This window comes from Antarcticibacterium sp. 1MA-6-2 (assembly GCF_021535135.1).
In the GTDB taxonomy this organism is placed as follows: Bacteria; Bacteroidota; Bacteroidia; order Flavobacteriales; family Flavobacteriaceae; genus Gillisia.
This window is the reverse complement of the sequence record NZ_CP091036.1, coordinates 4,265,821-4,323,491: the sequence shown is the minus strand read 5'-3', so window position 1 is coordinate 4,323,491 and position 57,671 is coordinate 4,265,821. Positions and strand designations below refer to the sequence as shown.

Here is a 57,671-nt window from a genome sequence, read left to right as displayed (position 1 = left end):
TCATTCGGGAAAAGAAACTTACAATTCTTTTATGAGTTTTCTTATTCCTGAGAGCAGGCTGGAAATCTATGAATTTAGCAGGTTAATAAAAGATCTTAACGGCTGGAGCAAAGAAGAATTCCTGGTGCAACTTGATGAATGGTTTAGGATAGAAAACAGGGGGAAGGAAGTGTATTACCCCTCAAAAAAACATCATTTCAACATGTACCTCGAGGGAGAATTTTACTCACTTTACCTACGGAAAACTATTTATCAATTTAAAAATTCCCTTAGTTCCCTCGACACCTATATTTTATACGAAAAAATCCTGAAGCCAATCCTGGGAATAGAAGATTTGCGAAGTGATAGCAGGATCACCTACGTACACGGTAAAAATGATTTACTGGAGATAAAGACGCAGGTGGACAGTGGAAAATTTGCAGTTGGTTTTGGAATGCTTCCTTTAACAATAGAAGAAATTAAACAGGTTGCAGATGATGGTCTTACTATGCCGCCAAAAAGTACTTATATTGAACCGAAATTAAGAAGTGGAGTAACAATCTATGAATTTTAAATTCAGCTTATAAAAACCATGAACCTAAAAAGTTCTGTTGGTTTAATAGGCTTTTTCTAAATTTACCAAATGGACATTGAAGCAAATATTAAAAGGTACAGGGAAGAATTAGGAAGTGAAATTACACTTGTAGCGATCTCAAAAACGAAACCCGGGAGTGATATAATGATTGCTTACAATGCGGGGCAGAGAATTTTTGGAGAGAATAAAATCCAGGAACTTTCCGATAAATGGGAAGCCCTTCCAAAGGATATTGAATGGCACATGGTGGGGCATGTTCAAAGAAATAAGGTGAAATATATGGCACCGTTTGTGCAGCTGGTACATGCGGTTGACAGTCTAAAACTTCTGAAGGAAATCAACAAAGAAGCAAGAAAGAATGATCGTATTATTAATTGCCTGTTACAAATAAAAATTGCCCGGGAAGAGACAAAATTTGGCTTAGAACTGGAAGAGGCTAAAGAAATATTATCGTCTGATGCAGTTTTAAAATTTAAAAATGTAAAGCTTATCGGGCTAATGGGAATGGCAACTTATACAGATGATACTGAGCAAGTCAAAGCAGAATTTTTGAAATTAAAGACTGCTTTTGACGACCTTAAGAAAGACAATAAAGAATTTACCACACTCTCCATGGGTATGAGTGGAGACTATCAAATAGCAGTTGAATGTGGCAGCAATATGGTGAGAATTGGTAGCTCTATTTTTGGGGAAAGATAATTTAACTTTCAACTCCTTAAAGAGAAAAATCATCGAGAAGTGAAAATACAATTTAAAAACTTGTTTAACTATAAAAATTCCCCCTTAGGGGATTAGGAGCTGGTTATGTATGCGATATTAGACATAGAAACGACGGGTGGAAAATTTAATGAAGAAGGAATTACTGAGATCGCTGTTTACCGCTTTGATGGCCATAAAGTAGTAGATCAATTTATAAGCCTGGTTAATCCCGAACAGCCAATACAACCTTTTGTTGTAGGACTTACGGGAATTAATAATGAAATGCTTAAAAACGCACCTAAGTTTTATGAGGTTGCAAAGCGAATTGTAGAAATTACCAGCGATTGTATTCTTGTGGCTCATAATGCTCAATTTGACCATCGCATTTTAAAATTAGAGTTTCGCTAAGCTTGGATTTGATTACGAACGCCGAACGCTTTGCACAGTAGAATTGTCAAAAAAACTTATTCCGGGTATGGTTTCCTACAGCCTCGGGAAATTAGTAAGGTCGCTGGGAATACCCCTTAGCGATCGCCATAGGGCAAGTGGAGACGCTCAGGCTACGGTAAAGCTTTTTAAGATGCTCCTTGCAAAAGATACCACTAAAACAATTTTAAAAGAATCTGTACGAACTGAATCTGTTCTCAAACTGGATACTAAACTGGTTCGTATTCTTGATGATCTGCCCTCAATAACCTAAGTGTGTATTACCTCCACAACGAAGAGGGAGAGATCATATTTATTGGTAAGAGTAAAAATATCAGGAAAAGGGTAAATCAACACTTTACCAATGACCACCATAGAGCAAAAAAAGTGCAGAAGGAGGTGGCATCTGTTAGCTATGAAGCCACAGGAAATGAGTTAATAGCTTTGCTTAAAGAAAACGAAGAGATAAAACAAAACAAGCCGAAGTACAATAAAACATCTTCAAAATCAATATTTAATTATGCCCTTTACCAGTTTAGAGATGAAAATAATTACATTAACCTCAAAATTGATAAAGCTGATGCCAGAAAGAAAAATATTACGACTTTTTCCAGTTTACAACAGGCAAGGAATGTTCTGGACAACCTGGTAGAGTCATTTAATCTTTGCCAGCAACTTACAGGGCTGCATTCTGGTTCAGGAAATTGTTTTAGTTACACTATTAAATCCTGTAAAGGCGCCTGTAATGGCATAGAATCACCAGAAGAATACAATGAGCGGGTGAAACAAATGATCGAGAAAACCAGCTATCAGGATAAAAATATGCTTGTTATAGACCGCGGTAGGGATGTCGACGAAAAAAGTGCATTATTGGTTGAGGAGGGAGAATTTAAAGGGGTAGGTTATTTTAATTTAAACCATCAGTTAAATAATCTTGAGATAATTAGGTCTATAATTACTCCTATGAAAAATGACAGAGATGTTCGTCATATTATCGAGAGTTATTTGAGAAGAAATAAAAGACTAAAAATAGTTGAATTTTCAGCCTATGAATAAATTTTTACTACTCTTCCTTTTTACAGGAATATCCTGTTTCGCCCAAAATTTTAATACCAGCGACCTCAATGTTACTTATGAAGAACTGGAGGCCACTTCCTATTCGTTAGACTCTACTGCCAATGCATTTTACATTTATGAAAAAGGCTTTAGTCGATTTCAGGATCACGGAGAGGTTAATCTTCTTACTGATTATGCGGCAAAGATTAAAATCCTTAATCCAGAAGGATATGAACATGCGAGTGTTGAAATAAGACTCTACAAAGGTGAAGCGGGGAAAGAAAAAATAAGTAAACTGGAGGCCATGACGTTTTATCTCGATAATGGGATAAAAAAGGGAATACCTCTGGAAGCCTCAAAAATTTATACTGAGGAAAATGAGAATTACGATATTGTAAAATTTACCTTTCCTAATATATCTCCAGGAGTGGTTTTAACTTATTCCTACCAAAAAGAATCTCCCTATACTTTTAATTTCGAGCCATGGTGGTTCCAGGGGGAGATCCCGAAAGTTTTCAGCACTTACTCTACTACCATACCGGGTAACTTTAGATATAACATCACCAAGATAGGTGAACTGGAATTGGATGTTCACAATTCAGATATCAAAAAGAAATGTTTTCAGGTCACTGCTACTTCAACTCTTGCAGATTGTGTGGTCTCTGAATATGCCATGAAAAATATTCCTGCTTTTATTGAGGAACCCTACCTCACCTCCAGGTATAATTATATTTCCCGTATTGAATACGAATTAATAGACATTACACGCCTGGACGGAGTCGTAAAAAAATTTACTCAAGAGTGGGAAGATGTGGATAGCCAACTTAAAAACCATAAAAGCCTTGGTAAACAATTAAGACGTTCTTCCCTTGTAAAAGATCTGTTACCTCTCCAACTTCAGCAACAACCTAATAGCCTGGAGAAAGCAAAGGATATTTACCGTTTTGTTCAAATGAATTATAACTGGAATGGAGAATATAAGATCTTTCAGGATTTGGATTTAAAAGATGTAATAAAAGACAATAGCGGTAATGTAGCAGGAATAAATATCCTGCTTCACAACATATACGAGGAAGAGGGATTTAAAGTGTTACCCATTTTAGGCTCAACCCGGTCCAATGGGACCATTAGTAAGTTACATCCTGTTTTAAGTGAATACAATTATGTAATGCTTCAACTGGAAGTAGAAGGAAAAAAATACGTTTTAGATGCAACCGAAAAGAATTTAGGATTTGGAGATGTCGCTTTTAGAAGTTTGAATCAATATGCCCGGTTACTTAATTTTGACAAAGAGAGTTCATGGATTGATATTGCCCCTGAAAAATTTTCTGAAATTAAAATTCTTGATTCTTTAAAGTTAAATGCAGATGGAACTACTCACGGTACTTCCCGGCACTTTTACTCCGGATATCACGCTCTTTCAGCCAGAAATTCTTTAGAAGAACTTTCAGAAGAAGAGATTTTTAATAAATTAGCCAATCCTAGTTCCTTTGCAGTTTCAAATGAAGTTACAATTAGAAACAAGGAAAATATAGAAGAAAATCTGGAGATAATATACCAGCTGCAAAATCAATCGCAGATGATCAATAATGTTATCTATTTCAATCCTTTTAGTTTTAAATTCTTCAGTAAAAATCCTCTCCAACTTCAAAAGAGAAATTATCCTATAGATTTTGGATATAAAGATGCCTATTCCTATTATATCAACATTGAGATTCCTGAAAATTATAAAGTGGAGGAGCTTCCTGAACCAAAAGCATTACGCCTGCCTGAAGATGGTGGCACTATACAATTTACTGCCATTCAAAAAGATGACAAAAATATTATGATACACTGTAGGATAAGCTTTACCAAAGCTCAATATTCCTCAGGATATTACCCTTATCTCAAGAAATATTTCGACAATATTCTACAGGTTCAGTCTAAATCTCTTATTGTACTAAAGGAAAACACTTAACTTTGGTTAACTAATAAATTGTGTGAATAATAAAGATAAACCCATTCCCTCCTGGCAAAGAAAGCTTCACGAAGTCATTTATGAAGCCGACACACCTATGGGAAGAGGCTTTGATATTGCTTTACTAATTTTAATTGTTTTGAGCATTATACTTGTAATGCTGGAAAGTATAAAACCTCTCTATTCACAATATTACTGGGAATTTTACACTGCAGAGTGGATTATTACAATATTGTTTACAATCGAGTATGTACTTCGTATAATTTCAATAAGAAAACCAATTAGGTACATCTTTAGTTTCTACGGTATTGTAGATTTTCTTTCAACCATACCAACCTATATGGCTTTGTTCATTGGGGGTGGTAATTTATTTTTTGCTGTACGTGCATTGCGGCTCCTACGGGTATTTAGAGTTTTGAAGATTACGCGGTACATGGGTGAATCTAATAAACTTGTGGAAGCACTTAAAAATAGCAAGGCCAAGATCTTTGTTTTTCTTTTTGCAGTTCTTATTATATGTATAATAATGGGAACAGTAATGCATTTGGTTGAAGGAGAGGCAGGAGGATTTGATAATATCCCCCTTAGCATTTACTGGTGTATTGTCACCCTTACAACGGTAGGTTTTGGAGATATAGCTCCCATCACTCCTCTTGGTAGGCTTATAGCTTCATTTATTATGATTACTAGTTATGGAATTATTGCAGTTCCAACGGGAATAGTAAGCGCTGAATACTCAAGATCCTCAAAGCCTATTCCTACCAATACCCAGGTTTGCCCCTACTGCAATGAATCCAAACATTTGGATAAAGCAGAATATTGTCACAATTGCGGAAATAAGTTAAATGAAAAATAAAAACCTGGTGGCTATAGTAGGACCTACAGCTATTGGTAAAACTTCCCTAAGTATAGCTCTTGCCCGAGCCTTTCATACTGAAATCATTTCTGCCGATTCGAGACAGTTTTACAAAGAGATGAATATTGGTACTGCTGCCCCTACTGCTGAAGAATTACAGGCTGCACCGCATCATTTTATTCACAATATTAGTATCCAGGATGAATATTCAGTGGGAGATTATGAGCGGGATGCCCTTCAAAAAATAGAGGATCTTTTTCAGAAGAGCCCTATTCTTATCCTGGTGGGTGGGAGTGGTCTTTATGTAAAAAGCCTCTTAGAAGGTCTTGACAATTTTCCTGAAGTAGATCCCCTAATACGCAAGCAGTTAAACCAGCAATTGAATGAACAGGGATTATCCCCTTTAAAAGAAAAGCTTAACCAGCTCGACCCGTTCTATTTTAGCCGTGTAGATATTGAAAATCCCCACAGGGTAATAAGGGCTCTGGAAATATGTTTAGGCACAGGAAAACCCTATTCTTCATTCCTCGAGGGGGCAAAACAAACCCGTGACTTTAATGCAATTAAAATCGGTTTAACTGCTCCCAGGGAGATAATTTACGACCGCATCAATATGAGAGTTGATCTTATGATGGAGCAGGGACTTTTAGAAGAAGCAGAGCACCTATATCCCCTAAAGGAATTGAATGCTCTCAATACTGTAGGCTATAAGGAACTCTTTAAATACATAGAAGGAGATTATTCCCTGGAAGAAGCAATTGCGGAAATTAAAAAAAATACCCGCAGATTTGCGAAAAGGCAATTAACCTGGTTTAGAAAAGAAAAAGATATAACCTGGTTTGAATACAGTACAAAGTGGAAGAAATTAAAGATTACATAGAAAAAAGAGGTTCTCAACTCTAATTTTTAATTACTCTTCTTATTCGTTTTCCGTCGGAAGTATATATTCTTAAAACGTATACTGCCTGTTCCACTCCTGAAACATCCACGTTATAGGCAGGAACATCTTCAGCAAACTTTTTCGTAAAGAGAAATCTTCCCCTAAAGTCAAATATTTCCACTTTGGATATTTTTACGCCAGGGGGAGTGGAAATGGTAAAAGGCCCGGGAGTAGGATTAGGATATATAAAAATTTCATCGGGTCCACTCCCCCTGGTGGAGGGGGTTCTTCGTCACAAGTTCCCGTAACAGTAACAATCGCTGGGGCCGATGCTGAATTCCCACTGGCATCTATGGCAGTAAGCTTAACCTGGTTTTGTCCAATGTCTTTGCAACTAAAGCTGGTAATATCCAGACTGTAATTAAGTGCCCCGCAATTGTCTGTAGTTCCGTTGTTAATTGCTGCTGGTGTAATTTCTGCACGGCCTGCCTCATTCAGGAAAACCGTGATGTTATGCGTTTGTACTATAGGCGCCAAATTATCCTTAACTTCAACCTTTACTTCACAGGTTCCGCTGTCAATACTTCCCTGGTACGTAAAGTTTATGTAGTTATCTCCTAAATCACTACAACCAAAATTCGTTTTACTAATATTAAAAATCCTTCCCTGAGGATCACTAATTGTAAAGATCCTGAGATGTTAAAACTGCATTTCCGCTTTCATCGAGTTCAAGTACAACATGGGTGTTACAGGCAAATTCGCCACCATTACCGATGTATGGCAAAATACTTATTGAAGTTTGACAGGAATCAGAATTTCCTGCAGCATCGGTTACAGTCAGGCTAATGTTATGCTCTCCAATATCAGCCGTTGTAAAAGTACTTTTACTGATCTCCATATTAACAATCCCGCAGTTATCTGAAGAACCGTTGTCAATTTGTGCAGCATTTAGTGTAAGGGTCCCGTCTTGATTAAGCCTGTAACTACCGCTGAGAATACACTCTGCTACGGGAGCAGTGTTATCAACTGAATATACATCGAAAGCACAGGAATCTGTTTTTCCATTAAAAGTGGCCGTAAGAATAACCGTTGTATTTCCGGTAATTTGAGTCCCCGGTTCAGGTGCCTGATTTACCTGAGCACCTTCAAAATTCACACCAGCCATATTAGTATAATCAGGAAGAGAAAAACTGCAATTTTCCGTAGGCTGTACCTCCTGATCTCCCGGACATGTGATTTCGACTACCTCGTCTTGTGTCAAATTCACAGTAAAAGCACAGGTGCTGGAATTTCCGGCAAGATCGGTTACCGATAAGCTTACGCTGGTATTTTGAGTAATATTGGTTCCCGGAGCAGGAGATTGTTGTATGTTGTCAATGCCACATGCATCTGATGTTACTGCCAGATTTCTGTAATCCGGAAGTGGAAAATTCGTTGTAGGATCATAGTTCTCCCATTGATTTGGAAGACAGTTAATAGTTGGAGCTGTTACATCTTCAAGCGTCAACTGGAAATCACAATTTACAGTTTGATTACCCAAAGTCGCTGTGAGTCTTATTCCAGTGCTGGAATTAATAGTAGTACCCGAGGGAGGATCTTGAGTCACTACTGCCCCAGGTTTGTTAACAGTTACCCCATCTCTATAATCAGGCACCTGAAATTCACAGTTAGAATCGAGGGTTGCCGATTTATCTCCAGGGCAGTTTATTTCCAGCCCATCTGGTTCTTCTTCAGTCAGCCGGACAATAAAACTACACCAGGCTCTGTTACCCGCAGCATCTACAGCAGTTATTTCAATGGTCTGGCTGGCAAAAATAACCGTATTAGGTGCAGGGATTTGAACCCAGTCAAAATCGCAATTATCTGATGGATTAGCCTCTTCCCTATAATCGGGAACGATAAAACCTACTTCCGGATCAATGGTTATATTTTGTTCCGGTATACAGGTGAACTCAGGATTCTGTGAGTCGGTAAGTACAAGTTGAAAGGAACAGGAATCAGTTTGGCCATTTAAAGTAGCTGTTAAAGTAATATTCGAACTTTGGCTTAGAACGCTTCCCGGAGGCGGATCCTGGGTAACTTGTGCTCCCGGAAAGTTGAGACTAAGCATTAGCCCGGTAATCTGGCACTACAAAACTACAATTGTCTCCCAATTCTGCCTGTTGATCTGTTGGGCAGGTGATATCCAAAACTTCTTCTTCAGAAAGAGTAACTGTAAAACTACAATTGCTTAACATATCTGAAGTATCCCAGACATACAACATCACCAATTGATCATCATGTATCACTGTCCCGGGTGGAGGATCCTGGACAATTGATTTTATTCCACAATTGTCTGTTGCGTTTATTTGGTCCCTGTAGTCGGGTAAAGCAAACCCGGTTGCCGGATCATAAGCTTTGGTTTGGTCTTCAGGGCAACTGAAAGAAGGAGGTGAATTATCTGTTATTGTTAGCAGAAAGCTGCATTGTTTGGCTTCGTTTCCCGCAGTGGCAGTAATTGTTATAGTCGTAGCTTCAGAAATAATTGAACCAGCAGGAGGACTTTGGCTGAAGGTGGCCTCTTTGTTGGCTGTGACTTCTCCCGTGAAATCAGGTACTACAGCCTCGCAATTCTCATTTTTTGATCTATTTTGAGGTTGAGGACAGGTAATTTCCAGAGGAATATCATTAGGTTCTACAGTTACTTTAAAGCTGCAGGTAGCTGTTCCTCCGGAGGCATCTGTGGCTGTAAAAGTTACGGTGGTTGTTCCCACTGGAAACTGACTTCCTGATACAGGTCCTGAAGTAGTTATTGTTGGCTCCCCACAATTATCTCTGGCCGTTGGAGCAGAATAATTTACAGCAGCAGAAGTTTGACCTACAGGAGCAGTAAGAGTAACATCTGAGGGGCAGGAATAAAAAACAGGATTCTCATTATCTATTACTATTACAGTAAAATCACACTGTACAGTGTTTCCATCGCTTCCTGTAGCTTCAAAAGTTACAATTGTAGTACCTACTTCAAAAAAAATCTCCAGGGCCCGGGCCACTTACTCTTACTACTTCCAAATCTCCCGAATCGTCAGAAGCTGTAGGAATTTGAAAAGCAACATTTGCTCCACAGGTATAGGTACTCACAGAGTGAGTAATAGTGGCAGGGCAATTATTAAAAATTGCAGGACCTCCTTCTGTTTCTCCAGGTTCTACCATAACAGTAAAACTGCAGGTTACAGAATTACTAGCAGTATCGGTTGCGGTGTATGTAACTGCAGTAGATCCAAGTGGAAATTGGCCACCGGGAGAAAAACCCTGATTCCTTACCAATGTGGGAGTACCACAATTATCAGTAACCGCAGGAGGAATATAATTTACCATTGCAGTATATTGACCCGGAGGAGCCGTAACAGTTATATCACCCGGACAGGAAATAGTGGGCTTTTCATTATCCTTAATAGTAACAGTAAAGCTGCATTCATCTTTATTTCCCGCTGCATCCACTGCTTCATAAGTAACTGTAGTTACTCCTACTGGGAAAGTTCCTCCTGGAGCTATTCCTTCTTTACGAGTTACAGTTGGATTTCCCGAATTATCTGTGGCAGTTGGAGTGGCGTAAGTAATAACAGCACCGCAACTACCTGAATCTACGTTTCGGGTGATACTTTGGGGGCAATTTATTACAGGATCTTCTGTATCCGGTTCTTCTTCTGCCGGATCAACGGTTATCTTAAAGGCACAGTTTGCATAGTTACTAGCTGCATCTGTTACTGTAAAATTAATAATATGTTCTCCAATGGCGAATTGGCTTCCTGATGCAGGACCAGTTTGTGTTATAGTTGTGGTAGAACAACGGTCATTGACTGAGGGAGCGTTGTAGTTTACTGCTACAGAATTAGCATATTATGGGAGCTGTAACGGTGATATCTGCAGAACAGGTAATAGTTGGTTTTTCATTATCCTTTACAGTAACTGTAAAGCTGCATTCATCTCTATTTCCCGCTGCATCCACTGCTTCGTAGGTAACTGTAGTTGTTCCTACGGGAAAAGTTCCACCAGAAACTATTCCTTCTTTGAGTGTAACAGATGCATTTCCGGAATTATCTGTAGCGGTTGGAGTAGTATAAGTAACCACAGCACCGCAAGTACCGGGATCAACATTTCGGGTGATATTTGATGGGCAGGTTAGGACAGGATCCTCTGTATCAGGCTCTTCTTCTGCCGGATCAATTTTTATGGTAAAGGAGCAGGTATTTTTGTTTCCTGAAGTATCTGTAGCAGTAAATTCTATTACATGGGTTCCTACTGAAAATTGACTTCCGGAAGGATCACCTTTGGTTTGGGTTACAGTAAACGAACAATTATCTGTAACTGTTGGATTAGCAAAATTAACCGCTACAGAATTTTGGTAAACGGTAAGTGTTTCCTCTATGTTTGCAGGACAGGTTATAACGGGCTTTTCCTGGTCAAAAGAGGGCGTTCTTTTATAAATTTCGAGGTCAAAATCCAGACCTAAGTCATTTGTAGTATTTACATTAATAGTATACATCCTATCGCAACCATTAAAAGTTAAGTCAATAGGAAACTCAATATTAAATTCGTTTGAGTTATTATCTCGAAGTGTTTTGACTAAAATATTGTCTTTATTAAAAATTTTAATTGAAAAAACATTATGCGAAATACCTTCCTTAATTTTGTTGTAAAGGCTTAGTATAGCATTATAATCCAGATTCTCATAAGCTATAAAATCATTAAAATTTACCTTATCGTGGTAATCCACTACATGTAGAAAATCAAAATCATCAACAACAACACTTCCGGGTGATTCTATGTTAGACAATATTGTTCTTGTTGTTAAGGTGCTATTGAAGATTAAAACTTCGGGATTATTGTTTCCGGTCTGACTTACAAAAATGTTTTGTTTTGAATCTACTGCAATTCTATAAGGAATTTCAACTTGAGATGTGGTTGCTCGAGGTATTCGCTCCGTTTTTTTATATATTTCAATTCTGCTTGAGGGATTGCTTTCAGGGCCTTTTTTTCCATCATTATACTCCGCTACATAAATGTTTTCTTCATCCACATCAATACCCATAGGTCTGAAATAGGAAGTGAAAATTGTTCTTTCAGGCAGAGGATTTCCGAGGGAATCAAAAATTCTTATTTTACCGTTATCAGTATATGTAGTTCCACCCGCAAAAAAATCTGCTATATAAATATATCCTTCCTCATCAATAGCCATATCCAATGGACTTTCCAAAGCCGAAGATGGTATGAAGCCCGTTTTTATTAAATTTCCATTAGAATTGTATTTACTTACTCCTCCCCCAAATGACAGGTTATAAACATTTCCTTGCGGATCTGTGGCAACAGCTATTATAATGTCTTTAGAATTAACTGTAACAGAAAAAGGTATAAGTTTAATAGTAGGTTTTACAAGAGCTAAATCTTTTCCTCCTATCCATTTGTAAACTGGAGGAACATCAGCAGGCTCCTGCCCCACTACTTCCGAAGGAAAAGAATAAAATAAAACCAGAAGAAAAATGAGAAACCACTTTCCCTGCCGCGTAGCTGCGGGTATAGTGTATTGTGAGGTAGTATGACAAGTAGTAATACCGCTCATCCAGTGGGGCTTAAGCGGCAAATATAATATAGATTGTACGAAATTTATACAGAGTTCTGTTAACATTTAAATACAAAAGAACTGTATAAAGATCAATAAAGAATCGGTTAACGCAATTATCCAAATATGGACTATACTGTTAATCCCTCAATAATCTTTATACAGCCTCTTGTAGAAACTGAAACTTGTAAATTATGCTTCAGTAGCCTCTTTATTCTTGACCACTAGTCTAAATCCTTCCCCGTGGATGTTTAGGATCTCAACATTTTCATCCTTTTTCAGGTACTTACGCAACTTGGCAATATATACGTCCATACTTCGGGAGGTGAAATAGTTGTCATCTCTCCATATTTTTGTTAATGCAAGCTCTCTTGGCATCAAATCATTTTCGTGTAATGCCAGTAGACGCAGTAACTCATTCTCTTTAGGAGAGAGCTTGCTCGGCTCTTCATCCTTAAAAGTAAGGAACCTAAGTTTTGAGTTAAGGTGAAAACCTCCTATCTGGAATTCGAACTGCTTACTATCAGCCACACTGTCTGTAGCTTTGCGCTGCATGATCGCTTTAATTTTCATTAAAAGCACCTCGCTGTCAAATGGTTTGTTCAGGTAATCATCTGCCCCAACCTTATATCCTTTCAATACATCTTCTTTCATTGCCTTGGCAGTTAAGAAAATGATTGGGATTTCCTCATTCTTATCGCGAATTTCCTTTGCAAGGGTAAAACCATCCTTGTATGGCATCATCACATCCAGAATGCATAAATCAAAATCATCTTTTTTAAATTTTTCAAAACCTTCCATTCCATTCTTGGCATGTGTGACTTCGTAATCATTCATTGCCAGGTAGTCCTTTAGTACCGTTCCAAAGTTTGGATCGTCTTCAACTAATAAAATCTTTTTGTTTTCAGTTTCCATATTTCTACGTTATTAATGGTAATTTAATTATAAATGTACTCCCCTTGCCTCTCTCACTTTCCACAGATATGGTTCCATGGTGATCGTCAAGGATTCTTTTCGCATAGGCCAAACCTAATCCATGGCCTTTGACGTTATGTATATCTCCTGTATGTTCACGATAAAATTTCTGAAAAATTTTCTTTTGGACTGCCCTGCTCATTCCTGTTCCCTGGTCCCTTACTTTCAATACAATATAGTTGCGAACATTTTCTGTATAAATATCAATCTTTGGTTCGTCATTAGAATATTTGATGGCATTGTCGAGGATATTAACCACAACATTGGTCAAATGGTCTTCATTTGCGAGGACCGACGATTTTAACGCTCCAAAATGTGTTTTTACATAACCGTTCCTGTCCTCTACAATTAATTCTACATGAGTTATTGCTTCTTCAATAATATCGTGCAAATGAAGCCGCTCCTTTTTTAGATCGAGCTCGTTTTTCTCCAATTTTGAGATCTGTAAAACATTTTCTACCTGGGCATTCATCCTTTTATTCTCATCCCTTATCATTTGTAAATAACGGTTCACCTTTTCGGTATCGTTAATTATCTTCGGATTCTTTATAGCATCCAGGGCAAGGTTTATCGTAGCAATAGGGGTTTTAAACTCATGGGTCATATTATTTATAAAGTCTGTCTTTATTTGCGAGATCTGGCGCTGTTTAATTAACTGTGACAGGGCACTAGAATACGCAATTACAATAATAAGAGTAAACATAATGGAGAGGGCTGCCATTAAGGTTACCGAGGATAACACTACTTTTTTCTTTCCCGTAAAATTCACCAGCAATTGGTAGTTACTGTTTCCTACGGCATCAACATATAATGGAACCGAATAAGTTGCAGGATAATCCAGCGAAAAATTATCTGAATGAATTTTTGTCGCCAGCGAACTGCTGTAAACACCAAATTCAAACTCGGTATCCAAATTAAAGTTCTTAAGTTCCCTGGTTAATAGGGCAGAGATCTGTTCTTCTGAAACTCTTTTATGTATGGGCATCCTGGATGTGAACTCTGATATATAGGTGCGAAGCAAATTCCTTTGCACCTCACTCATCTCCATTAACTGCTCAATCTTTTCCTCGGTTGTTAGGGTGCTTTCTCCATTTCTTCCTGCCAGAATATTATCCATGCTTTCATTAAGAATATAAGCAAACTCTATACTGTCCCTTTCAGAAATCAGGAAGTCCGAAGAGACTTTATCATCTTCTTCCACTATACCATCAGACAAAGTATTATCTCCATTTGCTTTTCCGGAGCTGAAATATTCCATTAAGGCTATTTCATTTAAAGCAACATCTGCACTATCCCCCTGGTTAAATTGAAACCAAAAGTTTTCCAGCTCCTGATTTTGTAATTCCTTGGAAACATTAATCAATACCTGTTTGGCGTTATATGAAAATTGTTCTTCCTTATCGTCAACTGTACTCTTAATCCAATATCCCTGAACAAAAATTATCCCAATAAGCGACATACTCATTAGCACCACGAGAAGTAGGAATAACTTTTTATTCATGTCCTCAAAAGTAAGATTTTAACATTTAGAGCTTAATCTGTTTAACCAAATGTTAACATAAGGAAGCCTAATTTTTACTAGGATTTAAGAGAATTTCGTGAAGATTTCGCACCTGTTCTCTTGTGGAAGATAATTCTGTATTTTTTATCTCATAATTTGCCAGTTTCCGCTTTTTCTCATCATCCCATTGATGTTGCATTCTTGCCTCAATATCAGCTTCAGAAGAATTGTCCCGGGCTTTGATACGGGTGATCCTTTTTTCATAAGGAGCGGTGACCAAAATGCTTGCATCACATTTCTTATATCCACCACTTTCAAAGAGAATTGCCGCTTCGTATATGATATAAGATGTGGTTTGATTTTTAATCCAGGTTTTGAAGTCTAAAGCTACAGCAGGATGAATTATCATATTAAGTTGCTGAAGTTCATCTGCAGAAGAAAAGACACGGCTTGCGATAAATTTAGTGTCCGGTGCATCCTCTTTATATGCTGCTGAACCCAGGAGTTCTATAATTTGTTCCTTAACCCTGGCTGAAGTCTTCATCAATCTTTTTCCGGCCTCATCGGCTATATAAACTAAGTATTCCCAGTTCTTTAAAAAACATCGCTACAGTTGTTTTACCACTTCCTATCCCGCTAAGTTAAACCAATGATCCTCATCTCTTAATTACAAATTGAATTCTTTTCTCATTAAGCCTAACATTGTTGACTATTCCGGGTTTTTGAACTACCTGCGCCAAAAGGTAACCATCACTGGCCAGGGCGTTTTTAAAATCTACTACTACTTTAAAAGAAGAAGGCTTCACTTTTTCAAAATCCTTCAGGCTTACCTGATAAAAAAGAACCACTTCCCTGGGAAAAATCACCACATTAGTATTATCTGGCACATTTACAACTTCAATAGGTATCTCTACTCTTCCTTCAGTAAATTTATCGGTTCTAAGTGTAAAATTCACCTCATCATTAAAAAAGGAAACATTCTCCAGGTTACCGGTTTGCAATTTTACTTTTCCCTTAAGGTCACTGTTGATGTTGGTAATTCGCAAAGGCTCAGTGCTTACTTCTTCAAGCGTATCCAATATACTGGCAGGCCCGCTTACCCTTACTGTATCTGGTGATAGCTGTATATCTTCTAATGCGGAATAACCCACCGCAAAATTTAATTCTATATTAGGAATTACACTTACCGTTTTTACCGCCTTTTGCTCAAAATCTATATTAAGATTGGGCTGAAGAAAATTTGCATCTTCATATTCTAAATTTATCTGGGAAACTATCGCAGGTTTTTGTTGTTCCAGGTCATACACCAGGACATTTCCATTTTCAGTGGCATTGCTAATATCAATTGCCAAAGTAGGAGGAAGTAATTTATACAGGGCAATGTTAAAACCATAATCCCTCATTCTTATATTAAGAGATTTGGGATTATCAGGACCCAATAGTTTATCTGCAGGAACATTGATATATTCCAAAGGTAATTGCAAGGTTACCGTGTACTGCTTTGAAAATTGAACAAACACCCAAATAACCGTAGAAAATCCAAGGAAGAACAAAAATGTCTTCAACGGTCCTTTCTTGATTAACGGAGTAGAATTTTTATTTTTTTTCGGCATCTTTAAAGAACAATTTAGGAAAAGCTACTTGAGGATCCATCTTTAAAAATTCCAGTTTCCAGGTGGAAATTATAAATCCCGTACCATAACCCCAAAACTGAATAAAGGTTGCAACAACTGCAGCCGTACCAATATTAACACTTTTATTTTTTATGGAAGCATCTACAGCAATAATGATAAAGTACAGGAAAAATAAGTAAATAAAAAAAGGTGCACCAAGTAAAGCGATTAGTATTGCCAAAAGAAATCCGGTAATAAAAAATGAGGGAAACCAATAAGTTATTTTTGCTGACTCAGGATGCCATTTATTTAATAAGCCTTACCAGCCCGAACTTGTGAACCTGGTTTTTAAATTTCTCCCAGTCAATCCTTCTTTTATGAAAAACTTCAGCATCTGAAATTAGAGCAATTTTGTATTGAAGCTTTCCCAGTCTCAACGAGAGATCGGGATCTTCTCCCGGATGAATTTGGCCAAATCCACCAGAAGCAAGAAAAGCTTCTTTAGATATTCCCATATTAAAACTTCGGGGTTGAAATTTTGAAACAGATTTTCTTCCACCTCTTATACCCCCTGTAGTATAAATTGAAGTCATAGAATAGTTAATGGCTTTTTGAATTTTGCTGAAACTCTCATGTGCAGCATCAGGGCCTCCAAAACAGTCAACGTAGTTCTTCCTTAAATAATTGTCTACCACTTGAAGATATTGGGGCGGAAGGATTACATCTGAATCAAGAATGATAAAATAATTTCCCCCGGCCCTTCTCATTCCAAAATTGCGAGAATCCCCGGGACCGCTATTTTCTTTAAAAAAATAATTTAATTGCAGCTCGTCCTTAAACTCCCGAATTACTTCTTTACAGGTGAGGGAAGAACCATCTTCCACAATTACGATTTCAAATTTCCGATCAAATTCCAGAGCTGCCATACTTTTCAGCAGTTCCCGGATTTCACCCGGACGGTTAAAAACGGGAATTATAAACGAATAGTCTAATTGCATACCTGCAAGTTCTTAAAATTTCTGATTTTACCGGATAAAACTTAGCCCCGAAAGTCGGGGCTAAAATATGTGTGTTTCAAAACATAACTATTCCTGATCCTTCACAAATGCCTGCATAACCTGCTGGCTAACTCCCATATTTGAAAATCCGCCGTCATTGTATAAATTCTGAAGGGTTACTTTTTTAGTAAGGTCAGAAAATAAAGTCACTGTATAATCTGCACATTCCAGTGCTGTAGCATTTCCAAGAGGCGACATTTTATCTGCATAAGCTATAAATCCGTCAAAACCTTTTACTCCCTGTCCTGCTGTAGTTGGGGTTGGGGATTGGGAAATAGTATTAACCCTTACTTTTTTCTCAGTTCCAAAAAAGTAACCAAAGCTTCTTGCTATAGACTCTAAATACGCTTTATTGTCGGCCATATCATTATAGTCAGGAAAAACACGTTGTGCAGCCATATAAGTAAGAGCAACAATACTTCCCCACTCATTCATAGCGTCTTTTTTATATAAAACCTGCATAGTTTTGTGAAAAGAAACAGCCGATATATCCCAGCCTTTTGTAGTAAAATCATAGTTCATATCTGTATAATGATTTCCTTTTCTCACGTTTACCGACATTCCAATGGAATGCAAAACAAAATCCAGTTTTCCGCCAAGTATCTCCTGGGCCTTTTCTACTAAATTTTCCAGATCTTCAACATTTGTTGCATCTGCAGGAATAATTTCAGAATTGGTTTTTTCACCTAAACTTTTTAAAGTTCCCATTCTTAAAGCAATAGGAGCATTGGTTAAAACAAAAGTACCTCCTTCTTCGTGCACTCTTTCAGCAGTTTTCCATGCTATCGAGTTCTCATCCAGCGCACCGAAAATTATTCCTCTTTTTCCTTTTAGTAGATTGTATGACATGTATAATGATTTTGGTTGTTTAAGTCAGTAAATATAGAAAACTTTTAATTGAGTAGGGCTTTTGCGTGAGCCATGGCAGACTCACTTTTGGTGTCTCCCCCTAACATCATCGCCAGTTCTTCTATACGTTCCCCGGTTTTTAGCTCCCTTATCTTAGTTACAGTAGTTTCTCCAATATCTTCCTTGAATATTTTGAAGTGGCTGCTACCTTTTCCGGCAATCTGCGGAAGGTGAGTAATGGAAATTACCTGCATGGTATTCCCCATTTTCTGCAAAATATCTCCCATTTTTTGAGCAATATCTCCCGAAACTCCTGTGTCTATTTCATCAAAAATAATAGTAGGCAGTTTACTGTTAACAGCAAGAATACTTTTTACGGCCAGCATGATCCTGGAAAGTTCTCCGCCTGATGCTGCTTTTTTTATATCGGCATAATCTCCTCCTTTGTTGGCAGATAAAAACCAGCTTAATTGGTCCTGCCCATTTGAAAAAAATTCCTTTTGAAGCACAAGCTCAATTTTTAGCCTTGCATTGGGCATTCCCAAATCACTAATGATCTTCTCTACTTCTTTTGTAAAACCAGGAATTACAGCCTCGCGATTCTTGTGAATTGCCGCAGCAATTTTACTAATCTGCAGTTTTTTATTCTGAATTTCCTTCTGAAGTTGTTCCAGGTTTGCCTCAGCATTTTCGGTCATATCAACCTGTTGCCTTAAAGCAGCCGTAATTTCCAGAAGTTCCTCTACCGTTGAAGCAGCGTGTTTCTTTTGAAGATTGTAAATAAGCTGAAGTTTATTGTTCACCTCCTCCAGTTCTTCAGGATTAGCTTCTACTCTCTCCAGAGAATTTTCCAATTCCTGTGCAATATCATCCAGTTCAATTATGACGCTTTGAACCCGCTCCTGCAAGCCTGCATAGGTAGAAGATAAGCCAGAGATTTTTCCAATACTTCCCCTTACTTCTTTCAAGGTGGAGAGACTCCCTATTTCTTCCTGTCTTATCTGGTTAACTGCACTCCCGAGATGCTCAGTAAGAACTTCAACGTTGTTTAATTCTTCATACCGCTCTTCTAATTCCTCCTGCATTCCGGCCTTCAGCTTTGCCTCTTCAAGCTCTGTGAGCAGATAAACGTTGTAATCATGTTCCTTAATTGCTCTTGCCTGTTCTTCCTTCAAAACCGTAAGGTCCTGCTCAAGTTTTTTTAATCCTCGCAATTCCCGCCGATATTCCAAAAGAAGATCTCTGTTTCTTGCAAGCACATCTAAAACCTGAAACTGATATTGATTTTCACCCAAACTTAATGTTTGATGTTGACCGTGAATGTCGATCAAAAGATCTCCCAGTTTTACCAGGATAGGTAAAGTAACAGGTGTATCATTAATAAACGCCCTCGATTTTCCAGATGCCAATATTTCCCGCCGAACAATAGTTACATGTTCAAAATCCAGATCTTCTCTTTTAAAAAAATCCAAAAGATTATAATTTGAAATATCAAAAGTTCCCTCTATCACACATTTGTTTTGGGTATTCCTAATGACACTATAATCTGCGCGTTTTCCCAGAAGTAAGCCAAGAGCACCAAGCATTATAGACTTTCCGGCATAAGTTTCTCCTGTAATTATAGTAAATCCCTGTTGAAGATCAATTTTAATATCCTCAATAAGAGCGTAATTTTTTATAGATAGTGCTGTGAGCAATGTAGATCAAATTTGAAGATAAAGATACATGAGAATTACTTCCCAATCAACAGAATTACATTTGTATGCGCCTCCAGTTTTCAGAATACATTGGGGCCACCCTGTTAAGTGTTTGTACCAGGTTTGACACTGGAACATTAGGCCCGGCGGTGAAAACTTGCTCTATTTCCTGTGCTTTAGCGTCAAAGAAAACCCGCATCAACAATGAATTAGGCCTGCTTTGGTTAAGCTCCTTTAAACCTTCAATGGCATTTGCGATAGATTGTTTGCCCACAGCAGGATCCTTGTGCATGAGGTCCAGTCCTACGCGATGATATTCATAAAGTGCAGCACGATAACCACTAAAGGCATTTGAAAGGAGGTCGGCATTAAGCCTGTACCTTGATCGGTTACCGTCAGATCCACGCCAGCCTATCATATTTCCCTGCTGTGCAGTTGTAGCTATCCTATTCGCTTCTTCAAAATATTGGGTTCCACCGTTCAGCTCAAAAGTATCAGCATCAAGTCCTAATATTGTATAAACATAAAAGGTAATTACAGAAACCAGGTTGGAAGAGTAAGCATTCTGGCTATAGTTTAAAGGTTCAAATTCCCTGTAGTTAAAGCTCAACTGCTCATCATTAAAATTGAAAACAGGTGTAATTAAAGAGGATCCAAAAACCGGGCGGGAAGACTGCACCTGGATAGTTCCCGTAAAAGATTCATTATCAAAAGAGGTTATATTGATGAAGATACTGCAGTTTATCCTTTCATTAGGTTCAAACTCCCTATTTGTCCAGGTGGTTTGGTTTACAAATTCAGAAAGGCTTCGCTGGAGCGTATTAAAAACAGTAAGATTAGCCTGTCCCGTTTGATCGGAATTGACCACTACCTCACAATTAAGTTCCTGTGCAGGAACTACGTAAGAAACAAAAAATAAAAGAATAAGTATTGCAATTCTATTCATTGAACAAAAGAATAACTTCATTTAAAATATCAACAGCAACTTCTGATTTTGGTTTTAGGGCAAAATCCTTTTTTCCCCTTCCTGAAATTATGGAAATTTTATTGGTTTCACTTTTAAAACCTGCTCCTTCATCGTTCATGGAGTTCAGGACGATAAAGTCCAGGTTTTTTCTTTTTAATTTTCCTTGTGCGTTCTTTACCTCATCATTTGTTTCCAACGCAAAACCTATAAGTTTTTGATGCTTTTTCGATTCCCCCAAAGACGCAAGTATATCCTGGGTAGGTTCCAGCTCAATGTTAAGATTAGTTTCTTTCTTTTTAATCTTTTGAGCAGCTATAATTCTGGGCTTATAATCTGAAACTGCTGCGGCCGCTATTACAACGTCTACTTTTCCGTAATATTTATGAACCTCATTATACATCTCCCGGGCACTTACAATGTTAACCTGCTGTATATTTTCCCTTTCTGCCTTTAAATGGGTTGGCCCTGTAACAAGTATTACCTTTGCTCCCAATCCTGCTGCAGCTTTAGCCAATTCAAAACCCATTTTTCCGCTGGAATGGTTTCCTATAAAACGAACAGGATCTATAGCTTCGTATGTGGGACCAGCAGTAATCAGGATCTTTTTTCCGGCTAACGGCATTTTTTCAGAAAGACTACGGGTAATAAAAGAAATGATATTTTCAGGCTCTGCCATTCTTCCTTCCCCGGTCAATCCACTGGCCAGTTCTCCACTTTCAGCAGGAATTAAAATGTTTCCATATGATTTTAGAACTTCCAAACTTTTCCTGGTGGCAGGATGTTGGTACATATCCAGATCCATTGCCGGGGCAAAATATACCGGACATCTTGCAGAGAGATAGGTGGCGAGAAGAAAATTGTCACTTTCTCCTGAAGCCATTTTGGAAAGAGTATTAGCAGTAGCAGGTGCTATTAACATAAAATCGGCCCAAAGGCCGATCTCTACGTGATTATTCCAGGTTGCATTTCCTTCTTCTTCCCTGGTAAAGGAAGAGATCACCTCATTTTTAGAAAGAGTAGAAAGTGTAAGAGGTGTAACAAAATCCTTAGCCGCAGGTGTCATGATTACTTTCACCTGTGCACCTAAGCCTTAATGAATAGTCTTACTAAAGGAGCTGTTTTGTAGGCAGCAATTCCGGCTGTAACACCTAAAAGCACCTTTTTGCCCTCCAGCACACTCATCAATTATTGGTCCTCGGTATCTTTTGTATTCCTGTAGTATATTTTGTCTTCCAACCACTCCTGCACTGCAAGAGAATGTGGCTTAGGTAATTTCTCGTAAAACTTGGAAACTTCTATTTGCTCCTTGTTCTCGAAGATCTCATCCAAACTATCATTGTAAGTAGCGAATTCATCTAATTTCTCTAAAAGCTCCTTTTTAATTTCAGAATTGATCTGAGTTGCTCTTTTAGAAATTACCGCAATCGCCTCGTAAATATTATTTGTTGGAGCGTCTACCAGGTTCTTATCGATAGTGGTAGTGTTTATTGGCGCATTGATCTTTTTTAAATCCATTATCATTCTTATTAAAAATTTTGTAATCTTGAGTCGAGGTCCCGGTAAGAAGCCTGAATAGGCTCATAATATTCGCTTCCCGCAGGGTAAGATTTTATATAACTATCGTAATGTTCTTTAGCCGTCTTAAGACGTTCTTCCATTAAATATTGGTAGCTATTTATTGCCAGCTGGTATGCAGAATCAAAACGGTAATAAGCTGCTGCCTCTCTAAAAGGAGTGCCGGGGTATTCGTTGATAAAATTGGTAAATGCTATAATAGCCGATTTATAATTCTGGGTATGGTGGTAATTCTTTGCTATTTCATAAGCTTTCTTCTCAACCTTGATCCTAAGATCCTTAGCCAGCTCATTTGCTTCTTTTAAATATTCACCTTCAGGATATGCATCTATATATTTCTGAAGTTCAGCAATAGCTTTATAGGTATCGGTTTGATCAAGGTCATATCGTGGGGAAAGGAAGTAATAGCTCCTTGCACTTTTAAACTGAGCTTCTTCTACCCGCTCGCTGTTAGGGTAAGCCTGAACAAAACGTTCAAACTGATAACCTGCAAGATAATCCTGTCCCAGTTCATAATAAGTATCAGCAAAGAGAAAAGTAACTTTTTCTCCCTGCGGTTTCCCCCTGTACTGCGGAACAATTTGTTCAAACAATCTCAAAGCCTTCCGGAACTTAGATTTACTGTCTTCTGCCTTAGCTTCAGTATAGAGTTTTTCGGCAAGTGCATATTTTTCTCCCGGTTCAGCCTCTTTCAGCACCTTTTGATATTCGCTGCAGGAAACAAGCATTAGAAAAATACCTGATAACAATAAAAATTTTTTCATTTCTTTAAAAAACATCTGGCAAAAGTACTCTTTTCTATTATATTAAAAAAACTTTCATTTCGGTCAAAAATTGTCCTGCTTCAGAAAGAATTAAAAGTTTTCTACAAACTCCTTTATATCTCTGGTCAGTTTATCTGAAGCCTTTACTAAAGGAAGCCGCAAGACATTTTGACATAAATTTTTTAATTCCAGTAATGATTTTATCCCTACCGGATTTCCTTCAGCAAAAATAAGATCAATTGCTTAAGCGCTACCTTATAATGTAATTCATAGGCTGCTTTAACTTTTTCTTCCAGGGCCAACCGAACCATTTTCGAGAATTCCTGTGGAAATCCCTGCGCGATCACAGAGATTACCCCGTGTCCTCCTGCAAGGATAATGGGTAAAGTAACCATATCATCTCCCGAAATTATCAGGAAATCTTTAGGTAAAATTGAAACCAGTCTCATCGCCTGTACAACATCACCCGCTGCTTCTTTTATACCAATAATATTTGGACAATCTGTAGCCAGTCTTTTTACAGTTGCAGGTAAAATGTTAGATGCTGTCCTTCCGGGAACGTTGTAAAGGATTATTGGCTTTGGAGAAACTTCTGCCAAAGTTTTATAGTGCTGATAAATTCCTTCCTGTGATGGTTTATTGTAATATGGAGAAACAGACAATATTGCTTCAAAAGCTGAAAGATCTGTAGTCCTGAATTCTTCAACCAGGACTGCAGTGTTATTACCTCCAATTCCCAGAACTAGCGGAATCCTTTGGCGGTTAGCTTCAACAATAGTCTTTATTACCAGGTCCTTTTCCTGTTTACTCAAAGAACCACTTTCACCTGTTGTACCCAGAACTACCAGGTAATCTATTCCGTTTTCAATTTGATTATTAACAAGGTCTACAAGTGCTTCCTCATCTACACGATTATCTCGGGTAAAAGGTGTAATTAAAGCAACTCCTGTACCTATTAAATTAGTCATTTTCAAATTCGTTTAATCAGTTTTAAATATTTCAATAACTCGTCTACAAAAAGGGAAACGTCACCTTCAGTTTGTAAAATCAGATCATAAAGAGCCTGATTCTGTTGATACCTTCCAACTTTAATCCCTGCATCGCAGTAAGCAGTCAATAAATGAACCGCAGTATTAGATTCGCTAAGCAAAAGTAATAAGAAGATCAACGCCTTTTGCAGCAAAATCCTTTAAATCGTCATTATTTATTTCTGCTTTAAGATCAATATGTCTCCTGCGGAATTCAATAGCATCAACATCTGCTTAGTTTTTATCATTTCCAGTAAATAGTACTACCCGAAAATTGCTGTCGGCAATTTTAAGTTTGGTCTTGATCTCCTCTAATTCCTTTCTGGCGCTTTTATTTTTATTGTCCAGGATTATACCTAAAGATTTCACTTCCCCGGTAAAGGTGGTGGGTTCCTGCTCAGATACGATTTGTGCAATTTTTCTTCTCGCTGCCGCGAGTTTAAATCGGTTTAGGATCATAAGGAATTTTTACGGGAAGAAAATAGACATTCTCTCACTAACGTCCAAAGTGCAGATAAAGTATTTTACTATATCATACTTGCAAGCCGTAACTGTTTTTCTTTTGTTGCAAAAAATGAAGCAGCGAAAACAGCACAACCAAGTCTTATTAAACTCTCTGTTATCTCAATACTTAAATCTTTTAAATAGAAGATCCCCATATCGCGCAGAACATCTGCAAATATTAATCCCAGTGCAAGAGAAATAAAGAACATGGATTTTCTTGAATAAGAATTGAGATAGTATATAAAAGCGGTTATACCCAGAATTAATAAATTGAGATAATAAAATATATAAACTGAATAAACGATGTCGTTCTTGATATATTCGTTCAATTCAATGACATGATACCCTAACAATCCGCCATTGATTCCTACCACCAGGAAAAAGTATATCATCATAAAACTGCTGCCATTTTTGACTACTGTGAACTTTATAGCCTCTGTTATTAGTATGGTATTAGCAACCGACATTAGAACCAGAGACATCTCATGAGAAAAAAGCTTTGGATCAAAAAAGCGCGCGCAATAGGATAAGATTGAGAAGAGCAGATAAAGATAGAATCTTTTTTTCATTTTTTTCAAAGGCTGAAAGACCACAAACACAGCGAATAGAAAAAAAGAATATGAGTAGTATTTTCCAACCAAAAGGTGTCGGTAAGAATAGCCCAAAAATTTATTAATATAAATATAAATAAACCTAGCCTTTCCGAAGTTTGTTAGTTTCATTGGGGGGGTGAAATTCGGGTAAATATAAAAAAATACTCAAAAATTGCCCAATCTGCTCTCTATTATTTTTAACTTTTCCTTAAGATTCTACTCTCTCTTTTGAAATGACAACCTCCTGCTAAAAAGTATTTATCTTTGCACTTTTAAAACACCTTTAAATGTCCCAACGCTTTTTGTGCCTCTTCCTTTTAGTTGCCTGCTCCTATTCCTGCAAAAAGGAGAATTTTAAACCTGTTGAAATTTCTTCTAAAAGATTTTCTATTGACAGCAACATTCCTTCTGAAACTTCCATAGCCAATTTTATAAAACCTTACTCAGAGCATATTAATCGCAGCCTTGACAGTACAATAGCTTTTAACCCTCTAAATCTTGATAAGAAAGACGGGGAACTAAATACTGCATTAGGAAATCTAATGGCCGATATAGTTATGGAACAAGCAAATCTTCCTTTTAAGGACCAGACAGGAAAAGAGATAGATATTGTTCTTCTTAACCACGGTGGAATAAGAGCCGCAATAGACAAAGGTCCTGTTACAGCCCGAACAGCTTACCAGTTAATGCCCTTTGAAAATGAAATTGTAGTAGCCGAGTTGACCGGGAACAGGATCAAGGAAATGATCGCTTACCTCGAAAACAACCGAACCGCACATCCCATTAGTGGAATGACAATTAAAATGGATGAAGATTTTAAAGTGATCAATGCAGAGGTACAGAATTTGCCTATAGAAGATGAAAAAAAATATTTTGTTGCAACATCAGATTATTTACAACAGGGTGGTGATAATATGATTTTCCTGAAAGATCCTGTGAATTTATACAGAACAGGTTATAAGATTAGGAATGCTATAATAGATTACTTTAATAAGATTGACACCATTCAAACCCAAAGGGACGGTCGCTATATAAGAATTACCAATTGATGAAAAGGAGAAATTTTATCCAGGCTACGGCAGCGACAGGAGCATTTATAGGATTGGGAGGTCTTTCACTTTCTTTTGCTGAAAGTTCCCGAAAACACATTACGATCCTGCACACGAATGATGTCCATAGCCACATAGAACCTTTTGGCCCCGACAACACCAGGAATCCTAATATGGGTGGTGTCGCCAGGAGAGCAACTTTAATAGAAAGAATTCGGCAGGAAAATCCCAATACTTTATTGCTGGACGCGGGAGATATTTTCCAGGGAACTCCATTTTTTAATTTCTATGGGGGAGAGTTGGAATTTAAGCTGATGACTAAGATGAAATACGACGCTGCAACAATAGGAAATCACGATTTTGACAACGGAATTGAAGGTTTTTACTCTCAGTTACCACATGCCGATTTTCAATTTATTTCTTCAAATTACGATTTTAGCAATACCATCCTTGATGGCCACGTTCTTCCTTATAAAGTTCTGGAACGGGACGGAGTAAAAATTGGAATTTTTGGCTTGGGTATTCAATTAGAAGGGCTTGTTAGTGAACATCTCTACAAAGAAACCAAGTATCTTGACCCGATTGAAATCTCAGAAGAAATGGTAAGGTTCCTGAGAGAACAAAAGAAATGTGACCTGGTTATTTGCCTTTCCCACCTGGGCTTCGACTATAAATCAGGTGCAATCTCTGATGTTAAGCTGGCGCAGAAGACAAAAGGAATTGACCTTATCATTGGTGGCCATACCCATACCTTCCTAGAAAAACCCGAAGTTCTTCAAAATCTTGAAGGGAAACAGGTGATTGTAAATCAGGTAGGTTGTTATGGCCTCTATTTAGGCCGAATAGACTTTTACCTTGACAGCGACAAAATGATATCCACAAAAGGACTTCAAATCTCAGTATAATATTATCACCAAGTCCCGTAGGGGATGCCGACAATTCTCCCCGCTGGGGCTTTGTTGATTTATTTAATCATTTTTAAAAATTCATCTTCCGATAAAATTTTTGTTCCGAGTTGTTCTGCTTTGGCAAGTTTACTTGGTCCCATATTTTCACTAAGCTACGAGATAGTTGGTTTTTGACGAAATTGATCCGGAGACCTTTCCGCCGTTATCTTCTATTAATTTTTTGAGATCATTCCTGGAGATGGTATTAAAAACTCCTGAAATCACGAAAGTTTCTCCTCCAAGTTTGTCTGTTTGATGAGAAAATTCTTCAGCTTTAATTTCCAGCTGTACACCAAAATCTTTCAGTCTTTGCACCAGGATCCTGTTCTCTTCAACAGCAAAAAAAGCAGTTACGCTTTGGGCAATCCTTTCTCCAATTTCATCAACATTCACAAGATCTTCTTCTTTTGCTTCTGAAAGTACCGCAATACTCTTATAGTGTCTGGCAAGTTTCTTTGCTACCGTTTCACCTACATATCTTATTCCCAAAGCAAACAGAACCCTTTCAAAAGGAATTTCTTTTGATTTCTCTATTCCCTGGATAAGATTTTCTGCTGATTTATTTGCCATTCTCTCCAGAGGAAGGATCTGCTCTTTTTTCAGCTCGTATAAATCGGCATAATTTTCTATTAAACCTTCGCGGACTAGCAATGCCACAGTCTCACCTCCAAGCCCTTCAATATCCATTGCTTTTCGGGAGATGTAATGCTGAATTCTACCTACTATCTGCGGAGGACATCCACTAAGATTAGGACAATAATGCTGGGCCTCCCCTTCGTTCCTTATTAATTTTGTTTCACATTCAGGACAGTGCGTGATGTAATGAGTTTCAGCAGAATTTGGATCTCGTTTAGTAAAATCCACCCCAACAATTTTTGGAATAATTTCCCCTCCTTTTTCAACAAAGACTGTATCTCCTTCTCTTATATCCAGTTTCTCAATTTGATCGGCATTGTGAAGGGATGCCCTTTTTACAACAGTCCCGGCAAGCTGCACCTAGGTTTTAAATTTGCCACAGGTGTAATTGCTCCGGTACGGCCTACTTGATAAGTGATCTTCTTTAAAACTGTCGCTTCCTGTTCTGCCTTAAATTTGTAAGCCATTGCCCAACGCGGGGATTTAGCTGTATATCCAAGCTCCTCCTGCTGCCTGAAATCATTTACCTTTACAACTACCCCATCAATTTCATAGGGTAGATCGTGCCTGTGCTGTTCCCAGTAATTCACAAAATTGAGAACCTCATCGACACTCTTTGCAAGTTTAGACTCTTTCGGAACTTTAAAACCCCAGGCTCTCGCTTTTTCCAGACTCTCAAATTGCGATTTCACATTCAGGTTTTCCCCAATGATGTTGTAAAGCAAACAGTCTAAAGGCCGCTTAGCTACTTCTGAACTATCCTGAAGTTTTAAAGTTCCCGAAGCCGTGTTTCTTGGATTGGCATAAGGTTCCTCCCCTGCTTCCACTCTCTCGGCATTCAGTTTTGCAAAACCTTCGTATGGCAAAACGATCTCGCCCCTGATATCAAATTTCTCCGGATAATCCTTTTTTAGGTGAAGAGGAATAGATAATATCGTTCTTATATTGTTAGTCACATCATCTCCCTGAACTCCGTCCCCGCGGGTAACTGCACGTTTTAAAATTCCTTTTTCGTAAGTAAGACTTATTGATGCTCCGTCGTATTTTAACTCACACACATATTCAACCTTTCCATCCACAATCCTCATAATTCGCTTTTCCCAGTCCTCCAATTCTTCTTTAGAATAAGAGTTGGAAAGAGAGTACATAGGATAATCGTGAGATACGGTTTGGAAATTTTTTGTTACAGCGCCACCCACTCGTTGGGTCGGGGAATTGGGATCAAAGAGATCGGGATTTTTCTCCTCCAGTTCCTGCAACTCCTTTAGCTTCATGTCAAACTCATAATCACTAATTTCCGGCTTGTCCATTACATAATAGTTGTAATTATGTTGGTGTAGTTCTTTCCGAAGATTAAGGATCTTATCTTTTGTGTCCATTTAGGTTCTGGTTTAAAGCTGTAGTTAGATTGTTCTTAGGCTGAATAGGTAGTTAATTTATCGTTCTCAAATTTTAAATAATATTGTTTTCCCCGATGTGAAAATTTTATTTTGAAAGGAGATGCAAACGCTTTATCTTCTGTAGGAAACCAATCTTTAAGTTCTTTATTAATCGTGATTAGAAGGCCTTCGTCATCTCCAATTGCAGAGAATTTCTCAAAGTTGCCATCATACACCTCTAATTCACAATTCTTCTGAAGGAACAAAAACTTCTCTTCAATATTTTCGGTGGCAAGGCCTATTTCTGCCACTCCTATTATATTTTCTTCAGAAAACAAAGATGATTCGGGCTTGAAGAGATTCCGCCGGGCAATGAATTCTACAATATTTTTATCAGCATCGTAGAAATAGAATGACTTCGCACTCCAATTGCTGAAATCGATAATTTCATCGGAGTTATTTCTAAGAATAGGTACTTTCCCTTTTGTCCACGTTAAAGCGATCTCTTCCTGCTTATCGGGAATGTGGAAGGCTATATGGTAAGGTGTGGCATTATTATCTTCAGTAAATTTAATACTGGTGTAACCTACTTTGACTTCAAATGAAGTTTCGTCGTATACCGGAATCTCAAGTTCCAGGACATCACGATAAAATTTTAGCTGTTCCGTAAGGTGTTTGCTTTGTAATTCCAGCCTTTCGATCTTCATATTTTCCTCATTACGTCTGGTTCTTATTCATCCATTTTGGCACCTAAGCATAGGTACAAATGCTTCCAGTTTATCCAGAAGTTCTTCAATATTTGAAGACACCTGTACCAGGTTCATATTTTCCTCTCTTAACAGCCCCTTACTTACCATCTTATTCATCAATTCAATAAAGTCATCGTAATAGCCATTACTGTTTAGGATACCAATTGGTTTCCTGTGCAGCCCTAGTTGGCCCCAGGTGAGAATTTCAAATAATTCTTCCAGAGTACCAAAACCTCCCGGAAGAGCAATAAAAGCATCACTTAAGTCATGCATCGTCATTTTTCTTGCGTGCATGTCTTCTGTGGTAATTAAATTTGTAAGTCCTGTGTGAACGACTTCCTTTGTTTTTAAAAAATCTGGAATTACTCCGGTTATTTTGCCGCTTTGCCCGAGAACACCCTTCGCCACCTGAACCATAAGTCCTAATCTGCTGCCCCCGTAGACTACTTCAATTTCTGCCTTTGCCAGAAATTCTCCCACATCATAAGCTTCTTTATAAATAACAGAGTCTAGTCCGTCACTGCTGGCGCAAAACACTGCTAGGCTTTTAAATCTGTACTTTCTCAAAATTTACTTTTTTTCGCCTTTTAACATTCGGAAATTTCCGAAAATATCATTTCGTAGCTCAGTCAAAAATCCCTCATTTACCAGGAGTTCCTCTGTTTCCCTGCTCAAATATTGGTTGATTTCGAAGAACAATTTTCCGCCACGTTTTAAAGATCCTCCTGCTAATTTCGTGATTTTCCTGTAAAATATCAGCGGGTCCTCATCTTTTACATATAAAGCTGTTGCTTAGCTCGTGCTCAAGAACATTCCTCTGCATTTCCTTCTTCTCCAACTCCCTTACATAAGGCGGATTGGAAACTATGACATCATATGTTTCTTGTAGACTTTCCTGCTGAAGAATATCAGCTTTAATAAAATGTACCTCAGTATTATTTATAGCTGAATTCTCCCTTGCGATTTCCAATGCTTTCTCAGAAATATCTATTGCCGAAACTCTCGACTGCGGAAGGTTTTTCGCCAGGCTGATTGCTATACATCCACTTCCGGTACCAATGTCGAGAATTTTTATTCTTGCTGAAGGTTTCACCTCATCGAGAATCCACTGCACCAGCTCTTCGGTTTCCGGCCTTGGAATCAGAACGTTTTCATTTACCCGAAGGTCCATTCCGAAAAATTCAGTTTCACCTATTATATATTGAATGGGTTCATGATTCTTTAGCCGAAGCAAAGCAGTATCAAATTTTTTTTGATCTTCATCAGAAATCTCTGCCTGCGGATTCAAAGCAGCATCAATGCGGCTCATCTGCAGAAATTTCAGGGACAGAAGATTAAAAAATGAACTTATTTCCTCCGGAGGATATTCATCCTTTAAGTCATTTGTAAATATTTTCTTTAACTGATAGATTTCCAAAATTTGAGAAACTTTAGTTACTCCCCCTTTGGGGGTTAGGGGGCTTATAAATCCTTGATCATCCAGACCGAACAATTGTAATGGCTAGGTAGTTCCCATAGGTCCTTCAATAGACTCAAATCCTGTGCGGGCGTACAGTTTTCTTGCATGTTCCATATAAGGCATAGTCTCAAGGTAACATTTCTTATACCCGGCATCTTTTGCAAATTGGAGGCAGGTTTGCATCATCGCAGCACCTATTCCCCTGCCCCGTGCTTCCGGAAGAAAATACATTTTTTGAAGCTCACAAATATCGGGTTCTCCGGGTAAAGGCGCAATCCCCGCACAACCAAGTATCTTATCCTCTTCTTCAACCACAAAATATTCCTTTTTTGGCTCATCATAGTAGCCATACATATCATCAAGAGATTTGTCTTCATAGGCTGTACCTACTTTAGGAACTCCCATTTCCACCAGTACATTTCTAACCACCTGTGCAACCTGCTCATTGTCCTTAGGTTGAATTTCACGAATTTTATAACTACTCATTCTCGTATTAAATCCTATTTTTGATGCGTGAATATACACGAAAAATATACTAGCAGATGCATTGAACTCGCCCAAAATGGTCTTGGTACCACCTACCCAAATCCTATGGTAGGAAGTGTAGTGGTTTATAATGACAGGATCATTGGGGAAGGCTGGCACAGGAAAGCCGGAGAACCCCATGCGGAAGTCCACGCGATAAATTCAGTTAAAGACTCTGAGCTTTTAAAAAGGGCAACGATCTATGTGAGCCTGGAGCCATGCAGCCACTATGGTAAAACACCTCCCTGCAGCGATCTCATCATTGCCCGAGGTATTAAAAAAATTGTTATTGGAACAGTTGATCCTTTCGACAAAGTTGTGGTAAAGGAATTAAGAAGTTGCTGGAAGCAGGTTGTGAAGTAAAAGTTGGAATCCTGGAAGAGGAATGCCGGGAACTTAATAAAAGATTTTTCACTTCTCTTTTAAAGAGACGACCTTATATAATTTTAAAATGGGCAAAATCAGCTGACGGTTTTATTGCTCCTTTGCCGCAGATGGATCAAAAGCGGGAGCCTGTTTGGATTACGAATAAATATACCAATCAACTGGTGCATAAATGGCGAAGTGAGGAACAGGCAATATTAGTAGGCACGAACACTGCTGTTGCTGATAACCCCAAACTTAATACTAGGCTTTGGGATGGACCCAGCCCCACCAGGGTAGTAATGGACCGGAAACTTAGGATTCCTGAAGATTCAGCTCTTTTTGACGAATCTATTAAAACTATTGTCATCTGCGGAACGAGCTCTGAAAAAAACCCAAGTTCCAAAAATCTAATTTTTGAAGAAATAGATTTTGAAAAGGAAATCGCACAGCAGATTTGCGATGTGCTTTACTAGCACGAATTACAATCGATCATAATAGAAGGGGGAACGCAAACTCTGGAAACTTTTATTTCCGCAGGTTTATGGGATGAGGCAAGAATACTTACAGGAAAAGTAAATTTTAAGGAAGGAATAAAAGCACTAAGCTCTACCGGAAAATCCTGCTACTACAAGTTCAACTACAGGAGATCTATTAATAATTTACAGAAATGATAAAGACAATTATATTTGATTTTGGTGACATTTTTGTCAACCTCGATAAACCTGCAACAAAACGGGAGCTGGAAAAGCACAAAATTGATGGATTTACAGATGCCATCCAGGAGTGTAATAAAGACTATGAAAAAGGTTTAATCACTTCAAAAGAGTTTATACATAAATACACTTCAGAATATCCTCAACTTAATCAGGAGGCTTTTAAACATTCATGGAATTCTATTCTTGTTGAATTTCCCAGATACAGATATGATTTTCTGAAAAAACTTTCCGAAGAAAAAGATTTTCAGCTTATTCTACTAAGTAATACTAATGAGATCCATATAGACTGGATTAAAGATAATGTTCCCTTTTTTGAAGAATTCAAAAATTGCTTTGACGCTTTTTACCTCTCGCACGAGATTAATTTCAGAAAACCTGATGCAGCTATTTATAAATATGTACTGGAACAACACGATCTAAATCCGGAGGAGTGTTTGTTTATAGATGATACTAAGGAGAACACAGATGCGGCTGCTGAATTGGGTATTCATACCTGGAACCTTGAACCTACCCGTGAAGATGTAATAGATCTTTTTACTGCTAAACAAGAGCTGTTTTGATCTACCTGATCTTAAGTGTCCTCTCTTCGAGTGTAATATTTGTAATTTTCAAATTGTTCCAGAAGTACGGTGTCAATTCCCTGCAGGCGATCATAGTTAATTATTTCATGGCCTGTACGGTGGGTTTTTTTGGTTTTTTGGGTGATGCAGACATTTCTTCTGTTCCATCAAAGCCCTGGTTTGCTTAAGCACCATATTCCTGGGAATTCTCTTCATTGCAGTTTTTAATCTGGCTGCTATAACCACTCAACACAGCGGACTTTCAGTGGTTTCGGTTGCAACAAAAATGTCGGTTGCCATTCCTGTCATCTTCGGTATAACATATTTCAATGAAAGCACAGGATGGGTCAAAGTAACCGGGATTCTTCTTGCTTTGGCAGCTGTATATTTAAGCTCCATAAAAAGCAGGGATGGAATAGCTATAAAAAAGGAGAATCTTATTTTCCCCATTCTCGTCTTTGTGGGGAGCGGGGTCATTGATACCACTATTAAGTTTTTGGAAGCAACTTATGTTGAAGAAGCTGATGTTGCATTGTTCTCTTCTACAATATTTTCTATGGCAGGTGTAGTAGGCACCTCTGTACTAATTTTTCAGGCTTTTCGTGGATCTCTCCGAATAACCGGGAAAAATATTCTTGGAGGGCTTGTGCTGGGAATTCCTAATTACTTTTCAATTTACTTCCTGGTCTTAGCTTTACGAAGCGAAGGATTTGACAGCTCGACCATATTTACGATAAATAATGTAGCCATTGTTTTACTTTCTACCCTCCTGGGGATTATTCTCTTCAGGGAAAAACTGATACCCAAGAATTGGATTGGGATTGGCCTGGCCATTCTAAGCATTATCTTAGTAGCTAATAGCGGAATATAACTTATTCATGAGCGACACCTATAAGACAATACTAAAACCCGGAGAAGAAGTTTTGTTCAAAGACAAGAGTTCAAAATTCTTTGGATACACTTTTCCGGTGACTTCAGAAGAGCATGCCGCAGTCCACCTTGAGGAATTGAGGAAAAAACATTCCAAAGCACGACATTGGTGTTACGCCTGGCAAATTGGAAAGGAGGAATTGCATTATCGTGCAAATGATGATGGGGAGCCATCTAACTCAGCAGGAATGCCAATATATGGTCAAATACAGTCTTTTGATGTCACCAATATCCTAATTGTTGTGGTGAGATATTTTGGAGGTACTAAATTAGGAGTAGGAGGCTTAATTAATGCTTATAAAACCACAGCTCAATTAGCTTTGGAGAACAGTAAGATAATTACAAGAACAATTGATGAAATTTTTGAAATACGATTTGATTATCCTGAAATGAATATAGTCATGCGACTTATCAAAGAACACGACCTAAATATTTTGAAACAGGACCTTGCTTTGGACTGCCAAATTATTATTACTGTAAGAAAAAAAGATGCAGAAGAAATATTTACCAAATTTGATAGTATTTATAAAGTAGAAATTCGAAAACAGGAAAATTAATCCTTCAATTTTTCCAAAATATATTCAGGACATTTTATTGGTCGCTTTGTTTTAGAATCCATAAAAACCAGAACAGTTGAAGCTGTGGTTATCACCTCCCCGGCTTCATTAAGGATTTTATACAGGAATTCAATTTTGACCCCCGGAATCTCCTTTAAATTGGTTTCAATTTTAAGAAGGTCATCAAAAGACGCTAAGTTTAATAAATTTTGTTTGGAGGGAGTAAACCGGAAGCATAATTCCCTCCTCTTCCATCCTTCTATAAGAGATACCAAACTGCTCAAGCCACTCCAAACGGGCGATCTCAAAGTATTGAGCATAATTCCCGTGATGAACCACTCCCATTTGATCGGTTTCAGCGTATCGTACTTTAACAGTGGTGCAGTGAGTTTTCATAAGAAATTAAGGTAATTTTCGTTTGTGGTTTTGTACCTTCATAACCCGAAGGAAGTATGCATAAAATTTTCTTAAAATTCAATAATAATAGATTTTTTTTTAAGGTATTTTGTTCACATATTTGTTTCACTAAAAAAATTAGAAGAACCTGTTTTTTTCTAATTTGGGATCATCTACTAACCTATAAATAACCTCAAGTTTAGCATGTCAAAAACTGCGCAATCAGTTTGGAATAGCTGTCTGGCTTTTATCAAAGATAACATTACTCCTCAAGCCTACAAAACATGGTTTGAGCCGATACAAGCAGTAAAACTTACCGATTGTGCATTGAGTATACAGGTTCCTTCAAAGTTTTTTTACGAGTGGCTGGAAGAGCATTATGTGAAATTGCTGAAGGTTTCTTTAACCAAAGAACTTGGTGAAAAGGCCAAATTGGTTTACGTAATTAAGATGGAAAACACTTACGGAAACAAATTACCTTTTACTGAAAAAATACCCAGCACCCAGCGCAGCCAAATGGCTTCTCAGGAAGTAGATGTTCCTGTAAAAAACAGAAATCCCGAACTACGAAATCCTTTTATTATTCCGGGTATCCGGAATGTAAAAATAGAGTCCCAGTTAAATCCTAATTACAATTTTGAAAACTTCCTGGAGGGAGATTCTAACAGGCTGGCAAGATCTGCAGGCTTAGCAGTGTCTAATAAACCTGGTGGAACTTCGTTTAACCCGCTGTTGATATTTGGAGGAGTTGGATTAGGAAAGACTCACCTGGCCCATGCCATTGGAGTAGATATTAAAGACAAGTATCCGGAAAAGACAGTTTTATATATTTCTGCTGAAAAATTTACACAGCAGTATATAGAATCTGTAAAGAAGAATAACAGGAATGACTTCATTCATTTCTACCAGATCATTGATGTACTTATAGTGGATGATATTCAGTTGCTTTCGGGTAAAGCCGGAACACAGGATGTATTCTTCCACATTTTTAATCACCTGCATCAAAATGGTAAGCAGGTTATTCTCACGAGTGATAAGGCGCCTGTCGATATGCAGGACATTGAACAACGTTTGTTGTCCCGATTTAAATGGGGTCTTTCAGCAGAGCTTCAACATCCTGATTTTGAAACCCGGGTTTCTATTATAAAGAACAAATTGTATCGTGACGGGGTGGAAATGCCAGAGGATATTATCGAATTCCTCGCTAACAACATAAAAACTAATATCAGGGAGCTGGAAGGTGCTATAATTTCTCTTATTGCTCACTCTTCATTCAACAAGAAGGACATCACCCTGGAACTGGCTAAGAAAATTGTTGACAATTACGTCAAAAATACCAAACGAGAGGTTTCGATCGATTATATCCAAAAGATAGTGAGCGATTACTTCCAGATGGATGTAGAAACATTACAATCAAAAACCCGGAAACGCCATATTGTTCAGGCCAGGCAACTGGCAATGTTCTTTGCCAAGAAATTTACCAAAGCCTCCCTTGCGAGTATTGGCAGCCAGATAGGAAAGCGTGACCACGCAACGGTACTACACGCCTGCAAAACAGTAGACAATCTTGCAGCAACAGATAAGCAATTCAAGAAGTTTGTTGAAGATCTCAATAAAAAACTTACTCTATAAAAGAAAAATATGAAAACCAAGGTGTTAATGGTGTGTCTGGGAAATATTTGCAGATCACCCCTGGCCGAAGGAATTCTGAAATCTAAAGTTGATCCCAATAAAGTACAGATAGAAAGTGCCGGAACAGGAGACTGGCATATAGGAAATTCCCCGATCCTCGTTCTATTGCTGTTGGAAAAAAATACGGGGTAGATATTACCGACCAGTGTGGAAGGCAATTTGAACCTGCAGATTTTGATCGCTTTGATCACATTTACGTGATGGATTCTTTCAACTATCATGATGTTTTAGCACAAGCCAGGAATGAAGAGGATAAGAACAAGGTAAAAATGATCCTGGACGAGATCTTTCCCGGAGAAAAAGTTGATGTTCCCGATCCTTATCATGGAGGAGAACACGGTTTTGAAAACGTTTACCAAATGCTTAACGAAGCATGCGAAGTAATTGCTTCAAAACTGGAAAAGGAATAATTCTTTTTTTCTACCAATAATACTCAACAAATGGCCCAGCCTTCTTTCCAATATTCGGGAAAACTATATTTAATTCCCACCACTTTGGGTCCTTCCAATCCCATTGAGGTGCTCCCCTACTCCATTAAAAAAATAATAGAAAAGGTGGACCATTACATTGTTGAAAATGAAAAAACTGCCAGAAGATCCATCAAAGAAGTGGTACCCGGCAAAAAACAGCCTTTGCTTAAATTAAGCCTCCTAAATAAATTTACTGAAGCCTCCAGTTTATCTGGTTTTTTAGATCCTTGTAAAGATGGATTGGACGTGGGTCTCTTAAGTGAAGCAGGATGTCCCGGGGTTGCAGATCCCGGTGCCGAAATTGTACAAATTGCCCATTCTATGGGAATTCAGGTTGTACCATTGGTAGGGCCATCTTCAATTCTTCTTGCAATGATGGGCAGCGGTATGAACGGCCAGAGTTTCACTTTCCATGGCTATTTACCTATAGATAAAAAAGAGAGAAAACAGGAGCTAAAGAATTTGGAAAGGATTTCTCTGGAGAGAAAACAGGCACAAATTTTTATTGAAACTCCTTACAGGAACAATGCTTTTTTAGAAGATATGACAGCTGTACTGCATCCCGGAACACGTTTATGTGTAGCCTGTGATCTCACCCTGCCTTCTGAATTTATTTTGACGCAAACAATTGCAGCCTGGAAGAAAACAAAAGTGGACCTTCATAAAAGGCCCACTATATTCGTGCTTCAAAAGGAAAATTAAGCTTTATAGACTATCGCACTCGCTTTTCTGTCAGCTTCAATAAGTGAAGTGTCGTAGCCTCCAAATTTCTTCAGGTAAAAACCTAAGGTTGTTCCAAAAGCATCGCTAAATCCGCTTTCGCCCCAGCTTCTCAAATATTTCTTTACACTTCCGGGGGTAAGCAAGGTGCGCGGCTGCAAGAATTCCCGATTCCGTTATTTCTATTCCGTTTATCAGCTTTCCTTGAAATTTCTCAATATCCCGTCTTAAGATCCATTTGTTCCTGGCTGCATTCGCATAAAAGGCCGCTTCCTGTAATTCCGGAGAATTGATAAAGAAGTTGGTATCTTTTATACCAATAAGACTTAGAGTACCTTTCCCGAATTGATATTTACCCAGGTAACCGAATTCATTGATTGCTTTATAATTCCCACGAGATTCTTTAAACGCAAGGGCCTCTTTAAAACCTGTGTAAGACCTGCCCAGGACAGGATACATCTTAGTAGCATTCTTTTCTTCCTGAAGACTATCTTCAGGCGAGGTTGCCTTGTACTCCAATTTCACATTGGGAGAGGTGGCAAACATTTCTAAATCTGCAGCCTCTTTAGTAGAGAAACTGAAAAAGATTGAACCAGCAATAATAGTAGGATTGAAAATTTAACAACTTTCTTTCTCATATATTTTGATTCTGAAATGGCAACAAGACAAAAACGATGCCCCTTTCAAATTTCGCCGGGCGAAGATACAACATTTAACATTAATCTGATCTTCAGCCTTTTAAACCAAAAAGGGAATGAAGTTGAAAAAACTCCATCATCAGTAAACGTAAAATTCTGAGAAATATTATCTTTTAACTCCCTGCTGGTTAATCCACCTCACATAAGCCTGTTTATTCCGATTATGCTGGGCCAGGGTTTCAGCAAATTTGTGATAGCCAAAATTTTCTACATCGGCCACGAAATAAAAGTACTTGTGATCCTCATAATTTAAAACGGCATCAATAGAAGAAATATCCGGCATGGCAATTGGGCCGGGTGGAAGTTCTTTGTATTTATAAGTATTGTAAGGCGATTCAAGAGTTAAATCCTTGTAAAGCACTCTTTTTATAATTGTGTCAAAATTATTATTCTCCTGCTTAATTGCATAAATTACTGTAGGATCTGCGTCCAGCTTCCAGCCATTCTTATACCTGTTCATATACACTCCAGCAACCTTTGGCCGCTCATCTACTTTAGCAGTTTCTTTTTGAACTATAGAAGCTATTACAGTGACCTGGTGAGGTGTTAAACCAATTTGGTCAGCTTTTTTCAGTCGTTCTTCTGTCCAGAATCTCTCATACTCACGTTTCATTCTTTTTCGAAAATCTTCAGCAGAAGTATTCCAGAAAAATTCATATTGATTAGGAATATACATTCCTAAGGCATTTGCAGTGGTAAATTCATTTTGTTGCAAAAATTCACTTTCTTTCATTGCCTCCAAAAGCTCAGTGCTGTCTGCTTCAATTTGTGTAGAAATTCTTCCGGCAAGATTTTCCAGCCTTTCCTGATTATTAAAAATCACTCGTACAGGATCATTTCCGCTCCTCAGCCTGTTAATAATATCATTGTTGTTCATGCCTCTTTCCAAAGTGTACTTTCCAGCCTTTGGATCATAACCTTTTTTTTGAGCAACCTGGTGAAAGGAAGAAACATCTTTTAAATGCGGTTTTAAGCTGTCCAGAACTACTTCATAAGTAGCACCTGTGGGAATATAAATTGTTACTTTCTGTTCTTCAAAAGCAGTATTTGGAGAAAATATGTAATTATATATGTTATAGCTGAAGATCCCCAGAACAACCAGTCCTATAAGGGCAACTACTAATAGTATCCTTTTAATGTACATTGATTAATTGATATAAAACCTCGTCTTTAAATTGCCCATTGATGAGCACCCAGTCCTTCTTAATGCCTACTTTGCTAAAACCACTCTTTTCAAACAAACTTATACTTGCAGAATTATCTATGGTAACATTAGCATAAACCTGGTGCAGGCCAAGGTGAGAGAAGCAATAATTACACACAAGTGAAATCACTTCTGCTCCATAACCCTTACGCCGTTCCTCCTTCTTTGCAATTAAAATTCCAATTGCAGCTCTTCTGTCCCTCGGTTCAAGATCAAAAACATCAATCATTCCCAATTGAACCTGCTCATAATTACATATCATAAGACGTAATTGTTTCACATCAAAAATGTCCCGGTGAGAATTTTGAATATACTTTTTGATCAGGTACCTGGAATAAGGAACTTTGGTAGCACTTACTTCCCAAAATTCTTCAGTGTTTTCGACCTCATGAATAAAATCCAGATCTTCCGGCTCAAGAGCTCGTAGAAAAACTTTATTTCCTTTAAGAGTTAACATTCTATTTCTCCTTCAAAAACAAATTCTGCAGGCCCTGTAAGCCAAATATTCCTGTAAGTATGGTCCTTTCTTTCAAACGTGACCCTTAAAACTCCTCCCGGTGTACTAAGCTTAACTTCCTTTTCAGTAGTTTTTCCCATAGCGTGAACTGCGAGAGCAACAGCGGTTACTCCCGTTCCACAGGAATAAGTTTCATCTTCCACTCCTCTTTCATATGTACGAACGAGATAAGAATTTGCTCCTTCAGCCTGTACAAAATTTACATTGGTCCCGCCACCATCTTCGTAAAGCTGAGAATACCGGATTTTTGCACCTTCTTTTTTAACATCTATTTCCCCTACCTCTTCGGTAAAGATGATGTGGTGAGGAGAACCCGTGTTCAAAAAAATAGCATCTTCATTTAAATTGCCCGCCGGAACATCCTTCATTCTTAAACTTACAGTACCGTTTTCTATGATTGCTTCGTGTGGACCATCTATTGCTGTAAACCTTCCTTTATCCTGAATTATGTTTAAGAATTTTGCAAAGGCAACCAGGCATCTTCCTCCATTACCGCACATGCTACTCTCATTACCATCAGAGTTGAAATAAACCATCTTAAAATCATCTCCCGCCACCTCAGGATGTTCCAGGAGTATCAGCCCATCTGCTCCTATGCCAAATCTTCTGTGACAGAGCCAAGCTTATAACGTTGGCATCATTTTTGGAAAATAGATTATCACGGTTATCAACCATAATAAAATCATTTCCCGTTCCGTGGAATTTGAAAAATTTTATTTTCATCAGGATTTATCTTAACCTGAGCAAAGGTACAACAATATCAAAAATTTGTACGTTTATATTAACAGACTAAGGTCCAATCCGGGAACAAAAAATAAACTCAAATAATAACTTTTAAATAAAAAAGGATTTACAAATGAAAAAATTCACAACCCTATTATTCGTTTCAATGTTGGGAGGAATATTGACATTAGGCTCCTACAAGATCTTTTTAGAAGAAGATATTTTCAATCTTGATGAGGTTCAACAAACAACTGTTCAAAATCCTTCCGCAGGAATTCTACAAGTCTCATACGAATCTAAATTCTATGGAACCAATGCTGATTTTACTGAGGCAGCAGAAAAAACTGTTCACGGAGTGGTTCACGTAAAAAATGTTGCTGTTTTTGGCCCCTCAAAGAGTGTTTGGGAACACCAATACCGGGGAGAAGGCGGTGGTAAAGCTTTGAGAGGCGCAGGGTCTGGTGTTATTATCACTCCTGACGGATATATCGTTACTAATAACCACGTTATTAACGGTGCAAACGAAATTGAAGTTACACTTAATAATAACAAAACTTACAAAGCCGAAGTAATAGGAACTGAACCTTCAGCAGATATTGCTCTAATTAAAATTGATGCTGAAAACCTGGACTATCTTCCTTTTGGAAATTCAAATAATATTCGACTTGGGGAATGGGTTCTTGCAGTAGGTAACCCTTTTAATTTAACATCAACTGTGACTGCAGGAATTGTTAGTGCAAAAGCCAGAGATATTAATGCCTACGATGGAACACCACAATCTTTTATACAAACTGATGCTGCCATAAACCCCGGAAATAGTGGTGGTGCTTTAGTCAATATTAATGGGGAACTTATTGGAATTAACACCGCAATTACTTCTCAAACGGGTAGTTATATAGGTTATGGTTTTGCAGTGCCTTCTAATAACGCCAGAAAGATAGTAGAAGATATCCTGGAGTATGGAAATGTTCAAAGAGGAATTTTAGGAATTCGTGGGCAGGATGTCAACCAGGGAATCTCCCGAAAATTAGATCTTCCCGTTGCACAGGGAGTTTTGGTAGGTGATGTTGATTCAGAAAGTGGAGCTGCAGTTGCAGGTATTAGACAAGGCGATGTTATAAGACAAATTGACAATATCGAAGTGCGAAAAATGTCCGATTTAACTGGATACATTGGTTCTAAGAGGCCTGATGATGTTGTAAAAGTAACAGTTATAAGAGAGGGCAGGGAACGCAATTTAGAAGTGAAACTTACGAAGTATGAAACTTATGCAATTACCCCTATAGGCCTTGAGGTTACTAATGCTTCAAAAGAAGACCTGCAAAGATTTAAGACAACCAATGGAGTAAAAATAAGCGGTGCGCTAACGGGAGATGAGCAATCTCAGGCTCTAATTGGTATCATCATTACTAAACTTGATAACCAAAAAGTAAATGACATTTCAGATGTAAAGAAGATTCTTAATTCGAAAAACCCCAAGGAACCTCTTAGCGTAACCTTTGTAAACAGTAAAGGAGAAGAACAAACTTATATCTGGAGACAGTAAAATTAGTTTATCATTAAATACCCGCTGATAATTATAGCGGGTATTTTTTTGTTGAAATTTTTTACGAAAACGATTGAAATATATACTTTTGCAGCGTTTTTAAAAATATAAATCTTAAAAAGACAAAATGGGCTATAACGAAGTTTACGAAAAGGAACTCTCTTTTCAGGCAGACCGCAGACGTGCGTCGGTTGAATTTATTAAAATTATAAGTGATCTTTGGTATGACAAATCCATTGAACTTGTATTATTCAGAAATCAATTAATAAATCTCAATGTTAGTGACATCCTCAATCTTCACGAATACGCAGGTGCCTTTGTTGAAAAACCCATTTCCATATTTGACTCAGTAGAAATTGCACAGGCTATAAAGGATCTGGATCTTCCTCCCGCCAAACTGGATATTGGGAAATTAACTTATGAATATCACCTGGAAGATGTAGAATATCATAATGCAAAAGCTTTCCTCAGCGGCAAATTAAAAGACGCCAGGAATTATAAAGAAGTTACCCCCAAAGATGTCGTTCTCTATGGTTTTGGAAGAATTGGAAGGCTTCTCGCGAGGGAGTTAATGACCCGTACAGGAAAAGGTAATCAATTAAGATTAAGAGCTATTGTTACACGCGGGGAAATTGATGCTACTGTTCTTGAAAAAAGAGCGTCTTTATTAAAAAGTGATTCTATTCATGGAGACTTCTCCGGAACGGTCACAATAGATATGGATAATTCTGCTCTTATTATTAATGGCACTACCGTTCATATGATCTCTTCGGAAGGACCTGAAGAAATTAATTATACCCGCTATGGGATTGAGAATGCTTTAATTATTGACAACACAGGGGCCTTTCGGGATCAGAAAGAATTAAGTAGACACCTGTCGAGCAAAGGTGCCTCTAAAATTTTATTAACCGCACCGGGAAAAGGAATTCCCAACATTGTACATGGAGTAAATCATAAGGAGTATAATCCCGATGAGAATGATATTTTTTCTGCAGCGTCCTGCACTACAAACGCCATTGCTCCTGTGCTAAAAGCAATAGAAGAATCTTTGGGAGTTGTTCATGGGCACCTTGAAACCATTCACGCCTACACAAACGATCAAAACCTGGTAGACAATATGCACAATAAATACAGGAGAGGTCGTGCAGCGGGATTAAATATGGTTATTACTGAAACAGGAGCGGGAAAAGCAGTAGCCAAAGCTTTGCCTGTTCTTGAAGGAAAATTAACATCTAATGCTATTAGAGTTCCGGTTCCAAACGGCTCCCTGGCAATCCTAAACCTGGAAGTGCAAAAAGCTACCAGTGTAGCAGAAGTTAACGGGTTAATGAAAAAATATGCCTTGGAAGGAGAAATGGTTGAACAAATAAAATATTCTTTAGATAATGAATTAGTGTCAACTGATATTGTAGGATCTGCCCAGCCTTCTATTTTTGACAGCAAAGCTACAATTGCAACCGAAGAAGGGAAGAATATAGTTTTATATATATGGTACGACAATGAATATGGATATAGCCAACAAGTTATAAGGCTGGCCAAGAATATTGCAAAAGTTAGAAGGTTTACATACTATTAAATAAATCATATTGTTTCAATACATACCTGCTCCGGCAGGTTTTTTTTTGGCAATAATTTAACTGCCTAACTAAACTCTAAAAACCAAATTTGTATAAATCTTTGTAATATGAGTACTGAAAAGAAGAAGCATAAAGTACGCAGGAAGAGATTTATAATTCCTTTGACCATACTTGTTGTTCTAATAATTGCCAGACTCCTTCTCCCCTATTTTCTCAAGAAATACGTCAACAAAACTCTGGATAATATTCCAGGATACATGGGCCACGTTGAAGATATAGATGTTGCTCTTTACAGAGGCGCGTATGTCATAGATGGACTTATCTTAAGAAAATTAAGTGCGCAGACCGACACCCCTGTACTCGACTTTGAAAAGTCAGATATTTCAATAGAATGGAAGTCTTTGTTTAAAGGTAAGGTCGTAAGTGAAATTATCCTGCACAATCCTAAATTTAATTACATTTTTGAAGATCAACAAAAAGAACCTGTAGAAGGAGAACCCGATGTTGATGACTGGACTGATGCTTTAACCAGTTTAGTTCCTATAGATATAAATCATCTAAATGTTCATAATGGCACTGCTAATTTTGTGCAGTTATCTGCCAGTCCTGAAATAAGTATGTTCCTGGAGCAAATCAATTTAGATGCTACAAATTTAAGTAACGTGGTAAACGAAGAGGAAGTTTTACCGTCTAATCTTTATGCCAAAGCCATTTCTATTGGAGGCGGAGATGTAACAATTTCGGGAAACCTAAACCTTCTCAAAGAAATTCCAGATATGGATATAGAAGCTTCAATACGCAAAGCTGATGTTACCAAGCTGAACGATTTGATCAAGAATTTCGCCGGAGTGGACTTTGAAAGCGGCACCTTTGAGCTCTATAGTGAAATTGCTATTGCAGATGGTTATATAAAGGGATATTTAAAACCTATGTTTATAAATACTAAGATCCTGGGTAAAGAAGAGGATGAAAACTTCTTTGGTAAACTTTGGGAAGGATTTGTGGGTGCCTTAAAATTTGTATTTAAGAATCAAAGTACAGATACTCTTGCCACAAGAGCACCTATTGAAGGAGATCTAAATAAGCCTGACACCAGCATTTGGACTACCGTTTTGAACATTTTTAAGAACGCCTGGATCGAAGCTTTCCGGGGGCAGGTAGATAAAGACATAGAGTTTGAGGATGCAGCAAAAGCAAATTAGTGTTTGAACAAACTTTCTTTTAATTTTTATTACTTGTAAATTTGCGGCAATAAGTTTTTTACCTGCACGTTGTGTAGGTACTTTAACCAAAAAAGAGCAAATGAAGAAGGTACTATTTTTAAGCTTTACTGCCCTGGCCTTAAGTGGAACATTAAACGCACAGGACACAATTCAGCAAAGAAATCCCGTAGAAGAAGATTTTAATTCTTTAATTGAAAATTCCAATGATTACCAGGGTTACAAAGTTGTAGATTATAACGAACTAGTTACATTAAAGAACAAAGCGGCCCAGCACTTTTCCCGTATTAATGAGGAAGTAATTACTCAAAAAAATACAATAGACCAGCAACAGGATAAAATAAATGCTTTACAGGCAGAACTGGATGAGACCAGGGAGAATCTGGACAGGGTGAATGAGGAAAAAGATGCAATAACTTTTCTTGGAATGCCCTTTAGTAAAGGAAGCTACATGGCTCTAATGTGGGGTATAGTTGGGGTGTTAATTTTAGCTCTTCTCTTTTTTATTTTCAGATATAAGAAAAGTCATTCCCAAACAACCGAAGCTAGAGAAAAATTATATGCTACCGAGAAGGAATTTGATGCCTACCGTGCAAAAGCACTTGAGAAAGAACAACGACTTGGCAGGCTTCTTCAGGATGAGAGAAATAAAGCAAGCGACAATTAAAATTCAATAGCTCAAAATTTTTTACCACCTCTGTTTAAAGCTACCTAAATGCGAATAGACATTATTACAGTTGTTCCGGATATTCTCACCAGCCCCTTTGATGTTTCAATTCTCAAACGAGCTATAGAAAAAGGCCTGGTTGAAATTCACCTTCATAACCTGAGAGACTATGTTACTGATAATTATCAGCAAATAGATGACTATCAATTTGGCGGTGGAGCAGGAATGGTAATGATGATAGAACCTATCGATAAGTGCATTTCGGCTTTAAAAGCAGAAAGGAATTATGACGAGGTAATCTATATGACTCCGGACGGTGGAACTCTAAATCAAAAAATGGCAAATACCTTATCGCTTAAAGAAAATGTAATTATTCTTTGCGGCCATTATAAGGGGGTCGATCAACGGGTAAGGGATCATTTTATTACAAAGGAGATTTCCATTGGAGACTATGTATTATCTGGAGGTGAATTAGCTGCAGCAGTACTTTGCGACGCTGTGATAAGGTTAATCCCGGGGGTACTGGGCAACGAGACTTCTGCACTTACAGATTCTTTTCAGGATGATCTTCTTGCTCCTCCTGTTTATACCCGCCCTGCCGAATACAATGGCTGGAAAGTTCCGGAAATTCTCACCTCCGGAAATTTCCCTAAAATAGAAACCTGGAGGGAAGATCAATCATACCTGAGGACCAGAAAGTTAAGACCTGATCTTCTGAAAGATGAATAGAGAAAATTCCTCTTGTTTATTAACATTTATTTCTTAATTTTGCACTCGTTTCTAAACCAACCTCTGGCGAAAACCGTGAATGTTGCTTTAGAATCCATTATAAACATATAACTATGGAATCGTTAATTCAATTCGTTCAGGACGAATTTGTTGCAAAAAAAGATTTTCCGGAATTTTCTGTAAGTTGATACTATCACTGTGTATTACGAAATTAAGGAAGGCGCTAAAACCCGTACTCAGTTTTTCAGAGGGGTTGTAATTCAGGTAAAAGGAACCGGATTATCAAAAACCTTTACTATTAGAAAAATGAGTGGTACTGTTGGGGTGGAGCGTATTTTCCCAATTAACCTGCCTGCACTTCAAAAAGTTGAAATCAACAAACGAGGTAAAGTAAGAAGAGCCCGAATTTATTATTTTAGAGGCCTTACAGGTAAAAAAGCCCGTATTAAAGAAGAAAGAAGATAATTTTTTTCTTCATCTTACACTTTTAAAGCTCCAGAAATGGAGCTTTTTTTGTTGATAATTTTAAACATTCTCATCTTCCCCTGTAAATAGAAACCTATATAAAGAGCCGGGAATAAAGAACACAAATTAATTCCGGGAAATTCAAAATAGCTAAAAATATCGGCTATAAACTGTTGAAAACTAACCACCTAAAGCTCTTGTAAAATATTTAGTTTGGTAGTATCTTGTAAGTGTATTTAAGATAAGGATTGACACAAGGATTTCCTCAAATTTCAAATACGGTAAAGCATTGATCTTTACATAAGTTTTTATCTTCTATAGAACGTTATTTTGCTTAACGCAAAAATAGTTTGAAAGATAAAAGCAATTTTGATATAAATTGTGCGCGTTCGTGGCAATTTATATCAGGTGAAATAGCGCACGCGGTAAGTTGTGGTAATTGACTTATTAGATTTTCAGAAAATCCGACGGTAAAGCGTTATTTCGTTAGAAGCCATTTCAAGATACTTGTTATATTGAAATGGCTTTTTTTTGTTTCAACTCTTCACCTAAGCTTTAGGAGTTTTAAGCTATGAAAAAATCTTCAAAAAGCTTATCTTCGCAACACTGGGTGTTTTTGCCCAGACTAATTTCATTTTAAACCTAAAATTGCAGGTCCTTTAATAGTACTACAAATACTCTTTACAAGTATCTGTTTAAAAAATTAAAGAATATACTATGACTCAAAAATCCAAGATCTTTTATACAAAGACTGACGAAGCCCCTATGTTGGCAACTTTTTCCTTTTTACCTATTGTGAGAAGTTTTACAGCAAGTTCAAATATTTCAATAGAGCCTTCAGATATTTCACTTGCGGCAAGAATACTGGCTGCTTTTAATGATAAACTGCCAGCAGAACAACAGGTGCCCGATGCTTTAAAAGAACTTGGTGAACTTGTAAACAAACCGGAAGCAAACATTATTAAGCTCCCTAACATAAGTGCTTCTGAACCACAACTTGAAGCAGCCATAAAAGAATTAAAAGCTAAAGGATATAGCCTTCCTGATTATCCATCGGAACCCAAAAATGATGAAGAAAAGGAAATTAAAAGAAAATACGATCAGGTTAAAGGTAGTGCTGTAAACCCCGTGTTACGAGAAGGTAACTCCGACAGGAGAGCGCCCCGGGCAGTAAAAAATTATGCTAAGGCTAATCCTCATTCCATGGGCGACTGGAGTAGCGAATCTAAAACTCACGTAGCAACAATGCAGGATGGAGATTTCTTTTCAAATGAAAGATCCTTAACAATAGAAAAAGCGGGAAATATTAAAATCCAGTTAGAAGATGTAACTAGTAACAGCAAAACTCTAAAAGAGAACCTAAAAGTTCTTGAAGGGGAAATAATTGACGCTACCGTGATGAGCAAAAAGGCCTTGCTTTCTTTTCTGGAAGAGCAGGTGAAAGATGCCAAAGAAAAGAACGTTCTGTTCTCTCTTCATATGAAGGCGACCATGATGAAAGTGTCTGACCCTATTATATTCGGTCACGCCGTAAGGGTGTTCTTCAAAGATCTATTTGAAAAACACGGAAAGGACCTGGAGAAAATTGGAGTAAATGTAAACAGTGGTTTAGGTGATCTTGTTAATTCCCTGGATAAACTGAATAATGAAAAACGTGCTGAAATTGAGGCAGATTTAAAATCTGGTTTTGAAAATGGGCCTGATCTGGCTATGGTAGACTCAGATAGAGGCATTACAAATCTTCACGTACCCAGCGACGTAATTATTGATGCTTCAATGCAGGCAATGATTCGTACTTCAGGACAAATGTGGAATGCCGAAGGGAAACAACAGGATACTAAGGCTGTCATTCCCGATAGTAGTTACGCAGGATTGTATGCTGCAACTATCGAGTTTTGCAAAAAACACGGTGCTTTTGATCCTACAACAATGGGAACAGTACCTAACGTGGGATTAATGGCACAAAAAGCTGAAGAGTATGGTTCCCACGATAAAACTTTTGAAATTCCAACAGCAGGAACAGTAAAAGTTCTTGACCAGGAAGGAAAAACTTTAATTGAACACAAAGTGGAGGCCGGAGATATCTGGAGAATGTGCCAAACCAAAGACGCGCCTATTCAAGACTGGGTAAATCTTGCTGTTAACAGGGCAAAATCTTCGGGAATGCCTGCAGTCTTTTGGTTGGATAAAAACAGAAGCCACGACAGTGAAGTAATTAAAAAAGTAAATAAATACCTTGGAGAACTGGATACTTCAGATGTTGATATACAAATAATGTCACTTAGAGAAGCAACTCATTTTACCTTAAAGAGAGTAAAAGAAGGTAAGGATACTATATCTGTAACCGGAAATGTTCTTCGAGATTATCTTACCGATCTTTTTCCAATCCTTGAATTAGGTACAAGTGCAAAAATGTTATCTATAGTTCCTTTAATGAAAGGTGGAGGATTGTTTGAAACCTAGTGCAGGAGGATCTGCCCCTAAACATATTCAGCAGTTTTTAAAAGAAGGCCATTTGAGATGGGATTCATTGGGTGAATTTCTAGCCCTCGCGGTATCTCTGGAACATTTGGGTGAAAAATTTGATAATTCCAAAGCTCTTGTTCTTTCTGAAACTTTAGACACTGCGACAGAAGAATTTTTGAAGAATGACAAATCTCCATCCCGAAAGGTAAACGAACTGGATAACCGTGGGAGTCATTTTTATTTAGCTTTATATTGGGCCGAGGCTCTGGCCGCACAGGACAAAGATGAGGAGTTAAAAAATCAATTTTCTGAAATAGCCGAAAAACTTAAAGCAAATGAAGACCAAATTTTGCAGGATCTTATAAACGCTCAGGGAAAACCTGTTGATATTAATGGTTATTATTATCCTTCAGAAGATCTTACAAGTGAGGCAATGAGACCAAGTAAAACTTTAAATGAAATTCTTCAGTTTTAAAACCGAAGAATTATAATTTCTAAATAGCCGGAAAATTTTTTTCCGGCTATTTTTTTTTGTAAAATTCTGTATCAGCCTGATTTAGGTTGTATTCCATTGTCGTTATAGCTTATCTTTACAGGAAAATTTCTATTGATTTGAATAATTCCCTTACCTTCTTTCTCCTCTTCTTTTTTTCATTTGTAAGTGCACAGGAAAAATATACATTAAACGGAACAATAAAAGATGCATCCAGTAATGAGACCTTATTTGGTGCCAATATCCTGGTGCCAGATTTAAATATTGGCACGACCACTAACGAATATGGGTTTTACTCTCTTAAGTTACTATGCAGGAACCCACCGAATTTTATTTTCTTACGTGGGCTATAGTGAAGTTCAGGAGGAAATTACCATTACAGCTAATCAAACTAAGAATGTTTTTTTAAAAGAAAACTCTGAAACCCTGGAAGAGGTAATAATTTCAGATAATAGTGAAAGACTTAACATTAAGAAGCCGGAAATGAGTGTCAACCTAAGCTGGACATTGCTACTATACAACAGCTTCCGGTGGTTTTTGGTGAAGTGGACGTTATAAAATCTCTCCTTCTTCTTCCGGGAGTCTCAAATGCGGGAGAAGGCTCTTCAGGCTTTAATGTAAGAGGAGGTGCAGTAGATCAAAACCTCATTCTGCTGGACGAAGCAACCATTTACAATGCTTCCCATCTCTTTGGCTTGTTTTCAGTTTTTAATCCTGATGCTATTAAGAACTTAAAATTATATAAAGGTGGAATCCCGGCAAAATATGGAGGCAGGGTTTCCTCAGTTCTTCAAATTTATCAAAAAGATGGGAACAGCCGGGAATTTGAAGGCACCATAGTGGAATAGGATTAATTTCCAGCAGGCTTTTACTTGAAGGGCCACTGGAAAAAGATAAAGGTTCCTTTTTAGTGGGAGGTAGAAGCAGTTATGCACATCTATTTCTAAAATTAGCAGACAATCCAAACTCCGCATATTTTTACGACCTGAACACGAAGCTTTCTTACCGTTTAAACAATAAAAACACTATTCTTTTTTCCGGTTATTTTGGTCGTGATGTTTTTAATATCAATGAAAATTTTAAAAACAAATACGGTAATGCGGTTTTTAATCTTCGCTGGAATCAGGTTCTGTCAAAAAATGTCTTCACTAATCTTTCAATCATTTACAGCGACTATTACTATGGGCTTACACTCGACTTCGTAGGATTTGACTGGAATAGTGGAATAAGAAATTTTAATTCGAAATATGGGTTTGAACATTATATTAATGAAAATCTAAGCCTGGATTACGGTATTCAAAATACTTATTACGAATTTAATCCGGGGGAAATTGGTCCAAATTCTGAAGATTCCGGGATAAGTTACTTTGAGCTTACTAAAAAATATGCCTTTGAAAATGCTGTTTATTTTTCTTTGGAGCAGGATTTATCAGAAAATTTTTCAGTAGAATATGGATTAAGGTTTAGTAGTTTTTTAAGGCTGGGGCAAAGGGAATTAAATCTTTACGAAAATGATAATCCCGTCATTTTTAATGAAACTTTTGGTATCTATGAAGAGGCAGATCCTATAGCAACCCATCAACTTTCCAAAGGGAAAATTGAAAAAGCCTTTCACAATTTTGAACCCAGGGCTGCATTAGCTTATAGCTTTAGTGATAAAAAATCTGTAAAATTAAGCTATAACCGAATGAGTCAATATCTTCACCTAATAACCAATACCAGCTCTCCTACTCCCTTAGATGTATGGGCTCCCAGCGGAAGATATATTGAACCGCAAATACTCGATCAGTTAGCAATTGGTTATTTTCAAAATATTAAAAATGAAGATTATTCTATTGAAGCTGAAGCATTCTATAAATATATTCAGGATAGGCTGGATTATATAGATGGTGCAAACCTGGTAGCAAATAATGCAATTGAACAGGTCTTATTACCCGGTAAGGCGCGTGCCTATGGTTTGGAACTTCTTCTAAGAAAAAATACCGGACGTTTTACGGGATGGTTGGCCTACACCCTCTCCAAATCTGAACAACAAACCCAGGGCAGAACTGCTGTTGAAACAGGCATAAACAATGGTGCCTGGTATCGTACTAATTATGACAAACCTCATGACATTTCTATTACTAAGTGCATATGAACTTACTAAAAAGTGGCGGTTAAATGCTAATTTCGCGTATCAAACAGGACTTCCCACAACTTATCCTACAGGGCAGTATCGTTTTGAAAATTTGACTATTCCAGTATACTCCCCCCGCAATAGTAACCGCCTTCCTAATTATCACCGTCTTGATATTTCAGCGACTTTTGTGCCGGGAAGTAGGGAAGGGAAAAATTATAAGTCTTCGTGGAATTTCGGAATTTATAATGTGTACAGTCGAAAAAATGCTGTTTCTCTAACTTTCAGAAAAAATCAGGATCTTGATAGGAATGAAGCAGTGAGACTTTCTCTATTTGGAATAATACCTTCTGTTACCTATAATTTTGAATTTTAACTCTATGAGAATCTTAAATAAATATTTAATTATCTGCACCTTATTTATTATTGCTGGATGTGAAGAAGTGGTCGATATTGACCTTGAGGAGAGTACACCTAAACTGGTAATAGAGGCTTCATTGCTGAAGGTAAAATCTATTCCTGATACTCCACATTACATAATACTAACTAAGACAGCTCCATTTTTTGAAGAAGAAATTCCTCCGGCAACTGAAGCTGAAGTAAAAGTCACTGACAGCGACGGACAGGTTTATATTTTTGAAGAAATTGATCCTGGATTATACCGGAATGAAGTTTTGGAAGCAGAACCGGGAAAGAGTTATCACCTTCAAATAAATTATCTCAACGAAACTTATGAGGCAACATCAACATATACTCCGGTTGCAGATTTAGAGTATGTGGAGCAAAATAATGAAGGAGGATTTAATGGCGATGACATAGAACTACGAGCATTTTATACAGATCCTCCCGAAATAGGTAATTATTACCTTTTTAGATTCCTGTATGATGAGCTTTCGTTGCAGATATATGAAGATGAATTTATAAATGGAAACCGATCTTTTGCTGTTTTTACAAATGAAGATCTTAAAGAAGGAGACAGGGTGAGTTTTGAAATTCAGGGAATTTCACGAAGGTACTATGAATATCTTTTTATATTGCGCTCCCAGGCGGGAAGTGGAGGTGGTCCTTTTCAAACCCAACCAACAGTTGTTAGAGGAAATATTGTAAATACCACCAATCCCGCGAATTTTCCTCTGGGCTTTTTTAGGGTTTCTGAAGTTGACAGACTGCACTACACTGTAGAATAAAGATGGGAACTATGAAGCACACTAACAAAACATTATTAGGTAAAGGATTAAAGTTTCTTGTAGCGCACTACCTCTCTCTGCACTGGGACCTGTTGTATTATACAGTGCTTTTAATAATCAGGAGCATCCTTTTTACATCCCCGTTCTCATTATTGGATTAGCTGCTTGTGTAGCTGCAATATTTTTAATGTTCAGGGGAATTACCACTCTTGTGCGGTCACTTTTTGAGTAAATTCCTGGGGAATACTCTTCATCCAGCCTAACATATAATTATTGCCCCTGGCTGAAGCCAGGGGCAATAAATTTCATATTATCCTCCCAGAATTTCCTTAAAATAAAACTATCAGCTGTCGCGGATTTGCAATCCGAGACAGTATTTCGATTTACTGCATAAAAAAACCCTTCATCGATTAGATGAAGGGTTTTCAAAAAGAAGGCGACGACATACTCTCCCACAATACAGCAGTACCATCTGCGCTAACGGGCTTAACTTCTCTGTTCGGAAAGGGAAGAGGTGAGCCCCGTTGCTATAGCCACCTTAAATCTTAAAGTAGTAGTGAGATATTAGTAGTGAGTAGTGAGACAAAATCTCAATACTCAATTCTCAATACTAACTTCTAATAAGTTAACATATAAGGAAATAAACAAAAGAAGAAAAACGATGATATTGTAATAGAATAAATGAGTTTTAGGTTATCCTGTCCCGGTATTGCTACCGGGACGGGTGCACTAAGCTTTACGGATTATTAGTACCACTCGGCTATGACATTACTGCCTTTACACCTATGGCCTATCAACGTGGTAGTCTTCCACGATCCTTTAAAGAAATCTCATCTTGTGGTGGGTTTCGCGCTTATATGCTTTCAGCGCTTATCCCTTCCCAACGTAGCTACCCAGCAATGCTCCTGGCGGAACAACTGGTGCACCAGAGGTTAGTCCAACTCGGTCCTCTCGTACTAGAGTCAGATCCACTCAAATTTCTAACGCCCACTGTAGATAGAGACCGAACTGTCTCACGACGTTCTGAACCCAGCTCGCGTGCCACTTTAATGGGCGAACAGCCCAACCCTTGGGACCTTCTCCAGCCCCAGGATGTGACGAGCCGACATCGAGGTGCCAAACCCCCCCGTCGATGTGAGCTCTTGGGGGAGATCAGCCTGTTATCCCCGGCGTACCTTTTATCCTTTGAGCGATGGCCCTTCCATGCGGAACCACCGGATCACTATGCTCTACTTTCGTACCTGATCGACCTGTATGTCTCTCAGTCAAGCTCCCTTTTGCCATTGCACTCTACGCACGGTTACCAAGCGTGCTGAGGGAACCTTTAGAAGCCTCCGTTACTCTTTTGGAGGCGACCACCCCAGTCAAACTACCCACCAAGCATTGTCCCCCGTGTTGCGGGGTTAGGCTTCAAACAAGTAAAGGGTGGTATTTCAACAATGACTCTACGACGCCTGGCGACGCCGCTTCAAAGTCTCCCACCTATCCTACACATCACTTGTCCAAAGTCAATACTAAGCTATAGTAAAGGTGCACGGGGTCTTTTCGTCCCACAGCGGGTAATCGGCATCTTCACCGATACTACAATTTCACCGAGCTCATGGCTGAGACAGTGTCCAGATCGTTGCACCATTCGTGCAGGTCGGAACTTACCCGACAAGGAATTTCGCTACCTTAGGACCGTTATAGTTACGGCCGCCGTTTACTGGGGCTTCAATTCAATGCTTCGCACGAATGCTAACATCTCCTCTTAACCTTCCAGCACCGGGCAGGTGTCAGGCCCTATACATCATCTTTCGATTTAGCAGAGCCCTGTGTTTTTGATAAACAGTCGCCTGGACCTCTTCACTGCGGCCCACATTGCTGTGGGCGACCCTTCTCCCGAAGTTACGGGTCTATTTTGCCTAGTTCCTTAGCCATGAATCTCTCGAGCACCTTAGAATTCTCATCCCAACTACCTGTGTCGGTTTGCGGTACGGGCTGCCACCACTCGCTTTTCTTGGAAGTCGATCCGCTGGATTATCACGCCAGCCGAAGCCTTTGTGTACTATCGCCGTGTTACCACTGGCTTCAACGCACTATTCCGTCAGTGCGCACCAACTTTTCGCCTCCGTCACTTTTAACGTGGGGCAGGTACAGAAATATTAATCTGTTGTCCATCGACTAACCCATTCGGGGTCGCCTTAGGTCCCGACTAACCCTCAGCTGATTAGCATAGCTGAGGAAACCTTAGTCTTTCGGTGTGCGGGTTTCTCGCCCGCATTATCGTTACTTATGCCTACATTTTCTTTTGTAACCAGTCCAGCAAGCCTCAAAGCTTACCTTCAACCCTGTTACAATGCTCCCCTACCACTCCATATCTAAATATGAAATCCATAGCTTCGGTAGTATATTTATGCCCGATTATTATCCATGCCGAACCGCTCGACTAGTGAGCTGTTACGCACTCTTTAAATGAATGGCTGCTTCCAAGCCAACATCCTAGCTGTCTGGGCAGTTCAACCGCGTTTTTTCAACTTAATATACATTTGGGGACCTTAGCTGATGGTCTGGGTTCTTTCCCTCTCGGACATGGACCTTAGCACCCATGCCCTCACTGATCTAAAACATTTTATAGCATTCGGAGTTTGTCAGGAATTGGTAGGCGGTGAAGCCCCCGCATCCAATCAGTAGCTCTACCTCTATAAAACTATTAAATCGCTGCACCTAAATGCATTTCGGGGAGTACGAGCTATTTCCGAGTTTGATTGGCCTTTCACCCCTACCCTCAGGTCATCCCAAGACTTTTCAACGTCAACGGGTTCGGTCCTCCACTATGTGTTACCACAGCTTCAACCTGCCCAAGGGTAGATCACACGGTTTCGCGTCTAACACTACCAACTAAAACGCCCTATTAAGACTCGCTTTCGCTACGGCTCCACATCTTAAATGCTTAACCTTGCTGGCAACGTTAACTCGTAGGCTCATTATGCAAAAGGCACGCCGTCACCCCTAAAGGCTCCGACCGCTTGTAAGCGTATGGTTTCAGGATCTATTTCACTCCGTTATTCACGGTTCTTTTCACCTTTCCCTCACGGTACTGGTTCACTATCGGTCTCTCAGGAGTATTTAGCCTTAGCGGATGGTCCCGCCAAATTCATACAGGGTTTCTCGTGCCCCGCACTACTCAGGATACCACTATGGTTTATGATCTTTACCTATACGGGACTATCACCCTCTATGGTCACTCTTTCCAAAGTGTTCTAATTCATAACACAACCAATATCGTGGTCCTACAACCCCACGCAGCCCGTAAGCTACGTGGTTTGGGCTAATGCGCGTTCGCTCGCCACTACTTGCGCAATCACTTTTGTTTTCTTCTCCTCCGGGTACTTAGATGTTTCAGTTCCCCGGGTTCGCCTGCCTTTCGGCATACTATATCTTCAATATAGTGGGTTGCCCCATTCGGATATCTGCGGATCAAACTGTATGTGCCAGTCCCCGCAGCTTTTCGCAGCTTATCACGTCCTTCATCGCCTCTGAGAGCCTAGGCATTCCCCATACGCCCTTATTTAGCTTATGTGCTTTTTACCTAATATGCTCTTGTCTCTATAAACAGCCGTGCAGCATGTTTATAAAAACGATTTATTCTATTATTCTATCTACTTGTATAAATACAAATTCGATTTTTCTCGTATTCTTTATTTCCCAATATGTCAATGAACGTTTCTCTTAGTAGTGAGTATTTAGTAGTGAGTAATGAGA

General features: G+C 38.3%; 42 protein-coding genes, 2 rRNA genes and 15 pseudogenes (1 of these 59 running past the window's edge). 25 read left to right on the top strand and 34 right to left on the bottom strand.

Translation table 11 applies throughout. The annotated features are described in order from the left end of the window. The 6 genes and pseudogenes from LZ575_RS21830 to miaA all read left to right on the top strand — a co-directional run. Positions 1 to 553 carry the 3' end of a DUF1015 domain-containing protein gene (locus LZ575_RS21830; protein ID WP_235327345.1) on the top strand. The gene continues 683 nt to the left of window position 1, outside the view, so 553 of the gene's 1,236 nt are visible here — the last part of the coding sequence; its start codon lies beyond the left edge, outside the window; the stop codon is at positions 551 to 553. 69 nt (positions 554 to 622) lie between these two features. Continuing rightward, on the top strand, positions 623 to 1,273 hold the full coding sequence (locus LZ575_RS21825) for a YggS family pyridoxal phosphate-dependent enzyme (protein ID WP_235327343.1): 651 nt from the start codon (positions 623 to 625) through the stop codon (positions 1,271 to 1,273). Between the two features lie 105 nt (positions 1,274 to 1,378). Continuing rightward, a pseudogene (locus tag LZ575_RS21820) lies at positions 1,379 to 2,755 on the top strand (exonuclease domain-containing protein). Then, entirely contained in the window at positions 2,748 to 4,712 is a 1,965-nt protein-coding gene (locus tag LZ575_RS21815) for a DUF3857 domain-containing protein (protein WP_235327341.1), read from the top strand. The pseudogene LZ575_RS21820 and the gene LZ575_RS21815 overlap by 8 nt, the downstream one beginning before the upstream one ends. Before the next feature lie 22 nt (positions 4,713 to 4,734). Further along, on the top strand, positions 4,735 to 5,568 hold the full coding sequence (locus tag LZ575_RS21810; RefSeq protein WP_235327339.1) for an ion transporter: 834 nt from the start codon (positions 4,735 to 4,737) through the stop codon (positions 5,566 to 5,568). Further along, positions 5,558 to 6,448, top strand: a complete 891-nt coding sequence (miaA, locus tag LZ575_RS21805; RefSeq protein WP_235327337.1) for a tRNA (adenosine(37)-N6)-dimethylallyltransferase MiaA — start codon at positions 5,558 to 5,560, stop codon at positions 6,446 to 6,448. The genes LZ575_RS21810 and miaA overlap by 11 nt, the downstream gene beginning before the upstream one ends. Positions 6,449 to 6,467: 19 nt before the next feature. Here the strand turns inward: miaA and LZ575_RS21800 are convergent, their stop codons facing one another. From LZ575_RS21800 to LZ575_RS21705, 22 genes and pseudogenes are all read right to left on the bottom strand, one after another. Next, on the bottom strand, positions 6,468 to 6,638 hold the full coding sequence (locus tag LZ575_RS21800; RefSeq protein ID WP_235330792.1) for a T9SS type A sorting domain-containing protein: 171 nt from the start codon (positions 6,636 to 6,638) through the stop codon (positions 6,468 to 6,470). A 2-nt stretch (positions 6,639 to 6,640) separates the two neighbouring features. Then, positions 6,641 to 6,985 (bottom strand): hypothetical protein, encoded by a 345-nt coding sequence (locus LZ575_RS21795; protein WP_235327335.1) that lies wholly within the window; start codon positions 6,983 to 6,985, stop codon positions 6,641 to 6,643. A gap of 139 nt (positions 6,986 to 7,124) precedes the next feature. Next, complete coding sequence (locus LZ575_RS21790) at positions 7,125 to 8,558, bottom strand: hypothetical protein (RefSeq protein WP_235327332.1); 1,434 nt, start codon at positions 8,556 to 8,558, stop codon at positions 7,125 to 7,127. Next, the gene (locus LZ575_RS21785) at positions 8,551 to 9,477 is read right to left on the bottom strand and encodes an HYR domain-containing protein (protein ID WP_235327330.1); all 927 of its coding nucleotides are present in this window, start codon (positions 9,475 to 9,477) and stop codon (positions 8,551 to 8,553) included. Before LZ575_RS21785 ends, LZ575_RS21790 begins: the two co-directional genes overlap by 8 nt. Then, positions 9,449 to 9,925 carry an HYR domain-containing protein gene (locus tag LZ575_RS21780; RefSeq protein WP_235327328.1) on the bottom strand — a complete coding sequence of 159 codons (477 nt, stop codon included), beginning with the start codon at positions 9,923 to 9,925 and terminating at the stop codon, positions 9,449 to 9,451. Before LZ575_RS21780 ends, LZ575_RS21785 begins: the two co-directional genes overlap by 29 nt. A 12-nt stretch (positions 9,926 to 9,937) precedes the next feature. Next, positions 9,938 to 10,258: pseudogene (locus LZ575_RS24480) on the bottom strand (HYR domain-containing protein); the annotation flags it as partial. A 58-nt stretch (positions 10,259 to 10,316) separates the two neighbouring features. Continuing rightward, positions 10,317 to 12,044 carry an HYR domain-containing protein gene (locus LZ575_RS21775; RefSeq protein WP_235327326.1) on the bottom strand — a complete coding sequence of 576 codons (1,728 nt, stop codon included), beginning with the start codon at positions 12,042 to 12,044 and terminating at the stop codon, positions 10,317 to 10,319. Between the two features lie 192 nt (positions 12,045 to 12,236). After that, a complete protein-coding gene (locus LZ575_RS21770; RefSeq protein ID WP_235327324.1) occupies positions 12,237 to 12,959 on the bottom strand; it encodes a response regulator transcription factor in 723 nt (240 codons plus the stop codon). A 4-nt stretch (positions 12,960 to 12,963) separates the two neighbouring features. Beyond that, positions 12,964 to 14,520: a sensor histidine kinase KdpD gene (locus LZ575_RS21765; RefSeq protein WP_235327322.1), complete on the bottom strand. Its 1,557-nt coding sequence runs from the start codon at positions 14,518 to 14,520 to the stop codon at positions 12,964 to 12,966. A gap of 67 nt (positions 14,521 to 14,587) precedes the next feature. After that, positions 14,588 to 15,064: a dephospho-CoA kinase gene (coaE, locus tag LZ575_RS21760; RefSeq protein WP_235327320.1), complete on the bottom strand. Its 477-nt coding sequence runs from the start codon at positions 15,062 to 15,064 to the stop codon at positions 14,588 to 14,590. 112 nt (positions 15,065 to 15,176) lie between these two features. Continuing rightward, positions 15,177 to 16,133 (bottom strand): CdaR family protein, encoded by a 957-nt coding sequence (locus LZ575_RS21755; protein ID WP_235327318.1) that lies wholly within the window; start codon positions 16,131 to 16,133, stop codon positions 15,177 to 15,179. Beyond that, positions 16,117 to 17,131: pseudogene (locus LZ575_RS21750) on the bottom strand (glycosyltransferase). The gene LZ575_RS21755 and the pseudogene LZ575_RS21750 overlap by 17 nt, the downstream one beginning before the upstream one ends. An 87-nt stretch (positions 17,132 to 17,218) precedes the next feature. After that, positions 17,219 to 18,040 carry an enoyl-ACP reductase gene (locus tag LZ575_RS21745; RefSeq protein ID WP_235327316.1) on the bottom strand — a complete coding sequence of 274 codons (822 nt, stop codon included), beginning with the start codon at positions 18,038 to 18,040 and terminating at the stop codon, positions 17,219 to 17,221. Positions 18,041 to 18,084: 44 nt separating this feature from the next. Continuing rightward, positions 18,085 to 19,737, bottom strand: coding sequence for a DNA repair protein RecN (gene recN, locus LZ575_RS21740; RefSeq protein WP_235327314.1), 1,653 nt, complete (start codon positions 19,735 to 19,737; stop codon positions 18,085 to 18,087). Positions 19,738 to 19,792: 55 nt separating this feature from the next. After that, a complete protein-coding gene (locus tag LZ575_RS21735) occupies positions 19,793 to 20,683 on the bottom strand; it encodes a DUF4835 family protein (RefSeq protein WP_235327312.1) in 891 nt (296 codons plus the stop codon). Further along, a pseudogene (gene coaBC / locus LZ575_RS21730) lies at positions 20,676 to 21,886 on the bottom strand (bifunctional phosphopantothenoylcysteine decarboxylase/phosphopantothenate--cysteine ligase CoaBC). The gene LZ575_RS21735 and the pseudogene coaBC overlap by 8 nt, the downstream one beginning before the upstream one ends. Before the next feature lie 3 nt (positions 21,887 to 21,889). Beyond that, positions 21,890 to 22,219, bottom strand: a complete 330-nt coding sequence (locus LZ575_RS21725) for a DNA-directed RNA polymerase subunit omega (protein WP_235330791.1) — start codon at positions 22,217 to 22,219, stop codon at positions 21,890 to 21,892. Between the two features lie 11 nt (positions 22,220 to 22,230). Next, positions 22,231 to 23,043 (bottom strand): outer membrane protein assembly factor BamD, encoded by an 813-nt coding sequence (locus LZ575_RS21720; RefSeq protein ID WP_235327310.1) that lies wholly within the window; start codon positions 23,041 to 23,043, stop codon positions 22,231 to 22,233. Positions 23,044 to 23,133: 90 nt separating this feature from the next. Next, positions 23,134 to 24,011, bottom strand: a pseudogene (gene dapA / locus LZ575_RS21715) (4-hydroxy-tetrahydrodipicolinate synthase). A gap of 2 nt (positions 24,012 to 24,013) precedes the next feature. Continuing rightward, entirely contained in the window at positions 24,014 to 24,160 is a 147-nt protein-coding gene (locus tag LZ575_RS24475) for a DUF6913 domain-containing protein (RefSeq protein WP_409187231.1), read from the bottom strand. Between the two features lie 145 nt (positions 24,161 to 24,305). Continuing rightward, positions 24,306 to 24,530, bottom strand: a complete 225-nt coding sequence (locus LZ575_RS21710) for a DUF6913 domain-containing protein (RefSeq protein WP_235327308.1) — start codon at positions 24,528 to 24,530, stop codon at positions 24,306 to 24,308. Positions 24,531 to 24,598: 68 nt separating this feature from the next. Beyond that, the gene (locus LZ575_RS21705) at positions 24,599 to 25,144 is read right to left on the bottom strand and encodes a hypothetical protein (protein ID WP_235327306.1); all 546 of its coding nucleotides are present in this window, start codon (positions 25,142 to 25,144) and stop codon (positions 24,599 to 24,601) included. A 311-nt stretch (positions 25,145 to 25,455) separates the two neighbouring features. Between LZ575_RS21705 and LZ575_RS21700 the strand changes: the two genes are divergently transcribed. Then, positions 25,456 to 26,217, top strand: a complete 762-nt coding sequence (locus LZ575_RS21700; RefSeq protein ID WP_235327304.1) for a 5'-nucleotidase C-terminal domain-containing protein — start codon at positions 25,456 to 25,458, stop codon at positions 26,215 to 26,217. After that, positions 26,217 to 27,122 (top strand): metallophosphoesterase, encoded by a 906-nt coding sequence (locus tag LZ575_RS21695; RefSeq protein WP_235327302.1) that lies wholly within the window; start codon positions 26,217 to 26,219, stop codon positions 27,120 to 27,122. The genes LZ575_RS21700 and LZ575_RS21695 overlap by 1 nt, the downstream gene beginning before the upstream one ends. 59 nt (positions 27,123 to 27,181) lie before the next feature. On the opposite strand, the pseudogene ligA reads toward LZ575_RS21695, so the two are convergent. From ligA to LZ575_RS21670, 5 genes and pseudogenes are all read right to left on the bottom strand, one after another. Beyond that, positions 27,182 to 29,179, bottom strand: a pseudogene (gene ligA / locus LZ575_RS21690) (NAD-dependent DNA ligase LigA). A 35-nt stretch (positions 29,180 to 29,214) separates the two neighbouring features. Continuing rightward, positions 29,215 to 29,886, bottom strand: coding sequence for a VOC family protein (locus LZ575_RS21685; RefSeq protein ID WP_235327300.1), 672 nt, complete (start codon positions 29,884 to 29,886; stop codon positions 29,215 to 29,217). Positions 29,887 to 29,913: 27 nt separating this feature from the next. Continuing rightward, positions 29,914 to 30,495: a TIGR00730 family Rossman fold protein gene (locus LZ575_RS21680; RefSeq protein WP_311195895.1), complete on the bottom strand. Its 582-nt coding sequence runs from the start codon at positions 30,493 to 30,495 to the stop codon at positions 29,914 to 29,916. Between the two features lie 199 nt (positions 30,496 to 30,694). Next, positions 30,695 to 31,345, bottom strand: a complete 651-nt coding sequence (prmC, locus tag LZ575_RS21675) for a peptide chain release factor N(5)-glutamine methyltransferase (RefSeq protein ID WP_311195894.1) — start codon at positions 31,343 to 31,345, stop codon at positions 30,695 to 30,697. Between the two features lie 84 nt (positions 31,346 to 31,429). Then, positions 31,430 to 31,873: a GNAT family N-acetyltransferase gene (locus LZ575_RS21670; protein ID WP_311195893.1), complete on the bottom strand. Its 444-nt coding sequence runs from the start codon at positions 31,871 to 31,873 to the stop codon at positions 31,430 to 31,432. A gap of 27 nt (positions 31,874 to 31,900) precedes the next feature. On the opposite strand from LZ575_RS21670, the pseudogene ribD reads away from it, so the two are divergent. From ribD to LZ575_RS21650, 4 genes and pseudogenes are all read left to right on the top strand, one after another. Continuing rightward, positions 31,901 to 32,968 (top strand): annotated as a pseudogene (gene ribD / locus LZ575_RS21665) (bifunctional diaminohydroxyphosphoribosylaminopyrimidine deaminase/5-amino-6-(5-phosphoribosylamino)uracil reductase RibD). Next, entirely contained in the window at positions 32,946 to 33,554 is a 609-nt protein-coding gene (locus LZ575_RS21660) for an HAD family phosphatase (protein ID WP_235327298.1), read from the top strand. Before ribD ends, LZ575_RS21660 begins: the two are co-directional and overlap by 23 nt. After that, positions 33,551 to 34,425, top strand: a pseudogene (locus LZ575_RS21655) (EamA family transporter). Before LZ575_RS21660 ends, LZ575_RS21655 begins: the two are co-directional and overlap by 4 nt. A gap of 7 nt (positions 34,426 to 34,432) precedes the next feature. Further along, positions 34,433 to 35,041 (top strand): YigZ family protein, encoded by a 609-nt coding sequence (locus LZ575_RS21650; RefSeq protein ID WP_235327296.1) that lies wholly within the window; start codon positions 34,433 to 34,435, stop codon positions 35,039 to 35,041. On the opposite strand, the pseudogene LZ575_RS21645 reads toward LZ575_RS21650, so the two are convergent. Beyond that, positions 35,038 to 35,437, bottom strand: a pseudogene (locus LZ575_RS21645) (acyl-CoA thioesterase). The gene LZ575_RS21650 and the pseudogene LZ575_RS21645 sit on opposite strands and share 4 nt — an antisense overlap. Before the next feature lie 204 nt (positions 35,438 to 35,641). Between LZ575_RS21645 and dnaA the strand changes: the two are divergent. The 3 genes and pseudogenes from dnaA to LZ575_RS21630 all read left to right on the top strand — a co-directional run bounded on the left by dnaA (position 35,642) and on the right by LZ575_RS21630 (position 38,301). Beyond that, positions 35,642 to 37,069 carry a chromosomal replication initiator protein DnaA gene (gene dnaA, locus LZ575_RS21640; protein ID WP_235327294.1) on the top strand — a complete coding sequence of 476 codons (1,428 nt, stop codon included), beginning with the start codon at positions 35,642 to 35,644 and terminating at the stop codon, positions 37,067 to 37,069. 9 nt (positions 37,070 to 37,078) lie between these two features. Further along, positions 37,079 to 37,539: pseudogene (locus LZ575_RS21635) on the top strand (low molecular weight protein-tyrosine-phosphatase). A gap of 30 nt (positions 37,540 to 37,569) precedes the next feature. Further along, positions 37,570 to 38,301, top strand: a complete 732-nt coding sequence (locus LZ575_RS21630; RefSeq protein ID WP_235327291.1) for an SAM-dependent methyltransferase — start codon at positions 37,570 to 37,572, stop codon at positions 38,299 to 38,301. Here the strand turns inward: LZ575_RS21630 and LZ575_RS21625 are convergent. From LZ575_RS21625 to dapF, 4 genes and pseudogenes are all read right to left on the bottom strand, one after another. Continuing rightward, positions 38,298 to 38,957: pseudogene (locus LZ575_RS21625) on the bottom strand (peptidoglycan-binding protein LysM). The gene LZ575_RS21630 and the pseudogene LZ575_RS21625 overlap by 4 nt on opposite strands. Positions 38,958 to 39,123: 166 nt before the next feature. Next, on the bottom strand, positions 39,124 to 40,161 hold the full coding sequence (mltG, locus tag LZ575_RS21620) for an endolytic transglycosylase MltG (RefSeq protein WP_235327289.1): 1,038 nt from the start codon (positions 40,159 to 40,161) through the stop codon (positions 39,124 to 39,126). After that, a complete protein-coding gene (locus LZ575_RS21615; RefSeq protein WP_235327287.1) occupies positions 40,151 to 40,678 on the bottom strand; it encodes a GNAT family N-acetyltransferase in 528 nt (175 codons plus the stop codon). Before LZ575_RS21615 ends, mltG begins: the two co-directional genes overlap by 11 nt. Next, positions 40,672 to 41,461: pseudogene (gene dapF, locus LZ575_RS21610) on the bottom strand (diaminopimelate epimerase). Before dapF ends, LZ575_RS21615 begins: the two are co-directional and overlap by 7 nt. Before the next feature lie 133 nt (positions 41,462 to 41,594). On the opposite strand from dapF, the gene LZ575_RS21605 reads away from it, so the two are divergent. The 10 genes and pseudogenes from LZ575_RS21605 to LZ575_RS21560 all read left to right on the top strand — a co-directional run bounded on the left by LZ575_RS21605 (position 41,595) and on the right by LZ575_RS21560 (position 54,159). Next, on the top strand, positions 41,595 to 43,007 hold the full coding sequence (locus tag LZ575_RS21605; protein ID WP_235327285.1) for a trypsin-like peptidase domain-containing protein: 1,413 nt from the start codon (positions 41,595 to 41,597) through the stop codon (positions 43,005 to 43,007). Positions 43,008 to 43,134: 127 nt separating this feature from the next. After that, positions 43,135 to 44,583 (top strand): glyceraldehyde-3-phosphate dehydrogenase, encoded by a 1,449-nt coding sequence (locus LZ575_RS21600; protein ID WP_235327283.1) that lies wholly within the window; start codon positions 43,135 to 43,137, stop codon positions 44,581 to 44,583. 108 nt (positions 44,584 to 44,691) lie between these two features. Next, positions 44,692 to 45,786, top strand: a complete 1,095-nt coding sequence (locus tag LZ575_RS21595; RefSeq protein WP_235327281.1) for a DUF748 domain-containing protein — start codon at positions 44,692 to 44,694, stop codon at positions 45,784 to 45,786. 100 nt (positions 45,787 to 45,886) lie between these two features. Then, a complete protein-coding gene (locus LZ575_RS21590) occupies positions 45,887 to 46,471 on the top strand; it encodes a hypothetical protein (protein ID WP_235327279.1) in 585 nt (194 codons plus the stop codon). Between the two features lie 48 nt (positions 46,472 to 46,519). Beyond that, the gene (trmD, locus tag LZ575_RS21585) at positions 46,520 to 47,200 is read left to right on the top strand and encodes a tRNA (guanosine(37)-N1)-methyltransferase TrmD (RefSeq protein ID WP_235327277.1); all 681 of its coding nucleotides are present in this window, start codon (positions 46,520 to 46,522) and stop codon (positions 47,198 to 47,200) included. 113 nt (positions 47,201 to 47,313) lie between these two features. Further along, a pseudogene (rplS, locus tag LZ575_RS21580) lies at positions 47,314 to 47,665 on the top strand (50S ribosomal protein L19). Positions 47,666 to 48,382: 717 nt separating this feature from the next. Beyond that, positions 48,383 to 50,606: pseudogene (locus LZ575_RS21575) on the top strand (NADP-dependent isocitrate dehydrogenase). 137 nt (positions 50,607 to 50,743) lie between these two features. Then, positions 50,744 to 53,116, top strand: a pseudogene (locus tag LZ575_RS21570) (TonB-dependent receptor). A gap of 4 nt (positions 53,117 to 53,120) precedes the next feature. Further along, on the top strand, positions 53,121 to 53,927 hold the full coding sequence (locus tag LZ575_RS21565) for a DUF4249 domain-containing protein (RefSeq protein ID WP_235327275.1): 807 nt from the start codon (positions 53,121 to 53,123) through the stop codon (positions 53,925 to 53,927). Positions 53,928 to 53,973: 46 nt separating this feature from the next. Next, positions 53,974 to 54,159, top strand: a complete 186-nt coding sequence (locus LZ575_RS21560; RefSeq protein WP_311196136.1) for a DUF6095 family protein — start codon at positions 53,974 to 53,976, stop codon at positions 54,157 to 54,159. Between the two features lie 199 nt (positions 54,160 to 54,358). Here LZ575_RS21560 and rrf read toward each other — a convergent pair. Both rrf and LZ575_RS21550 read right to left on the bottom strand, forming a co-directional pair. Beyond that, positions 54,359 to 54,468 (bottom strand): 5S ribosomal RNA (rrf, locus tag LZ575_RS21555). A gap of 184 nt (positions 54,469 to 54,652) precedes the next feature. Next, a 23S ribosomal RNA gene (locus LZ575_RS21550) occupies positions 54,653 to 57,490 on the bottom strand. Positions 57,491 to 57,671 lie beyond the last annotated feature (181 nt).

Bases quoted from the DNA above. Each gene is read 5' to 3' on its own strand.
- LZ575_RS21745 (WP_235327316.1), bottom strand. From the start codon at position 18,040: ATGTCATACAATCTACTAAAAGGAAAAAGAGGAATAATTTTCGGTGCG.
- LZ575_RS21725 (WP_235330791.1), bottom strand. From the start codon at position 22,219: ATGGATTTAAAAAAGATCAATGCGCCAATAAACACTACCACTATCGAT.
- LZ575_RS21765 (WP_235327322.1), bottom strand. From the start codon at position 14,520: ATGAATAAAAAGTTATTCCTACTTCTCGTGGTGCTAATGAGTATGTCG.
- LZ575_RS21790 (WP_235327332.1), bottom strand. From the start codon at position 8,558: ATGCTTAGTCTCAACTTTCCGGGAGCACAAGTTACCCAGGATCCGCCT.
- LZ575_RS21605 (WP_235327285.1), top strand. From the start codon at position 41,595: ATGAAAAAATTCACAACCCTATTATTCGTTTCAATGTTGGGAGGAATA.
- LZ575_RS21755 (WP_235327318.1), bottom strand. From the start codon at position 16,133: ATGCCGAAAAAAAATAAAAATTCTACTCCGTTAATCAAGAAAGGACCG.
- LZ575_RS21595 (WP_235327281.1), top strand. From the start codon at position 44,692: ATGAGTACTGAAAAGAAGAAGCATAAAGTACGCAGGAAGAGATTTATA.
- LZ575_RS21770 (WP_235327324.1), bottom strand. From the start codon at position 12,959: ATGGAAACTGAAAACAAAAAGATTTTATTAGTTGAAGACGATCCAAAC.
- LZ575_RS21710 (WP_235327308.1), bottom strand. From the start codon at position 24,530: ATGATCCTAAACCGATTTAAACTCGCGGCAGCGAGAAGAAAAATTGCA.
- LZ575_RS21825 (WP_235327343.1), top strand. From the start codon at position 623: ATGGACATTGAAGCAAATATTAAAAGGTACAGGGAAGAATTAGGAAGT.
- LZ575_RS21700 (WP_235327304.1), top strand. From the start codon at position 25,456: ATGTCCCAACGCTTTTTGTGCCTCTTCCTTTTAGTTGCCTGCTCCTAT.
- LZ575_RS21695 (WP_235327302.1), top strand. From the start codon at position 26,217: ATGAAAAGGAGAAATTTTATCCAGGCTACGGCAGCGACAGGAGCATTT.
- LZ575_RS21815 (WP_235327341.1), top strand. From the start codon at position 2,748: ATGAATAAATTTTTACTACTCTTCCTTTTTACAGGAATATCCTGTTTC.
- dnaA (WP_235327294.1), top strand. From the start codon at position 35,642: ATGTCAAAAACTGCGCAATCAGTTTGGAATAGCTGTCTGGCTTTTATC.
- LZ575_RS21565 (WP_235327275.1), top strand. From the start codon at position 53,121: ATGAGAATCTTAAATAAATATTTAATTATCTGCACCTTATTTATTATT.
- trmD (WP_235327277.1), top strand. From the start codon at position 46,520: ATGCGAATAGACATTATTACAGTTGTTCCGGATATTCTCACCAGCCCC.
- LZ575_RS21705 (WP_235327306.1), bottom strand. From the start codon at position 25,144: ATGAAAAAAAGATTCTATCTTTATCTGCTCTTCTCAATCTTATCCTAT.
- mltG (WP_235327289.1), bottom strand. From the start codon at position 40,161: ATGTACATTAAAAGGATACTATTAGTAGTTGCCCTTATAGGACTGGTT.
- LZ575_RS21630 (WP_235327291.1), top strand. From the start codon at position 37,570: ATGGCCCAGCCTTCTTTCCAATATTCGGGAAAACTATATTTAATTCCC.
- LZ575_RS21720 (WP_235327310.1), bottom strand. From the start codon at position 23,043: ATGAAAAAATTTTTATTGTTATCAGGTATTTTTCTAATGCTTGTTTCC.
- coaE (WP_235327320.1), bottom strand. From the start codon at position 15,064: ATGAAGACTTCAGCCAGGGTTAAGGAACAAATTATAGAACTCCTGGGT.
- LZ575_RS21600 (WP_235327283.1), top strand. From the start codon at position 43,135: ATGGGCTATAACGAAGTTTACGAAAAGGAACTCTCTTTTCAGGCAGAC.
- LZ575_RS21660 (WP_235327298.1), top strand. From the start codon at position 32,946: ATGATAAAGACAATTATATTTGATTTTGGTGACATTTTTGTCAACCTC.
- LZ575_RS21615 (WP_235327287.1), bottom strand. From the start codon at position 40,678: ATGTTAACTCTTAAAGGAAATAAAGTTTTTCTACGAGCTCTTGAGCCG.
- LZ575_RS21685 (WP_235327300.1), bottom strand. From the start codon at position 29,886: ATGAAGATCGAAAGGCTGGAATTACAAAGCAAACACCTTACGGAACAG.
- LZ575_RS21650 (WP_235327296.1), top strand. From the start codon at position 34,433: ATGAGCGACACCTATAAGACAATACTAAAACCCGGAGAAGAAGTTTTG.
- LZ575_RS21775 (WP_235327326.1), bottom strand. From the start codon at position 12,044: ATGAGCGGTATTACTACTTGTCATACTACCTCACAATACACTATACCC.
- LZ575_RS21670 (WP_311195893.1), bottom strand. From the start codon at position 31,873: ATGAGTAGTTATAAAATTCGTGAAATTCAACCTAAGGACAATGAGCAG.
- LZ575_RS21590 (WP_235327279.1), top strand. From the start codon at position 45,887: ATGAAGAAGGTACTATTTTTAAGCTTTACTGCCCTGGCCTTAAGTGGA.
- LZ575_RS21735 (WP_235327312.1), bottom strand. From the start codon at position 20,683: ATGAATAGAATTGCAATACTTATTCTTTTATTTTTTGTTTCTTACGTA.
- miaA (WP_235327337.1), top strand. From the start codon at position 5,558: ATGAAAAATAAAAACCTGGTGGCTATAGTAGGACCTACAGCTATTGGT.